Here is a 55,955-nt window from a genome sequence, read left to right as displayed (position 1 = left end):
AATCACGCGGCTCAGACTGTCGCGCCCCAGCAGGTCGGTGCCGAAGGGATGGGCCCAGCTTGGCGGCTGTCGGACCGCGGTGTAATCGATAAAGTTGGGATCATACGGGGCAAACGCATTTGGCATGATCGCAAGCAAAGTCGACATTCCAATGATGCAAAGGCCTATAATGAAACCCGGTTTTCGTAGCGCCGCTGGTATGCGCGTCTTTGGCGGTACGCCCGCTCCACCAGGAGAAGTGGCAGTGTCGGTCATGTCAAACGCATCCTAGGGTCCAACGAGCTTTGAAACAGGTCCGTAAGCAGGAATACGACCGAGACCAGAACAGCAAATGTCAGCGTCAATCCCTGGATGAGCGGGTAGTCGCGCGCGAAAATCGCCTCAAGCATCAAGCGTCCGACACCGGGTACGGCGAAAACTGTTTCGGTAACCAGCGTTCCACTCATGAGGTTGCCGATAGACAGACCCAAAAGTGTAACGGTCGAAATCAGTGCGTTACGTAACACGTGGCGCCCCAAGATCAGCCTGTCGGGCAAACCCTTGGCTCGGGCAAACTGAACGTATTCGGCATCAAGGACCTCGATGATGGCGGCGCGCAGGTTTCGCATGATGATCGCCGACGTGTACAACGCCACCGCTACGGCAGGCAGGAACAGATGATACAGCCTGTCCATAAAGGTGTCGCCATAGCCGCCAACCGGAAACCACCGCAGTTGGGCGGCAAGAAAAGTCAGCAAGATCAGACCGATGTAAAACACAGGCATCGACAACCCCACTTGGAAAACCGTGCGGATCACTGCGTCGGGCCACCGTCCGCGGTTCAGAGCTGCAACAAACGCCAGTGGTCCTGCAATCAACAAAGACATGAGGACTGCATAGATTGTCAGAAAAGCCGTGGTCGGCAGGCGGTTGATGATGACTTCAGTAACCGGTGCGCGCATCAGGATAGACCGGCCCAAATCGCCTTGCATCGTATTTGTCAGAAACAGCCAAAACTGCACCAACAGCGGCTCGTTCAGTCCCAACCTCTCGCGGATAGCAGCAAGATCGGCATCCGAAGCCCGGTCTCCTGCGATGGCGATGGCCGGATCCCCCGGTAGAAGACGAACCAGAACAAAGATGATGATCATCACGAGGATGAATGTGGGGATCATCAACAACAAGCGTTTGAATGTGTATTGAAGGGTTGCCATCAAGGCCTCCGTCAAATGTACCGCCGGCAGGTACTGCCGGCGGCATTTAAGCGATCAGCGGCTGACGGTCGCCTGATCGAAGACGTTATTTCCCAGTGGTGTCTGAATGTATCCGTCCACGCTGGTCGATACTGCCACCGCAAAGGGCGTCTCATACATGAAAAGCAAAGGGGCCGCATCTGCATATATTTCCTGCATTTCAGCATACTGGGCCGCTCTTTTTTCAGCGTCTATTTCTGTTGCCGAAGCCTTAAACAGAGCATTGAATTTCGCGTTTTCCCAACCAGTGCCGACCGCATTGGCTGTAGGTGTATAACCTAACCAGCCGACGACCTGGCTGGGGTCGTTTACGTCATTCACCCAGCCATAGGTGTGGATGTCAAATTCGCCCGAGCGGTTCTTGGCGCCACGTGTCGGCCCATCCACCTGTTCGACTGACAGATTGATCCCCAACGGAGCCCACATCTGCTGAAGGGCCGCAAATATGGTGCTGTCATCAGCAGAGCCAGCCAAAGTCGTAAAGGTGATTTCGGTTCCCGGCGCTACGCCTGCCTCGGCGATCAGAGCTTTGGCCTTGTCAAGGTCGTAGGCATATAACGGGCCAAGATCTGCGGAAAGCTGGGTCGCCGCTGCCATCAGTGGTGACGTCATTGGCTTGCCAGCGCCTTGCAGCACAAGCCCGATCAGTGCCTCTTTGTTGGTGGCATAGTTTAGTGCCTGCCGAACCCGAGCGTCTGACAACGGGTTAGGCGATCCGTCAGCACGGGTTTCACGCGTGTTGATCGGCGAATATATGATCCGTGTTGACGGATAGAGGTTCATGTTGATCGCTTGGTCTGCTTCAAGCTCCGGCACACGTGAAAACGGAATGAATTCAGCGGCATCCACTTCACCAGCCTGAAGCTTCAGAATCCGGGTTGCGTCATCAGGTATGATCTCAAAATGCACGCCGTCCAGGTAAGGCAGCGCTTTGCCGTCGGACCCTTTGCGCCAGTAGTTCTTATTGGCACAGAACTCCATGGAGGTTCCCTGCTCAAATCCACACAGATAGAAGGGGCCGGACCCGACACCGGGGCCTTTGGCTGCAAAGATTGCGGCGGACTTTTCCTGGTCAGTGGAACCTTCGGCCGCCTCAAAGACGGCTTTGGAGACAATACCGGTTGTGAAAGTGGCAAGCATTGAGAAGATTGTCGGGTCAGCCGCTTTCAGACTGATCGAGACGACATTTCCTTCCGCGCTTACATTGTCGATGGATCCCAGAAGTCCGGCCCAGGGGCTTAGATCGGGATTGCGGGCGCGATCCAGCGAAAAGACAACGTCTTCTCCGGTCAAAGGCGTTCCATCCGAAAAGGAGACGCCGCTGCGCAAGGTAAGCGATACAGACTGTCCATCATCGGAGATACTGTATTCTTCGGCCAGTCCTGGGACGACAGAGTTTCCATCTTCACTGGGGCGCAATAGCGTGTCGAAAAGGCTGCCAACCATCCAGATGTCAGGGTTTCGATCCGCATAAATCGGGTCAATCAGGTTTGATCCGTCATATCTGGCGAAATTCAGAATGCCACCACGCTCTTGTGCGAACAAAGGTAGGGCCATTGCGGTAGCCACGACGGCAGTCGCTGCCATCAAATTACGTTTCATTGATGAGTTCCTCCCAAAGCGATTCTCGATCGCATGAAGGCGGTATACATTAATTTCAATACTGCTAAAACAAATTTTAGTTTGACGTAAATTGCATGTTGCGATCACAGGAGCATTGATTGGAAACCCAGGATGCGCCACGGCATTCTGGGCAGCACTTTCAAGTGCGACCCCGCGATAGAACTCGGAGAACTGTCGATGAACGGTTCGGCCGACCTGATTAGTTGGAGGAATTATTGATCGGCGTTGTATTTACCCACAATTCAACTGCTTCAGTGTCTCCTAGGACAATCGAATAATGCGGCTTGGAGGTGTCGTGATGTATCGTGTCACCGCTCGACAAGATGTGGACTTCGTCACCCAGATGGTATTCCAACTGACCCGAAATCAGATAGCAAAAGCTCTCGCCTTCGTGGCACATCTTCTCGGACATGTGGCCCGCAGGACGATGAACGATGCACGGATACAAAAGCGCCCCCGAAAACCCCGGACCCAACTTTTCATAGAACCGCCCGTTGACTCCCAATGCATAGGTTTGACGTCGATCTTTGCGAACGTATTCGATGTATTCCTCGGGAACGCTGACAAGCTGTTCAATGCTGGTCTTTAAAGATGCAGCAATTGCCATAAGCGAAGACAGGGACGGGGCACTGATGCCGCGCTCGACCTGTGATATGAACCCTGTGGTCAAACCAGCTTCATCCGCAACCTCGACAAGTGTTTTGCCAAGCGCTTTCCGGCGGCGTCGAATTGCTTTCCCTAGTTGAGACGGGTGATTTTTCTGATCCATCATTTCTTCTCTAGTGGTCGAGCTCGACGGCTCTCAGGGGCCTTGTTTCAGCAAATCCTGTACCTGCGACCGACGGGAACAGCGATTCGCTTACCTAGGCGAACTTCATAACCGGTACGGTTATCATTGGCTAAGTTTCTACTAAAAGCTTTTTTAACCCGGAAAAGCAAATTAGGTTCCTTCCTTCGTGTCGCTGCAAACTTCTGAATGAGAGGCTTAGTCTCGGCGATCACGTGGGAGGAAGGTAGCCAAAATCAGCTCTCCGCTATGACTGGCTCGGATCTGACGAAGGACCTTGTTGCTGCCGACATACTTCACCGCGCGCACAGAAGAAAATCAGTGAATTTGACGCCTTCATCCCAGAATGGAAGAAGAAACAGCCGCGTGCCCGTTACGTTGAAGTATCTTAGGGCCAAGTGCCAGGAATTCTGCACTGAGCGTTCCTTCGAATGCGCCCTTGCAAAGACCAACGGTGAAAAACGCAACTCGATTGTTGAGGGTCGCCTGATCAACTCTCGGACTGCGTTCGGCCATGATCTCTGTTCGATTGCGACAGGAAACTGTGTGCCTCAAGTGGAATTGCGCAGTATATTGAGCCGTCGTTATTGGGACGTTGCGGCCCCTCAAAGAGCTCATTGTGAAACCTGTTCGAAACCCATTTGTCCGAACCAATCTTTCATTTCCACATGCCAGTCATTCACCAAAAGATTGCAACTTATCCATCTGCTTTATTCGGTCGCAACTGCCTGAACATGCGCTGCGAAAGAAGGATCAAACATTAGTGCCTTGCACCTGTCGAACCGACCCGTGGCATAGGCCCAGAAATCATCGGCCGGGTTATCATCGGCATGTTGGATCAAGCCCCAAAGTGTCCACAGAAGATCGCACATCGCCTTGTAGATCACCATTCGCCCGAATTGAGCCGCTGTTGGTGCCGCGCCGAAATAGGACGTCAGCATCTCGATTTCTTGCACCTCGGTCAGCCCGGCTTCTACCGACAAATCGCCGAGGTCCCAAAGGGCATCATTCATGCCGGAATATTCGAAATCCACGATCCACATACGGTCACCGTTGTCGAGAAAGTTCTCGCAAAGCGGATCGCAATGGCTGGGAACCAGCATGCCCGGCCTGTCTTGCAGCAGCTGTTTGATCGGCGCAGCTTCGGCGACGATTTTTGTATAGCCTTCGGGCAGGGAAATATCCTTTGTTGACAGGACTTTCAGATATTCATCGATCATCGAAAAAAGTTCGAACCGAAATTCGAAAGGGTGGGGTGACTCGTGTAGTTGCCGCAGGGCATGCCCGGCACGTGCGGCCGCTCCGGTGCGCGTTGCGAAAAGTTCGGGTGTCATGGTGACGATACCGTCAATGCAATCACTGATCATCACACCGGTATCTGCATCCGCCCAAAGCACAGCAGGACCGATACCAGCTTCGGCTGCGACCTTGGCATTGTGAATCTCAACGCCGCGATCGATGTAATCCGCAGTGCCATCTCCGGGGATACGAACGATCATGGTGTGCCCGCCGGTTTCCACTCTGTAGACCAGATTGGTCAACCCACCCAGCCGTTTGATTTTGCTGTCTTGTGCTGAGATTTCCTCAAAACCTTTCAGGTTGCGAAGTTCACTCAGGACACGATCAGTGTTTCCGTCAGTCATTTTCTGCCCTCCCTCTCAGGCTTTTAGCCGCTCATTGGTCGGATCGTACAGAGGCCCATCCACCCGGTGGATCTGTTTGCGGTCTCCGAACAATTCGAGTTCGAATTCCGTCTGGTCCATCAGCGCCACCGGAAGATAGCCGTAGATGATCGTTTTCCCGACATGGTGCCCATAGCCACCGCTGCTGGCGCGCGAAACGGTTACGCCATTGTGCAGGATGGTTTCCCCCCCGGTCATCGGCAGTTTTTCCTCGGTCACGAAGGTACAGAGTTTCTGTGCTGCGCCATTGGATTTCTGGCCCTCCAGAACATCGCGCCCAAAAAAACTTCCCTTGGATTTCAGGTGGACGCGAGAGCTCAGGCCCGCTTCTACAGGTGAATAGTCCGGGGTGATATCGGTGCTCCAGTAAAGATACCCCTTTTCCAGGCGCAGCGAGTCTATGGTCCGGTAGCCAATGTCGCGGATGCCATAGGCCTGTCCGTCCTTCCAAAGCTGATCATAGACATGAAGTGCAAATTCGGTTGGGATGTGCAATTCCCAGCCCAATTCGCCGGTATAGCCGATGCGCACCGCACGCACTTTTGCTGCTCCGACCGTAATGTCGCGCGCTGTTGCAAAGGGAAACGCAGCGTTTGAGATATCCTCTTCGGTTACCGCCTGCAGGACGTCACGCGCTTTTGGTCCGCAGATATTGATCACCGCCCGGGATGAGGTAACCTCGATCAGATGTGCCGATCCGTCTTGCGGCAGATGGCGTCGGATCCAGTCGGAATCGTGCACCCCGAATCCGGCGCCGGTCACGATATAGAAATGGTCGCGCCTCAGGCGGGTGATGGTGACATCCGCCTCGACGCCGCCTTTGTCGTTACAAAGCTGGGTATAGATTACGCTGCCATCCGGCTTGTCCATGTTTGAGACCGCTAGGTGTTGCAACACACCCAACGCGCCAGAGCCGATCAGTTCGAACTTGGAAAAGCTCGACTGGTCGATCAGAACGACACCTTCGCGCGCAGCGCGGTGTTCTTCGGCCGCGAAGACATGCCAACCGGGATTGAGAAAATCGAGTTGATCCACTGGGGCGACCCCAGCTGGGGCAAACCACAAGGGCCGCTCCCACCCGTTCTTTGACCCATAGACCGCCCCGTGTTCTTTCAATCGGTTGTATAGCGGAGACAGTCGCAAATTGCGTGCGGTCTCGGCCTCTTGGCCCGGATAGCGCATCTTGTAGTGATGCGCGTAATGTTCGACGGCTCGGGGATACATAAAGGCCTTGGTCGCATGATGTGGGCTGAACCGCCGCACGTCCAATGGCCAAAGATCCAGGCTTGGACGCCCGTTCAGAATCCATTCCGCGATCATTTCCCCCGCGCCCCCGCCAGCCGCAATACCGTAGAGGAACCCGGTCGAGAGCATCAGGTTTTTAACCTCAGGGGCCCAGCCCATGACAAAATCACCATCGGCGGAGTAGGGGATTGGTCCATTGATGATTTGCCGGATGCCGACCTGGTTCACGACAGGCGTGACGACACCGGCAAGTTCAGCCAGCGGCGCGAAACGGTCAAGATTGTCCGGTAGCAACTGGCGCACGAACTCTCCGGGAATGCCCCGTTCTCCAAATGGCAATGTGTCGTCTTCGTAACCTCCGATGACCAGACGCCCGCCAGCATCGGGCTTGTAATAGACCAGACGCTCAGGGTCGCGCAGCGTGGGCAGGCCCTTGACCAATTCCGGCTCTGGCAACGGTTCTGTTACGACGTATTGGTGCTCGACAGCGCAGGCTGGCACCACGACGCCCAGTCTTGCGGCCAGTTCACGGCTCCACATGCCCGAGGCCAGCACAACGGTTTCCGCCTCATAGTCGCCGTTGGTTGTCATCACTTTGGTTATGCGGCCATTGCGGATTTCGAAATCCTTGACCTTCACCCCCTGCCTGATCTGTGCGCCGTGGCTCCGCGCACCGGCTGCAATCGCCAGACACAGGCCAGCGGGGTCAACGTGGCCATCCGATGGAATAAAGGCAGCCCCCTCTAACCCGTCGGCATCAATATAGGGAAACAGGGCTTTCGCTTCGGCTGGTGAGATGATTTCCATCTCCAGGTCAAAACTGCGTGCCATTGTCGCCAGACGTTTTGCCTCCAGCAGCCGTTCCTTGGTTGCCGCCAGCCGCAAGCTGCCGACTTTCTTCCAGTCGAACTCCATACCGGTCTCGTCGGCCAGCCGGTCATAGAGCGCGACCGATCGTTTCAGCATCCGGGTCGTATTGCGGGAAGACCGCAGTTGCCCAACCAGCCCGGCAGCGTGCCATGTTGCCCCCTCTGTCAGAGATGCCTTTTCCAGAAGGACGACATCCGTCTCACCTGCCCGGGCCAGATGATAGGCGATTGAGCATCCGATGATGCCGCCGCCAATAATAAGGTGTTTTGCAGAATGGGTTGTCATGGCCTCGCCCCTGTCGACAAATTTGATGCCAGATCATCGTATCGACCAACAGAAATCAACAAAAATTAAAAAAGAGTGTTGAAATATGTTGATTTAAAGAGGTATCAACAATTCATCCTGTTAGAATCCAACATCCGAGTGGCTGAATGTCGAAATACGAAAAGGACATCCTAAGCGCGGTTAACATTCATGGCCGAATCTCGGTCATGGACCTGGCGCAGAGGCTTAACGTTTCCGATCAGACAATCCGTCGAATTGTGAAGCCGTTGGTGGATGCGGGGCACATCGACAAGGTTCACGGCGCGTTGGTCAGCACCCAAAAGGTTCTGGATCCCCCTTTCATCGCGCGTATGACAACCAACCGCGCGGCGAAAGTCGCCATTGCAAAGTCCATTTTGAACCTTGTGCCTGATAACGCGTCCATTGCTATTGATACAGGATCTACGTCGGGTTTTGTGGCTCAGGCTCTCAAGGCGCGCAGAGATCTTACCGTGGTGACGAATTCAGCGTTCATTGCAACAACTCTGGCGATGGGGAACGGCAACCGGGTATTTATGGCGGGCACACAGCTTAGAAATCATGACGGCGCAGCGTTCGACCGCGCGGCCTTTGACGTTATTGCAAATATGTCGGTGGAATACTCGATCCTGTCGGCGTCGCGTGTGCATCCGAAACAGGGTTTTTTGGTGTTCGAACAATGCGAAGTCGATATTGCGGTCGCAATGAAGGCGATCAGCGAACGATGTTTCATGGCAGTGGACTCGACCAAGTTCCAGGCATCCGAACCCAAACCGGCCTTGCATCTTCCAGCTCTTTCGGCAAGTGACTTCCTGATAACCGAGCGGAAGCCTACGTCAAAATTTGAAGGCGTTATAGGTCGGGCAAAGACAGTAATCGCCGCAGATTAGTTTCAAGCTTTTGACGAATGAGCGGCTAAGAAAGGACGCGGCCCACCTGCACGCCGCGTTCAGTCATGTTCTGGACAGAGTGTACCGGGGTTATAAGTTAACAGCGTGCAAGACTGTATCCTTGGGGAAGTGACAGGGCTTCAATGTGATCAAGTTGCGAACTGTTAACGAACTGTTTTATGGGAACAAACGTCAGATCACCTATGCTCCCCAACTGTATTTTAAAGTTGGCAACATAGTCTTCGTCCGCAAATGCGCGGCGTACGTCGCTCCGCCGCGCGTGTTTTCGGGCATCTAGGTCCGGATTAGAAGATAAATTGGCCAGCTGTAGACATCCGGATCTGCTTCAGTGGCTGAGAATCTTGGAAAGGAAATCCTGAGCACGCGGGCTTCGCGGGGAACCAAAAAACTCGGCCGAGGGCACGTCTTCGACGATTTCGCCATGGTCCATAAAGACCACGCGGTCGGCCACCTTCTTGGCAAACCCCATCTCATGCGTGACGACCATCATCGTCATGCCTTCCTTGGCCAGTTCCACCATGACGTCCAGAACCTCGTTGATCATCTCTGGGTCGAGCGCCGATGTTGGTTCGTCAAAGAGCATTGCCATCGGCTCCATCGCAAGGCCGCGGGCAATCGCCACCCGCTGCTGCTGGCCGCCGGACAACTGAGAGGGGTATTTCTGCGCATGTTCCGTCAGGCCCACGCGCTCAAGAAGTGCGAGCGCCTTTTCCTCCGCCTCTTTCGGATCGCGCCCCAGCACCTTGATCTGGCCGATCTTGATGTTCTCGGTCACGTTCATATGGGGAAACAGCTCAAAATTCTGAAAGACCATACCGATCTTGGAGCGCATCTTGTCGAGATTTGTCGATTTCGCGGTGATCGAGGTGCCCGCGACGGTGATCTCGCCATCATTGATCGGCTCAAGCCCGTTCACCGTTTTGATCAGCGTGGACTTGCCCGAACCAGAAGGGCCGCAGACCACGATCACCTCACCTTTGGCGACGCTGAGGGTACAGTTCTTCAGAACCTGAAAGGTCTTGCCGTACCATTTGTTGACATTCTTCATCTCGATCATGTGGCAAGCCTTTTTTGCAGATACCGGACGCCCATGGAGGCGAGGAAACAGAGGGTGAAGTAGACCGCAGCGACGAAGAGGAACATTTCCACCAGCTTCTGGTCACGGTTTGCAACGATCTCGGCACTGACAAGGAAATCGCTTAGGCCGACGACATAGACGAGCGATGTGTCCTGAAAGAGGATGATCGCCTGTCTCAGCAGGATCGGAGTCATCGCCCGGAAGGCCCGAGGCAGCACGATATAGCGCATCGACTGGCTGTAGGTGAGGCCGATGGCGCGCGCGGCGGCCAGTTGTCCAGGGCGGACAAAGTTGATGCCGGCCCGGATGATCTCGGAATAATAGGCGGCCTCAAACAGGATAAATGCCACGAGAACCGAGGAGAAGGCGCCGACAGGTCGCCCGACGATAAGCGGCATAAGGAAGAAGAGCCAGAAGATCACGAGGATCAGCGGCAGCGAGCGGAAGAAGTTGACATAGGCCGCAGCAAACTGCCCCAGAACCGGTACCTTTGCGATGCGCAGAAGGGCAAGGACCGTGCCAAGGACGATACCCCCTGCCACTGCGAGGCCCGTCAGTAGAAAGGTCATTTTCATGCCGTCCCACAACAGTTCGCCATTGACGGGAATGACGGAGAAATCGAGTGTCATTACGCAGCCCCTTTTGCGAAGGTGCCGGGCAGGGCGGTCATCCTGTCGACCCGCCGCATAACCGCCATCACCGTGAAGGTGACAAGGCTGTAGACCACAGTTGCTGCGGTGAAGGCTTCAAACCCCTGGAACGTATATTCCTCGATCTGTCGTGTCATCGCCGTCAGTTCGACGACACCGATGGTCAGCGCTAGCGAGGAATTCTTGAAGATCGTCAAAAACTCGCTTGTCAGCGGCGGGATGATGATGCGGTAGGCATTGGGCAGAAGAATATATCGATGAACCTGCACCTCGGTCATGCCGATGGCGCGGCCTGCCTGGCGCTGGCCACGGCCCACGGCCTCGATTCCCGAACGGACCTGTTCGTAGACACGCGAGGCGGTATAAAGGCCGATAGCGACAATGGCGGTGGTCAGTGCCGGGAAGGGCATGTCGCGCTTGACCTAACGCGACCAGTCATCCGGCAGGACTTCGGGGAAAACGAAGTACCACAGGAACAGCTGTACCAGCAGCGGAACATTGCGGAAGATCTCTACATAGGTGGTGCCAACGGCCCTGAGGACCGGGCTGGATGAGGTGCGGAAGACACCGAGCGCTGAGCCCACCGAAAAAGCGATTGTCCTAGCCAGAAGCGAGATAACTATGGTCCAGCCGAAATAGGGCTCGCGGAACAGAATGCCCCAGTCCCAATTATAGTTCATGTCATCCCCCTGCCGCAGCTGGGGAGGGGCGGATGTACCCGCCCCTTCTTTTGTTGTTTATTCTGGCAGTGCCTGAATTTCGAACGCGGTCGCCAGTGTATCGGAAAGCGGCATGTCGATGTTTGTCGGGCCCGGCTCGAACCAATTGGCGTAAATCTCCTTGATCTCACCAGAGCGCATCAGACCGGCCGTGACCGTACGTCCAAGACGTTCGAACGTGGAGTCGTTGCGCTGCACCATCAGGGCATAGGGATCGAAGGACAGGTACCGCCCGGTGACCTGATAGCCAGTCGGATCGGACGCCTTTGAGATCAGGCCATAGAGCGGAACATCGTCCGAGCCATAGGCGTCGATGCGGTCCGTTTCCAGCGCCAGCCAGCCCTGGCTGTGATCTTTGACCGGTACGATCTCGACGTTCAGGCCCTTTTCTTCGATGATGGCCTTGATCGCCTTTTCGTTGGTCGTGCCCGTAGACAGGCCAATGACCTTTCCTTCCTGATCCTCGATCTCGGTGATGCCCGACCCGGTTTTAGAGGCAATCTTGGTGCCGGTGAGGAAGGTCGTGGGCGGATATTCCACCTGCAACTGGCGGGTCAGGTTGTTGGTGGTGGAATCGCATTCCATGTCGATCGTGCCATTGGCATCAGTGAGATGCAGGTCTGGCCGGTGACCGGCACATAGTGGACCTCCAGATTGTCTACGCCAAGCTCCGCCTTGATCGCATCGACAATCTTCAGGCACAGGTCGATCGAATAACCGATCGGCTTATTAACAGGGCCGATACAGGAGAAAGGGATCTAGGTTTCCCTGTGGCCGATACTGACTACGCCGCGTTCCTGAATGCGCTGCAATACCGGGCTGTCGCCGGCATCGGCAAAGGCCGGACCCGCAAGTGCAAGTATCGCTGTGACGGTCACTTATGCAAGCATGTGCTTCATTTTCGTCTCCTCCCATAAGTCTGTCTCTATTTGGCTATAGCTTTCATATGGTGCAGTTTCCGCGACCATCTTTGATCCGCCGGGGCTGCACCCTAGCCCCATTCATCACGCCGAATACCGCGCACCACCCCGACGGACTTGCATTATAATTACTCAATACATGCGCTATCTGAAATTTATATCGCTAATTGGGCAAGTTTATATGCAGAAGCTGCATGCTAATGTGTCGCCAAGGACAAAGACTCAATACTCGATCTGCTCGCGCTGATCCGCGCCGAAAGCGTTTCGCTTGCCGCGCATAGCCGCAATTCTTCGCAATCCGCCTATTCCAGGCGACTTCAGGCCCTTGAGCATCTGTTTGACACTGAACTGGTGGACCGGTCGCGACGACCTTCTGGCCCGACCTATCAGCTCAGGTCCCTACAGGTGGAGCTTGAAGCAGCACTCGTCGGCCTCAACCGGCTTTCCGACGCTTTTGCGATCACGTCCGCTGAACCATTGCCGATCGCTGCATTGCATTCGATCTCGGCCAATATCCTGCCTCGGGCGCTTGCTGCGTTCGGTGACGCGCTGGCATCTCACGACTTGCGGCTGCGGTCGGCCAATCAGGAAACCTGCTTTCAGATGCTGATGACCGAAGAGGTCATGGTCGCCTTCTCCTACGAGGCTGAAACCCGCAGGCTAAACCCGCCAAAGGATCTCGTGCATCGCGCACTTGTCGGCAAGGACGGGTTCGTTCCCGTGGCAGCCGCGGGGAAGTTGCAGGAGTTTCAGGCGCGTAGCGAGCGGGACGAGGCGTTGCCGATCATCTGCTATCCATCCAACGTCTTTATGGGTGATCTCACCCGCTCGGTGCTGTTGCCGCAAATTCCGCAAAGGGTCTCGTTAAAGATCGTTTCGGGCCTGACCCAGACGATCGCCAAGTGCATTGAGCACGGGCTGGGTGTCGGATGGCTGCCACGAAGTTCCATCGAAGACCAGTTGGCGAATGGAACGCTGGTCGAGCTTTCCGATCTCGGCTTTCCGACCGCCTTGATCGACCTGAGCATGATGCGGCTCAAGACGCGCAGCTTTTCCCAGCACGAAAAAGTGGTTGAGGCGATCTCTGCCGAAATATCGGCAATCTTGTCGCGGCAGGCCTGACGCCTGTTCGTTGCCGTCGGCGGTTTCGGCGGCCTTGTCGAAATCCGTCCGTTTCAGCAGTTCGCCCAACTGTCAGTGTAGTCAAGACGCCAGCTCCACTGATGCTGACATATATAAGTTACTGCGGCAAAACCGGTGACGCCAAGTCGACGCACCGCCTGAGTAACGTCGGGCTCAGAGGCCAGTGCAGTCACTCCACGATGCCTATCCGTTCGATCTGTTGCACTAACGTACCACAGCTGATCAGGGCCTGCCCCGTTGCCAGGATCATATGGGGCAGGATCATCCATTCTAGCGTCCAGGCAACGCCAGAACGTTCCTGCTCGTGCACCAGCGCCTGATGCATGCCCGACAGTTGGGTTGCGTTGAAACGAGCCAGTGCGACCAGCAGTTCCGCACGGACCGGGTTGCGCTTGTGAGGCATCGCCGAAGATCCGCCGCCACCTGTCAGCGAAACCTCGTCCACCCCTTGCTGGGCCATGAGCGACACGTCCTGACCAATCTTCCCCAGCGATCCGGTTATCAATGAAAGCCATGAGGCAAGTTCTGCAAGATTGTCCCGGCGGGTATGCCAGTTTGCATTGCAGCTGGCCAGGCCAAGCCTGTCGGCCATATGATCTGCGATTGACTGTCCGGATCCGAGCATCCCAACGCGGTCGCCAACGGCGCCGCCAAGTTGCAGCACAAGCAATCTGGGCTGCAATTCGGTCAGGCGTTTCTGGTGATCGGCCAATGGCAACCGCCAGTTTCGCAGGCGCGTGGCAACCGAAATCTGCAATGCCGCCTGCATTCGGGTTCGCCCCATCATCACGTGTTCGCCATATGCCTGCTCCAGCGCCACAAGCGCATCTATCAGGTCTGAAAGACGGGCCGAAAACACCTCCAGAATGTCTTTGATTGACAGAACCAGAGCGTTGTCGACAACATCCTGCGACGTCATCCCCTTATGCAGCGCGACGTGGCAATGATCAGGCAATGCCGCTTTGAGTGACCGCACCAGCGAGGGCACCACCACGCCATCCAATGACGTCCCGTCGCGCAGCGCCTGCATGTCGGGACGGTGTTGTCGGATAAGTTTAGCCGCGGTATCCGCCACCTCTGGTGGTACCTTGCCGACCGCCGCCAAAGCCTCAGAATATGCGGCCTCGACGGACAGCATGTGTCTTAGCTGAGTCTCTGCGCCCAGCATCTCTGAGGTCTGCGGGTCCTCAAACAGTCCGCTGAGCCAGGGATGAGTGGAAAGATGTTCCATCCTATATGTGGCCTTTGAATTGAAGCGGGCGGATATCAATCGTCATGGCGCCATTCCTCCCTGTGCTCAAAGAGCCAAAATCTCGCGGGCCTGTTGCCAGGTGGCGACCGGACGTTCGTGCTTTGCGCATAACTCGGTCACGCGATTGACCAGCGCAGCATTCGAAGGCGCAAGCGTGTTGCGGTTCAGCCGGACATTGTCTTCCAAACCTGTCCGCGTGTGCCCGCCCGCAGCAACGGCCCATTCATTTACCACAATCTGGTTTGGACCGATCCCGGCGGCACACCATTCGGCATCCGGTGCGCGATCCTGCATGGATTTCACGTAAAAGTCGAACACGGCCCTGTCGACCGGCATCGCGTTTTTGACACCCATGACAAATTGAACATACAGCTTGCCATACAGCTTGCCTTCCTTGTGCAATCTGATCGCTTGCAGGATGTGGGACAGGTCAAACGCCTCGATCTCGGGTGTGACTTTGTATTTTTGCATTTCGGCTGACAGCCAGTCCACCAGGTCGGGTGGATTTTCGTACACCCGGGTGGGAAAGTTGTTCGACCCGACAGACAGCGACGCCATGTCAGGGGCCAGGGGCAGCATTCCGCCTCTGGCCTGACCGGCGCCTGACCGCCCACCAGTGGAAAACTGGATGATCATTCCGGGACAGTGTTTTTGCAAACCCTCTTTCAGGAGAGCGAATTTGTCGGGGTCGCTGCTGGGCGTCTGATCATCGTTGCGAACATGGGCGTGGACAATGCTGGCCCCGGCCTCGAACGCCTCTTGCGTGCTTTCGACCTGTTCCGCAACCGAGATCGGCACCGCTGGGTTGTTCTTCTTGGTGGGCAGGGAACCGGTGATAGCCACGCAGATGATGCAGGGTTTGGTCATGGTGACTTCCTGAAATGAGTGCGGCCTTGGCAAGGCAGCACCAAGTAGTCAGATATCAAAAAAGACGGTCTCATCTTCGCCTTGTATCTTGATATCGAAGCGATAGACAACTTGACCGTCCCGATTGGTGCGTCTGGCCAGCAGCGTTGCGCGGCGGCGTTCCCATTCGATGAGATTAAGGACCGGGTCCTTGCTGTTGGCCTCTTCCTCGTCCTCGAAATAGATACGCGTATTCAGACCGACATTGATGCCCCGGGCTACAACCCAAAGGTTTATGTGAGGCGCTTGCTGGCCCACGTTTCGTCCCGGTGTCGGGCCGGGTTTGACAGTGTCGAACGCCCATTCGCCGGTTTCAAAATTGGTGATGACGCGTCCCCAGCCGCGAAAGCCGTCTTCGACATCGCCGCCGCCCTCAGGATGGGCATAGACGCCCCTGGCATTTGCCTGCCAGGCCTCGAGCAAAACATCCTTGATGGGCGATCCTGCCCCGTCCACGACCAGTCCTTCGACCCGAATACGCTCACCTTCGGCATTTGGTCCGGCTATATCCCAGCCCAGTTCCTGCCTGTAGATCTCAAATCCGGCAGCCCCAGGCGCCAGACCGATATGGACGTAAGGCCCGGCTGTTTGCGAGGGGGTTTCCTTCAGATAATTCAGCTGTTGCATCTTCAGTTCCCCTCCAGACGGTTTTCAAACAGGGTCGAGCGCCGACCGCGCAAGACCACGTCAAATTTATAGGCGATGGTATCCAGTGGGATCGTCGAATTCATATCGAGCCGCGAAATCAGGCGGCTGATCGCATCGGCGTCAGGAATAGTTTTCACGATCGGGCACCTGTCAATCAGCGGGTCACCTTCGAAATAACATTGTGTGATCAGGCGTTGCGCAAAACCTGTTCCGAATATCGACATGTGGATATGGGCGGGACGCCAGCTGTTCACCCAATTGCGCCAGGGGTAGGCACCGGGTTTTACGGTGCGGAAGAAATAATACCCGTTTTCATCTGTCAGGGTGCGGCCACAACCACCGAAATTGGGATCGATCGGTGCCAGATAGGTATCCTTCTTGTGGCGATAGCGCCCACCCGCATTCGCCTGCCAGATTTCCACCAACGTGTTTGGCACCGGACGTCCGTTTTCATCCAGCACCCTGCCGTGCAGAATAATTCGCTCGCCAATCGGGCTTTCACCGGGCTGCGCATAGTTCGAGATCAGGTCCTTATCCAGAGGATCAACATCGTTGTGGCCAAAAACCGGGCCGGTGACCTCACTGATCGAGTTTTGCAGCGAGATCAGCGAATATTGCGGTGAACGGGTCACGCTGGTCTTGTAGTCGGGCGTCAGTGCAGGTGGGTGCCACTCGCGGTCACGCTGGTAGAATTCACCTTGTTTCAACATTGTCGGATCACACTTCCTTTTTCTCTGACTGGGGTTTCTGCGCGTTTCCCATTCAGTCCTGTTCCATTTCGTCATACGTTTGTTTTGCCAGCCTGAGGGCCTGATTGGCGCGCGGTACGCCCGCGTAAATTGCGACGTGCTGAAACGCTTCAAGTACATCCTGCTTGCTGGCGCCGGTACGGGCTGTGGCGCGGATATGCATCGGGATTTCTTCGAAATTGCCCAACGCAGCCAGCAAAGCCAGCGTCAGCATGGATCTCTCACGGTCGCTGATCCCGTCCGAAGCCCAGACAGTGCCCCACGCGCCTTCGGTGATAAGCGTCTGAAATGGACCGTCCAGATCAGATTTGGCGGCTTCGGCACGATCCACATGGGCATCGCCCAGAATTCTGCGCCGCACTCGCATACCGGACGCGTATTTGTCACTCATTGCGGTTCTCCATCAGGAAGGCGGACAAGTGTTCAGCATAGGTGGCGGGGGCTTCCACGCATGGCAGGTGCCCGGTGTTGGGTATTTCGGCATAGCGCGCCCCGGGGATCATAGCACAGGTCTGCCGGACCAGTTCGGGCGGGCAGGCGCGGTCATCTGATCCGGCGATGGCCAGAACTGGCAATCGCAGCGCCCAGGTCATGGATTCAAGATCAACATTTGAAATCGCGTTGCAGCATCCCAGGTACCCAGAAACAGGGGTACGCACCAGCATGTTGCGCCAAAGCAGCACGTTATCGGTTGCCCTGAAACCCGCTGCAAACCAACGGTCCAGAATTGCGTCAGCCACAGGCTCGATGCCGGACGATCGGATTGCGCCCATCCGGTCACGCCACATCTGGGGCGTCCCCATTTTCGTGGCGGTGTTGGAAAGAACAAGGGCGCGGATCAGGTCTGGTCGGCGCGAAGCCAGCGCCTGACCGATCATGCCGCCAATCGACAGGCCGACAAACACCGTGTCGCGAACCCCGATATGGTCAAGCAACGCCTCGGCGTCATCTGTCAGCTCAGCCAAGCTGTAAAGCGCCTGAGGGCATTCCGACAGGCCGTGACCACGCAGATCGAACCGGATCAGGCGCAGCCCCTTGGGCAGTAAGGGCAAAACTTTGTCCCAAAGGCGCAGGTCAGTTCCCAGCGAGTTGGCAAACACCACAGGCGTGCCATCTGGATCGCCATCCTCACGCCAATGCAGGTGAATGTTATCCAGCGCCGCAATCTGCATCAGTAGGGCAGCCCGACGTAGTTTTGTGCAAACACCGATTGGGCCTCTTTGTTTTCGCGCAGGAAATCAATGTCAGCCTTCTGCATTTTCAGGTCAAAGCCGTTCTGTTCCGGAAAACGGTGCAACAGGTTGGTCGTGGACCAACTGAACCGCTCGGCTTTCCAAATTCGGGCCAACGCTTTTTCGGAATAGCGGTCGATGCCTTCGCTGTCGTGGTCTTTATAGAATTGCAGCAGGGCGTTGTGCAGATAGTGGATGTCGCTTGCCGCCGTGTTAAGCCCCTTGGCCCCGGTGGGGGGCACGATATGCGCGGCATCACCACACAGGAACAAACGGCCCCAGCGCATTGGTTCAGTCACGAAAGACCGCAGCGCCGCAATTGATTTTTCGACAGATGGCCCGGTGATCAGTGTCTCAGCATATTGCGCGGGAATCCTGCGTTTCAGCTCCTGCCAGAAGGCTTGATCAGTCCAGTCATCGGCACTGTCAGACAGCGAGCATTGAATGTAGTAACGGCTGAGGTTCTCATTGCGCATGGAACAAAGCGCAAAACCGCGTTCCGACCCGGCATAGATCAGTTCGTCATGGACCGGGGGAGTTTCGGACAAAACGCCCAGCCAGCCAAACGGATAGACCTTTTCATATTCCCGGCGCACGGTCAGCGGGATGGTTTGACGCGACACCCCATGAAACCCGTCGCACCCGGCGACAAAATCGCAATCAATCCGGTGTCCGGTCCCATCCGCTTGATACGTCACATAAGGTGCATCGCTGTCAGCCCCATGAATCTGAAGATCATCGACGTTAAAAGCAATCTTGCCGCCCATCGCATCGCGTACATCATACAGGTCGCGGGTTACTTCCGTTTGTCCGTAAACAACCACATGTTTGCCCGTCAGCTCTTTAAAGTTGATGCCGAATTCGATATCGCCATACGAGATCACTGTGCCGTCATGGACAAAACACTCCTTGTCCATCCGATCTGCTACACCGGCTTCGCGCATCAGCTCCACAAAACCGGTTTCCAGAATGCCAGCGCGAATGCGACCCAGAACATATTCCCTGGTTTTGCGCTCTAACACGATGGTGTCTATGCCGTTGCGGTGCAACAACTGGCTGAGCAAAAGACCTGAAGGTCCACCGCCGATGATCGCGACCTGAACGCGCATGTTGGCTCTCCTGATTTCGCGTGTCTAATAATTGAACGTCATTTCTCGATATGTAAAATGAGTTCTACTTGGACTTAGTTGCTATAATTGGAAAGTAATGATAGATCGCCGCATCAAAGTTAGGCATATTCAATGTTTTATTGAGATATGTCGCGAGAAAAGCCTGAAAGTTGCGGCAGAGAAGCTGTTTCTCACGCAACCGGCGATATCCAAGACGCTTAAGGAGCTTGAGGATATTCTGGGCACTGTGCTGTTGTCCCGTAACCGGTCCGGTGTTTCTCTGACGCGGCAGGGCGAAGTGTTTCTGCATTTCGCCGAAATGTCGCTGGCCGCTTTGCAGCAGGGCTTTTCTGGTGTGGAGCAGATCGAAGCGCGCGGCAGGGCCAGTCTTCGGGTCGGGGTGCTGCCTTCGGTTGCGGCCCGTTTGATGCCAGCCGTTGCCACCGAGTTTTCCGAACTTGCGGGCAATGCCCGACTGAGCGTTTTCGACGGTCCACATGGCCATTTGATGGAGCGTCTTCGTCTGGGCGACCTGGAGCTTGTTATCGGGCGTTTGGGTCGCCCTGAAACCATGCAGGGCATTTCCTTTACCCAGCTTTACGAGGAGAAGGTCGTCTTCGTCGTGCACGCGGATCACCCGCTGCTGAAAGCCCCCGATCTCAGGCGGATTACCGAGTGGCAAGTGCTTTATCCACCTGAAGGATCGGCAATCCGGCCCTTGGTGGATCGCCTCATGATCGCGCATGGGATTGGTGAAATCGAAGATCGTCTGGAAACTGTCTCGGGTGCTTTCGGACGGGTGTATACCCGACAGACCGATGCGATCTGGATTATCTCGGCAGGGGTGGTCGCCAATGAAATCAGCGATGGCCACCTTGTAGCGCTGCCGTTTGATACGTCGATCACACGCGGGCCCGTTGGGCTGATGCGTCGGCCTGACCAGGTTCTGTCACCTCAGGCGCAGGTTTTCGGGTTGGCTTTGGACAATGCAATTGCGAGGTTGGGCTTGTCGCCTGATGGTGCGACCTCTGATAACTAAGGCTGGTCCATTCTGCCGGGGTGGCGCGAGGACAGGAGCACAAGATGGATGACAAGGAACGCAGAATCCGTGAGGCGATTATCGAGAAATGCCTTTTTCTGAATTCCAGTGGTCTTAGCCAGGGAACATCCGGCAATATCTCGGCCCGATACGAGAACCGGATGCTGATCACACCTTCGGCGACGCCATATGACAAGCTGACCCCCGAGATGATCGTCTCAATGCCATTTGATGGAGACTATGGGAGTTGGGATGGCCCGCTCAAACCTTCGACCGAATGGCGGTTCCACTTCGACATCCTCAAGACCCGCCCCGATATGGGCGCTGTTGTCCATGCACATCCGACCTATTGCACGGCGCTGGCGATTGCACACAAAGAGATCCCGGCAGCGCATTACATGGTCGCGGCCTTCGGTGGTACTAATGTTCGCTGCGCACCCTATGCGCGCTTTGGAACGCCCGAGCTGTCGGAGCTGGCGATCGAAGCGCTGCAAGACCGAACCGCCTGTTTGCTTGGCAATCATGGGTCCATTGCCATGGGTGAGGACCTGGACAAGGCCATGTGGCGCGCGGTTGAGCTGGAAACCATTGCCCGGCAATATTACCTTTCCTTGGCCCTCGGTCCGGTAATCCTGACCGATGAACAGATTTCTGAAACGCTATCCGGTTTCGCTTCTTACGGCATTCATGACGACTACAAGGACGTCGCAGAAGGTTCTGCCGGGAAGCAAAATGAGCCTGAACAGACCTGACGACCAAGGTGGTTGCGCTGGGGGTCGATATATTGGGCTCAAGTCCAAAACGCCGCGACTTGATCAGGAGGTTTTCGGCTGTTCGGCGTTGGCGTCACGCGTCTTACCATTCGCGCGGATACGGCAGCCTATTGATTTATTGCCGCGCGTAAAGAAAATGTAAGGACAAAGCAAAAGAATTCCGTAAGCGGGTAGGTATGGCAAAAATAAGAAATATGGAGGAGTTTGCGGCCCTCAGCGGGATTTCTCGGCCAACGGTTTCCAAATATTTTCACGACCCGGAAAGCGTTCGTTCCTCTACGCGGGCGCGTATCGAAGAAGCTTTGGAAAAGTTCGATTACCGTCCGAATATCTATGCGGTGAACCAGAATCGAAAGCTGACCAAGAATATCGGCATCGTTGTTCCCTATCTAGCCGATCCGTTTTTTGCCGAGATGGCCAGATACCTTGAGCAGAGCTGTATTGCCGCCGGGTATCGTCCATCTCTATTCAGCTCGCACGGTGAGCAGGAACTCGAGAACGAAATACTCGACAGCCTGCGGTCGCTCAAGCCGGCCGGAGTACTTTTTGCCCCTTTGGGTCGCGGGTCGGATCGCGCTCACATCGAGAAATTTTGCGCCGAGGTGCCAACGGTTCTGTTTGACAGCAACCTCGAAGGTTTGGGTGCAGCCTTTATAGGGTCGGACAATTTCAGTTTTGTGTCCCAAACCGTGGAATACATGACCCGGACGGGTGAACCTCCGTCTTTCTTTGAAATGCGCACACCAGCAAATCCTAACGCCAACAAGCGACGCAAGGCATATATAGAGGTTATGGAACGTCTGGGGTTCGAGCCCCATGTCATTAAAATTGATGGCGAAGGCTGGGCGTTTGAAGAGATTGGGCATCAAGGTGCTTTGAGAGTGTTGGAGAAAGGCGCTCTCAGGACGAACTCGGTTTTGTGCAGCAATGACCGCCTTGCGATCGGATTTCTGGCAGCCTGTTATGAGCAGGGGATTCGGGTTGGGCGAAAGGAAGATTGCTCACTCCGCGTCGCATCAAATGACGACCACCCCTTTGCAAGATTTACTTGTCCATCGCTGACAACAGCTGCGCATGATTATGACAACGTGGCTGGGCGCAGTGTGGATACCTTGTTTGAACTCATTGAAAGCGGGGGAAAATTTGACGATCGGACGGAAACTCTGTTTCCGGCACGGCTTGTCTTGAGGGAATCTGCATGAACTAAAAGTTAACGCGCGTAAAGTTTATATTGACGCCGCGACAATTTATAAACTAGGGTCTCTGTACAGCATCCAAGCTCAGGGAGGACAGGGATGTATTTGAAGAACGCACTTCGTGCGGCGACTGCGTTGACTTTCGTCGTTACGGCAGCAGCCCAAGCGGAAACCATCACGATCGCGACCGTCAACAATGGTGACATGATCCGGATGCAGGGCTACACAGACAACTTCACCAATGCGACAGGCATTGATGTCGAATGGGTGACGTTGGAAGAAAACGTTTTGCGTCAGCGCGTCACGACCGACATCACCACCAAAGGCGGTCAGTTCGACATCATGACCATCGGCATGTACGAAACCCCGATCTGGGGTGCGAACGGCTGGCTGGTACCGCTGGACGGTTTGTCCGATGAATATGATGTTGGTGATCTGCTGCCTGCGATGGCAGGCGGGTTGAGCCATGATGGCACGCTTTATGCTGCGCCTTTTTATGGCGAAAGCTCGATGATCATGTACCGCACCGACCTGATGGAAAAGGCCGGTCTGGAAATGCCAGAAGCACCAACATGGCAATTCATCCGTGAAGCTGCGGCTGCCATGACTGATCGCGACAACGACATCAACGGCATCTGCCTGCGCGGTAAGGCGGGCTGGGGTGAAGGTGGTGCCTTTATCACTGTAACCGGCAATTCCTTCGGTGCGCGCTGGTTTGATGAAAACTGGAAGCCCCAGTTCGATCAGCCTGAGTGGAAAGAGGCGCTGACGTTCTTCGTCGACATGATGAGTGAATCCGGCCCGGCTGGCTATGCCACTAACGGTTTCAACGAGAACCTGTCTTTGTTCCAGCAAGGAAAGTGCGGCATGTGGATTGACGCCACCGTTGCCGCGTCTTTTGTGACAAATCCGGAAGACTCAACCGTAGCTGACAAAGTTGGCTTCGCACTTGCACCAAATTCGGAAGGCGTCGACAAGCACGCCAATTGGCTTTGGGCTTGGGCGCTGGCGATCCCGGCGGGAACTCAGCGGGAAGATGCGGCCAAGCAGTTCATAGAATGGGCAACCTCGAAAGACTACATCGAGCTGGTGGCTGAAAACGAAGGGTGGGCCAATGTGCCTCCGGGCGCGCGGACCTCGCTTTATGAGAATGACAACTACAAGGCGGTCCCATTCGCAAAAATGACTCTGGAATCGATCCTGAAGGCTGACCCGCAGAATTGCTGTGTGCAGCCGACGCCCTATACCGGTGTCCAGTTCGTGGCCATTCCGGAATTTGCAGGGATTGCCACACAGGTTAGTCAGGAATTCTCGGCCGTTTATGCCGGGCAGCAAACAGTGGATGAGGCGCTTGCCAAAGCGCAGGCCTTCACAGCAGAAGAGATGGAAGCCGCAGGGTACTGAGGCAACCTTCCCAGCAGGGGGCAAATCTTCTGTCCCCTGCTCCCACTTCCACAATTCGTGTTTTTCTCGCAGGCTGTCTTACGCCTGAACAGAGAGGTCTTGCGCAATGGCAACTCAACATTCCAGATCAGTTGCACGCCTGATGATGACACCCGCAGTGGTGCTGCTGCTTGGCTGGATGCTCGTGCCACTGACGATGACCCTGTATTTTTCCTTCAAGAAGTATCTTCCCCTGCGGGGCGGTGATCTCGGATGGGTGGGTTTCGACAACTATATCCGATTTGTTTCGTCCAGTTCGTTCTGGCCCGCCGTTCAGGCAACGCTTGTCATTGTTCTCGGCGTGTTGGCGATTACGGTCATTCTGGGCATCCTGCTGGCGATGCTTTTAGATCAACCGATGTGGGGCCAGGGGGTGGTGCGCATCCTTGTCATTGCGCCATTCTTCGTTATGCCGACCGTTTCGGCTCTGGTCTGGAAAAACATGTTCATGGACCCGGTCAACGGGTTGCTGGCCCATCTGTGGCGCTTTTTTGGGGCTGAACCGGTCTCGTGGTTGTCCGAAGCTTCAATGACCTCAATTGTCATGATCGTGTCGTGGCAATGGCTGCCATTTGCGACACTGATCCTTTTGACCGCAATCCAGTCGCTGGACAGTGAGCAACTGGAAGCTGCTGAAATGGACGGCGCTCCGCCGCTCAAGCGGTTCCACCACATCATTCTGCCGCACCTTAGCCGTGCAATCACAATCGTAATCCTGATCCAGACAATCTTTCTGCTTTCGATCTTTGCCGAGATTTTCGTCACCACAGGTGGCGCGTTCGGCACCCGTACACTCACCTACCTGATCTTCCAGCGCGTTTTGGAAAGCCAGAATATCGGTCTCGGATCAGCCGGAGGTGTCTATGCAATCATTCTCGCCAATATCGTTGCGGTCTTCCTGATGCGCATTGTCGGCAAGAACCTGGACGCGTGAGGAGATAAAACCATGGCCCGCACCGTCACAATCCAACGCAAGTCGGTGAACACAGCCCTGGCTTGGGCCGTCGGTCTGCTGATCTTTTTCCCGATCCTCTGGACGATCCTGACCAGCTTCAAAACCGAAGCGCAGGCCATTGCGAGCCCGCCACTGTTCCTGAACTTTGACTGGACGCTTGAGAACTATGCTGTCGTACAGGAACGCTCGAATTACATGCGTTTCCTTTGGAACTCGGTCATCATTGCAGGTGGGTCAACCCTGTTGGGTGTGATCATTGCCGTACCGGCAGCATGGGCAATGGCGTTTGTTCCTTCGAAACGTACAAAGGACATTCTGCTTTGGATGCTCTCTACCAAGATGTTGCCGGCAGTCGGTGTCCTTTACCCGATCTACCTGCTGTTCATCCGTCTGGGGCTGCTTGATACACGAGGTGGATTGGTCGTCGTGTTGATGCTGATCAACTTGCCGATCATCGTCTGGATGCTCTACACCTACTTCCGTGAAATTCCCGGTGAAATCCTTGAAGCCGCACGGATGGACGGGGCGACACTGAAAGAGGAAATCCTGCACATCCTGACACCCATGGCTGTTCCGGGCATCGCTTCGACTGTTTTGCTGAACTTCATTCTTGCCTGGAACGAGGCGTTCTGGACCCTCAACCTGACAGCCGTTGACGCGGCCCCGCTGACCGCATTTATCGCCAGCTATTCCAGCCCCGAGGGCCTGTTCTTTGCCAAGCTCAGCGCGGCTTCGACAATGGCGATTGCACCGATCCTGATCCTTGGCTGGTTTAGCCAGAAACAACTTGTCCGCGGCCTGACTTTTGGCGCTGTGAAATAAGGAAAACTTATCATGGGACGTATTCAACTCAGGTCCGTGACCAAAAGCTTTGGCGACGTACAGGTTATCCCGCCACTGGATCTGACCATCGAAGACGGAGAGTTCACGGTGTTCGTCGGGCCATCGGGTTGCGGCAAGTCCACTTTGCTGCGTCTGATTGCGGGGTTGGAGGACATCACGTCAGGTTCCATCGACATTGACGGGGCCGACGCGACAAACGTACCACCCGCAAAACGCGGTCTGGCGATGGTGTTCCAGTCCTATGCCTTGTATCCGCACATGTCCGTTCGCAAGAACATCGCCTTTCCCTTGCGCATGGCAAAACTGGATCAGGCCGAAATCGACAAACGTGTGGAAGGGGCCGCGCAGGTTCTGAACCTGACCGACTATCTGGATCGCCGCCCCGGCCAGCTGTCCGGTGGCCAGCGTCAGCGCGTTGCTATCGGGCGTGCCATTGTCCGTGAACCCGCAGCGTTCTTGTTCGATGAGCCGCTGTCCAACCTGGACGCTGCACTGCGCGTTGGCATGCGGTTGGAGATCAGCGAGTTGCACGAACGGCTGGCGACCACCATGATCTATGTGACCCATGATCAGGTTGAAGCAATGACGATGGCCGACAAGATCGTCGTGCTTCAGGCTGGTGTGATCGAGCAGGTCGGAAGCCCGCTGGACCTGTATCGTACGCCACGAAACCTTTTTGTCGCCGGGTTCATCGGTTCGCCCAGGATGAACTTTATCGAAGGCGAAGAAGCTGCAAAACACGGCGCACATACAATCGGCATCCGCCCCGAACATATTGCTGTGTCCGAGAGCGACGGAACCTGGAGCGGTGTTGTAGGCGTGTCCGAGCATCTTGGATCAGATACGTTTTTCCACATACATGAAACCGGTCTGGCGGAAACAATCACGGTGCGAGCAGACGGAGAGGTTGGATTTAGGCATGGCGACCGCATCTACCTGACACCACGTGCCGACGTGCTTCATCGTTTTGACGCGCAAGGGCTGCGGATCGAATGAAGCGACTGGACGGAAAAACCGCGCTTATCACTGGTGCTGCGCGTGGAATCGGGCTGGCCTTCGCAAAAGCTTACGTCGCCGAAGGTGCGCGTGTGGCCATTGCCGACATAGATTTCGCGCGGGCGCAATCCGCAGCCTCGGAAATCGGTGACGCTGCAATGGCGGTCGAAATGAATGTTGTTGATCAGGACAGCATCGACATTGCTGTTGCGCGCGCAGTGGATCAGTTCGGCCAGATTGACATTCTGATCAACAATGCTGCCGTTTTCTCAGCAGCGCCAATCATCGAAATCGACCGCTCCGATTACCAGCGCGTTTTTGATATCAATGTTTCGGGCACCTTGTTTACAATGCAGACCGTTGCGCGGCACATGATCGACGCCAATGTCAAAGGCCGGATCATAAATCTGGCCTCACAGGCTGGTCGGCGTGGCGAACCTTTGGTCGCCGTTTACTGCGCCAGCAAGGCTGCCGTAATATCTTTGACGCAGTCAGCGGGGCTCAATCTGATCGCTCACGGGATAAATGTGAATGCGATCTCACCCGGTGTTGTTGATGGAGAGCATTGGGACGGCGTCGACGCCTTCTTTGCGAAGTACGAAAATAAAAAACCGGGGCAGAAGAAGCGCGAAGTTGCATCAGCGGTACCGTTCGGCCGTATGGGACGGGCCGAGGATTTAACCGGGATGGCGGTGTTTTTGGCGTCTGATGAAGCGGAATACATCGTGGCCCAGACTTACAATGTCGATGGCGGAAACTGGATGAGCTGATGACCCCTTTGGCGGACATAACACCGGTAGAGCTGTGCCTCGAACGCCTCGGATCGCTTCCTGCGGATGTCAAAATACCCGGATACCGGCGTGAAGACCTGACCCCTGGAATTGTTCATATTGGGCTTGGGAATTTTCACCGTGCGCATCAGGCGTGGTACATCCACAGGCTGATGCAAAAAGGGCAGGCCCTGGACTGGGCGATCATCGGGGCCGGCGTTCGGGCTTATGACGCGGACATGCGCGAAAAGCTGATTGGGCAGGACTGTCTGACAACTTTGATCGAGCTTGACCCGTCCGGTGTTTCGGCCGAAGTCATCGGTCCGTTGATGGACTATCTGCCCATTGAACCCGAAAATGCGCCTCTGATCCGGAAAATGTCCGATCCCGCCATTCGGATCGTGTCCCTTACCGTAACGGAAGGTGGCTATTTTCTGGATGCCAAGTCGGGTGTTTTCGGCGTGGATCACGATGATATTCGACACGACGTGCAAAACCCGCAACAGCCTCGCACGGTCTTTGGTGCCATTGTGGCGGCACTTGGCAATCGCCGTGCCGCCGGGCATCTGCCCTTTACGGCATTAAGTTGTGACAACCTTCAGGGCAACGGTACTATCTTGCGCAACTGTGTTGTTGAACTGGCGCGCCGGACGGACCCTGATCTTGCGGATTGGATCGATCAGAACGGGGCGTTTCCGAATTCAATGGTGGATTGCATTGTTCCCGCCACCTCTGATCAAGTTCGGTCGCAGGCTCGAGCCCTAGGAATTGAAGACTGCGTTCCGGTGTCACACGAGAATTTCCGCCAATGGGTGATTGAGGATGATTTCTGCGCCGGGCGGCCAATGTTGGAGAATGTCGGCGTTACGATCACCAAGGACGTACACGCATATGAAACACTGAAACTGCGCATTCTGAACGGCGGGCACCAGATTCTGGCGAATGTGGGCGAGGTTCTGAACATCCCCACAATCTCGGACTGCATGAACGACCGGGAAATTTCGGCATTCTTCCTGAAAGTCCAGACCGAAGAAATTCTTCCTCATGCCAGTGCGGTTCCTGGGATGACACCGGAACAGTATCTGGATCTGGTTAAACGCAGATTTTCGAATACGGCTATTCACGATACCACGCGACGCGTGGCCTTTGATGGGTCTGCGCGCCACCCCGGTTTCCTGCTTCCGTCCATTCGCGATGCTCTGGCCTCGGGTACATCTGTCACTGGGCTGGCACTGGTTGAAGCTTTCTGGTGCCGGATGTGCGCCGGTCTGCGTGAGGATGGATCAGAGATTGCGCCCAATGATCCCATCTGGAGCGATTTGCAGAGTGCGGCCCTTGCCGCCAGGGGACGGCCCGAAAAGTGGCTTGAGGTAGCAAACCTGTACGGAAGTACTGGCCGTGAAGCCCAGTTTGCAGAATCCTTCACACGCTGGTTGCCACGGATCTGGCAGCACGGATGCCGGTCGACGATCAAAAGCTATGTGAATGCGCTTTCCTGACGGTTGTGATCTCGGTTCAGGTGGTTTCTATCGTTTCGCTGGTCATGGTGATGGGAAATATCACGACAAAAAAGAATGAGTATTGCACTGTGCTAGCCGGTACCGGGTCATTTCGAGTGATCACGCGGCAGGGCAGGGCGGAACACCGCCAGCAGCGGCAGAAGACACAGAACAGCCAGACCATAACGGATCGCAAGCATGGTCATCGGTTCCACATAGGGCAGCCCCATCTTGGCAAAACTGTAGCCACCCGCCCAGAACAGCACGAACAGACCGGTGCACCCAACCAGAATATCGATACCGCGCGGACCAAGGTCATCATCTACTCCAGCTTCGAAGATAACCGCCGAAGCATATCAAGGCACTGGGCCATCTGTTCGACCGAGACGTATTCATCCGGTTTATGCGCCTGATCGATTGATCCGGGACCGCAAACAACGACGTTCATCCCCAACTGCTGGAATATCCCGGCCTCGGTACCGAAGGGTACAACGTCGGCTCCGTTTGCCCCTGTCAGTTCCATCACAAGGTCACGCGCCTCGTTGTCGTCCATTGGTTCTAGCCCGTCGACCTCACCGATAATTTCGGTCTTGATACCAGCATCGGGGTGAATAGCCTGCATTGCCGGGATCAGGGTTTGCGCGCAAAACCGGTGCAGTTCGTCTTTGACGTAATCCGCATCCGCCTTTTGCACTGGTCGCATCTCCCAATCGACCCGCGCCTTACCGGGGATCACATTATGGGCCACCCCGCCCACCAACGTACCGGTATTTATTGTCGTCCATGGTGGGTCGAACGGGCTGTTTGCCGGTGCTCTCCCTTGCAAATCAGCCTTCAGCGTCAACAGTTTCGAGACGTATTGCACCGCGTATTCGACGGCGTTTACACCGCGCTCGGGGGCCGAGCCATGGCCTTCGAACCCGGTAAAATGCGCTGTATATTCATAGCAGCCCTTATGGCCCTCGATGATGCGCATCGAGGTGGGCTCGCCAATGATGACCACAGCGGGTTTGATCGCTTTCTTCCGCAGGGTCTTGGCCAAAGCCTGCGCGCCAAAACAGCCGATTTCTTCATCATATGTAAAGGCGAAATGCAATGGGCGCTGAAGATCCAGCTTTGCGTAATACGGGGCCATGACGACTGCCGCCGCGATAAACCCTTTCATATCGCAGGTGCCGCGACCAAACCACTTGCCGTCCCGCTCCTCCATCACGAATGGGTCCGAGGACCAGTCCTGATCCGTAACAGGCACCACATCGGAATGGCCTGATAGGACGATACCACCGTCGCGCTTGGGGCCCAATGAGGCAAAAAGATTGGCTTTGGTGCCGGTTTCGTCATGCCATATTTCCACCTCTGCACCGCAATCGCTCAACCGGTCCGCGAGGTGCTTGATCATGTCCAGGTTACTGTCTGACGAAACCGTGGGGAAGCTGATCAGTTCGCCCAGCAGGGTCTTGGCGTCTTCGAGGGTGCTCAAGGCTTAGTCTTTCACAAAGAGCTTTCGCTCGATATTGCATAGGGCTTCGGCGGGGCCGTTTTCAGTGATAAGAATGGTTTCCGTGGTCTCAAGGCCCCAGCTGTCCATCCACAACGCAGGCATGAAATGGAAAACCATGCCCGGTTGCAGAATGGTCTCGTCTTCGGCGCGGATCGACGCTGTCCGTTCGCCCCAATCTGGCGGATAGCTCAAACCGATAGGGTATCCCATGCGCCCCTCCCGTTCGATTCCGTGACGGGCAAGAACCTTAAGAAAAGCGTTTGCAATGTCGCTGGTCCGATTGCCAGCCCGGGCAGCCTCTAGACCCGCAGCTATCCCTTCGATCTGTGCGTGTTCCGCGTCCCGCATTTCCGGCGGCGGAGTGCCAAGATAAACCGTGCGGCAAAGCGGAGCGTGGTAGCGCCGATAGCAGCCTGACAGTTCGAAAAATGTTGCTTCACCCTTCTTCATCGGTGCGCCATTCCATGTCAGGTGCGCGGCTGTGGCATCCAGCCCTGAGGGTGTCAAAGGGACAATGGCTGGGTAATCCCCCCAATCATCCTCAACCCCGGTAATCCCGGCATGAAAGATATCTGCGACAAGGTCGTTCTTGCGCACTCCCACTGCAGCGCGATCAATGGCCGTTTGGATTACTTTTTCCGAAATCCGGGCCGCCTTGCGAATAAAGACAATTTCTTCTTCCGACTTGATTAGACGCTGCCAGTTTACCAGTGCCGTCGCATCCACCAGCGTCGCTTCGGGCAATTCCGTGCCCAAAACCTCGTGTGCCTTTGCGGAATAGTAATAGTTCTCCATCTCAACGCCGATGCGGGTTGTACCCAGCCCGAGCGCGCGAATGTGGCCCGCCAGATCCTGCATGGGATGGCGTATGGTTGATTGGACGTAGTGGTCTGCATAGCCGCGAATGTTGTCCTTGGACATCCAGCAAGTGCGCAACCCACCCAATGCATCCATCTGGCGTCCCCACCAAATCGGCTCACCTTCCATGCCGAGCAATACGCCCTGATGCACATAAAAGGACCAACCATCATAGCCAGTCAGCCAAGCCTGGTTCGAAGGGTCGGTGACAAACAGTAGCTCTAGCCCCGCTTTTTCCATAGCGCTTCGGGTCTTGGCGATCCTGCGGTCATATTCCGCTTGGCTGAAAGGGGCGTGTTCAATTGGCATGGCATCCTCGGAGGCTGAATCTGACATGTACTTGAGCGCAATCTTACCAATTTGTACACAAATGAACTTGTGAGCGATACCTGAACCGCGACTCCTTTTAGAAACCAATGGATTATCTGATGGGGCGATCCCGGTATGGGAACAAAGTAGCCGCACTCAGCATCGAAGGACGCCGTAGAATGGAGCGCTGGATGCACGCGAAGGTCCCAGTTCAGCGGATAGCGCGCATCCGGAACCGCGCCAAAAGCCATGAGTCACCGAGGGTCACGAATAGCTCTTCAGACCTCATCTGATCGCGGTATTCACGGGTCTCTCGGCTATGTGTGCGGTTTTATGCTGCGCCAGAGCGAGGATCGGCATTTCTCCGCTGGATATGATTGCAAGATGGCAACGGTGGCGCCTGATTTCGTGGGTGGCATGGTGCGGGAGGTAGTTGTCCTGAGGCACAGTGAAGGCTCGCTGCCAAACCCCAGATGTCCAAGGACTCAACCAATGTTACACACTGCGCCCGCCTGTCGAGAGGCGGCCCCTTGTTTCGATGCATGTCGATCCAGCGCGCTCGACACCAACGGCACTCTCAATTCAACGCGTGCCGCGCCCCCCGTGGTGAACGAGGCAGAGTGTCAGAGCCTGCGCAACTCGACCGGTCAGGGGAATGCGCGCAATCTTTGGGGAATGGGTGCGTGGGGTGTGTTGGTGATAGTCCAAATCGCCGCATACGCCGCCATGTTCTATGGCGTGTTGGTTATGCATATCTCGCTGCTTCCTTACGTATTTCTGGTCACACTGACAGTCTTATTCTGGCTGGGTTACGATTGCATTCGCGATATGCGCAAGGATACTTCCTCAGCTACCGGTCAGAGATAGCTATCCATTCTTACCAAAATGACTTTGGGTCAACGAGAGTCGATATCTGTGGCCAAACTGCCGGAACCTGTGAAATGTTAGTGTCGCCCTTCGCGATTTCCTAGGGGCAGGGCGCTTTCAGGTTCATGACACACCCTGTCAACGGGGCATCATTCACGAAAGTCAGTGACAGAGCCGGTTGACAACAGGTTTTGTATTTTGGATACATTTGTCAGGGATATCGCAACGACCTGTATTGTCACTGAACGCTCTGACGACAAAGAGCCATGCGATTGTCTTGCCAAGTCCATTTCTGGGAGAAAATCATGAAACTCAATCTTCTGGCCGCAACCACGGCAATAGCCCTGTCGGGTGCCGTGGCACAGGCAAATACCCTGGTGTATTGTTCCGAAGGTTCACCCGAGGGGTTTGACCCTGCACTGTTTACCGCAGGAACAACCTTTGATGCCTCGTCGCATCCTATTTATAACCGGTTGCTGGAATTCGAAACCGGTACAACCAACGTGATCCCCGGCCTGGCTGAAAGTGTCGAGGCCAGTGATGATGGCCTGGAATACACCTTCAAGCTGCGCCAGGGTGTCAAATTCCATTCGAATGATGAATTCACCCCGACCCGCGATTTCAACGCCGATGACGTAATCTTCTCGTTCATGCGCCAAAAGGACGAGAACCACCCCTATAACCAAGTGTCTGGCGGCACGTGGGAATACTTCCAGGGTATGGGGATGCCGGATCTGGTCTCTTCTATCGAAAAGATTGATGACTACACGGTGAAGTTCACCCTGTCCAAGCCAGAGGCACCTTTTGTTGCGAATATGGCGATGGATTTTGCATCGATCATGTCAGCCGAATATGGCGATGCCATGATGGCTGCCGGCACGCCTGAGAAACTGAATACCGCACCCATCGGGACCGGGCCTTTCTCGTTCGTGGCCTACCAGAAAGACGCGGTGATCCGCTATGCCGCCAATGGCGATTATTGGAAGGAACCGGCGCAGGTCGAAAACCTGATCTTTGCCATTACGCCGGACGCGTCTGTTCGCTACCAGAAGCTGAAAGCTGGCGAGTGCCATGTGATGCCTTACCCGAACCCGGCTGACATTCAGGCGATGAAGGATGATGCAGACATCAACATGATGGAGCAGGAAGGGCTGAACGTCGGGTATCTTGCCTACAACACCACGATGGCGCCGTTCGACAACCCCAAGGTTCGCAAGGCGTTGAACATGGCGATCGACAAGCAGGCGATCATCGACGTGGTTTTCCAGGGCTCGGGCCAGGCTGCCAAGAACCCGATCCCGCCAACCATGTGGGGCTATAACGACGCCATCGCGGACGATCCATATGATCCCGAAGCGGCCAAGGCCATGCTTGAGGCCGAAGGCGTCTCGGACCTGTCGATGAAGGTCTGGGCGATGCCGGTTCAGCGCCCCTATAACCCTAATGCCCGCCGCATGGCCGAGCTGATTCAGGCCGATTTTGCCAAGGTTGGTGTGGGCGTCGAAATCGTCTCGTACGAATGGGGCGAATACCTGTCACGCTCGAAAGAACTGAACCGCGACGGTGCTGTTCTGCTGGGCTGGACCGGGGATAACGGCGATCCGGACAACTTCCTGGCCGTTCTGCTGGGCTGTGACGGTGTCGAAGCATCGAACCGCGCGCAATGGTGCCACCAGCCGTTCGAGGATCTGATCCTGAAAGCCAAGCAAAGCACCGATCAGGCCGAGCGGACCAAACTGTATGAAGAAGCTCAGGTCGTGTTTAAAGAGCAGGCCCCATGGGCAACCATTGCTCACTCGGTTGTATTCATGCCGATGAGCAACAAGGTGCAAGGTTACAAAGTGCACCCGCTGGGCGGCCACATCTTCTATGGTGTGAGCGTCGAGTAAGCCACCACTCACTCACCGGAGCCGCCTGTTTGGCGGCTCCGGCTTTCTTATTGAGGAGGTCGGCCTGAATGCCGGATCTGTCCGAATATCGTCAACTGGCACGGGACATGTCAGTCGACGCTGTTGCTCTTGTACCTGGCCCGAATTTCACCCGCGCTTTGGGAAAAGCTTTCATGAGCCACGAACGGCCCTTCGTGGTTGTTGTCCCGCCTGAGGGACAGGCCGCAGCGATTGTGCCCAATCTGGAACTGGCCTCATGGGATCTTGTCGGATTCGAGGGCGCTGTTTTCGATTGGCGCGATCAGACCGGTTATGACGATGCGTTTACCGCATTGGCCGCACAAATGCCGATCCGCTCGCTTGCGGTGGAAGGTCAGGTGATGCGGGTTTTCGTCTCTGCGGCGTTCACCCGTGCTTTGCCGGGCTTACGGATCGTCGACGGTGAACGCGAAATCTCGGGCCTGCGCATAATCAAGACCGATGAAGACATTGCTGCGATGCAGGCGGCCATCGATATCTCGGAACGTGCTCTGGGTCGTGTGATTGCAGATGTGCGTGTCGGCCAGACCGAAAAACAGATCGAGCAAGCCCTGATACAGGCGCTGTTTGCAGAAGGGGCCGAGTCACTGGCGTTTTCACCCATCGTAGCGGCTGGCGACAATTCGGCACGGCCGCATGGGAAAGCGCGCAACGACTACCAGATCAGGGCAGGCGACGCGTTACTGTTCGATTTCGGTGCCCGCAAAGATGGTTTCGCCGCCGACATTACGCGAACCTTCTTTGTTCAGGACGTGTCGGACGAGGGCAGGGAAGTCTACGACACCGTTCTGCGCGCCAACAAAGCCGGGTTCGAAGCCTGCCGCCCTGGTGTAGCGGCCCATGACATAGACGATGCGGTCATAAGCGTGCTCGAGGCCTCGCCATTTGCGGATCGTATTCGCACCAAAACGGGTCACGGGTTGGGTCGGGATGTGCATGAGGCACCTTATATCATGCGTGGGAATCATCAGAAAATCCTGCCGGGTATGGTCTGGACGAATGAACCAGGTCTGTATGCGCTCGAAAGTTTTGGCGTTCGCATCGAAGATGATGTGCTTGTCACTGAGGATGGCTGCCGGTCGCTGACCCATTTCCCCAAAGAGCTTACAATCATAGGTCGCTGATGTTTGGTTACTTACTCACCCGCATTGGCCTGTTCGTCCCGACCTTTCTGGGCGTGACGTTGATTTCATTCATGTTTATCCGGGTGCTACCGGGTGATCCGATCATCGTTATGGCCGGCGAGCGCGGCATGACTGAAGAACGCTACCAGGAAATGGTAGAAAAGCTGGGTTTCGACAAACCGGTGTTGCAGCAATACTGGGAATACCTTGCCGGAGTTTTGCAGGGCGATCTCGGCGAAAGCTTTGTCACCAAAAAACCGGTCTGGGAGGAGTTCTTTTCGCTGTTCCCCGCGACAATGGAACTTTCGCTCTGCGCCATGATCTTCGCCATCGCATTGGGTCTGCCTGCCGGCGTGATTGCGGCGGTGAACCGGGGGAAGTTTTTTGACAGGGCACTGATGTCTTCGGCATTAGTCGGATATTCGATGCCCATCTTCTGGTGGGCGCTGCTGCTGATCATCGTGTTTTCGGGCAATCTTGGCTGGACACCGGTGTCCGGCCGGATCGACCTGCTTTATTACTTCCCAAGTGTCACTGGCTTTATGCTGATCGACAGTCTTTTGTCCGGACAGGAAGGCGCATTCGGGTCGGCCGTTCGTCATCTGATCCTTCCGACGATTGTGCTGGGTACTATTCCGCTGGCCGTGATCGCGCGTCAGACCCGGTCGGCGATGCTGGAGGTTCTGGGCGAAGATTACATCCGCACCGCGCGTGCCAAAGGGTTGTCGCCGACCCGGGTAAACGGGCTGCATGCGCTACGTAACGCGCTGATACCGGTTGTCACGGTGATCGGGTTGTCGGTTGGTACGTTGCTGGCGGGGGCAATTCTTACTGAAACCATCTTCAGCTGGCCGGGCATCGGCAAGTGGATGGTCGACAGTATTTTCCGCAGGGATTACCCGGTGGTGCAAGGGGGTTTGCTGATGATCGCGGTGATCGTGATGCTGGTGAACCTGCTGGTCGATGTTTTGTACGGCATCATCAACCCCAAAATCCGGAGACGATGATGACCGAGCTTTCGTCGAACCAGCCAATGGCCGAAAATCGTCCCAGCGCACTGCGAGAGTTCTGGTACTATTTCAGCGAAAACCGCGGTGCCGTGATCGGGTTGTGGGTTTTTGCCGCCTTTGTGTTCTGTGCGGCCTTTGCCCCTTTGTTGGCCCCCTATGATCCGACCGAACAGTTCCGGGACCATATCCTGCAACCCCCTGCCTGGCAGGAAGGCGGAAGCTGGGCCTTCCCGTTGGGCACCGATCCTTTGGGCAGGGATATGCTGTCGCGGCTGATCATGGGTTCACGCTATTCCTTCTTTGTGGGGATCGTTGTGGTCTGTGTTGCCGTAACGGGCGGCGTAATGGTCGGCCTTCTGTCGGGTTTTGCGCCCAAATGGGTTGATACGTTGATTATGCGGGTGATGGACATCGTCCTGGCTTTCCCGTCTCTGCTGCTTGCCCTTGTTCTGGTCGCCATTCTGGGCCCATCACTGACCAATGCGATGATCGCCATCGCCATCGTGTTTCAACCGCATTACGTGCGCCTGACCCGCGCGTCGGTTCTGGCGGAACGGCAGAAAGACTATGTGACCTCGGCCCGTGTGGCCGGTGCTGGCAAGTCGCGGCTGATGTTCATCACGGTATTGCCCAACTGTCTGGCGCCAATCATCGTGCAGGCGGCCCTGTCTTTTTCGACTGCCATTCTGGACGCGGCGGCCCTTGGGTTTCTGGGCATGGGCGCGCAGCCCCCCACGCCGGAATGGGGCACCATGCTGGCTGAAGCGCGCGAGTTCATCCTGCGCGCATGGTGGGTTGTAACCTTCCCCGGTCTCGCGATTCTGGTCACCGTGCTTGCCATCAATCTGATGGGTGACGGGTTGCGGGATGCGCTGGACCCGAAACTGAAACGGAGCTGATCGCATGAGCCTTTTGCAGATCCGTAATCTGACTGTTGAGTTCGCCACATCTTCGGGTAGTTTCCGCGCCGTGGACGGTGTCGATCTGTCGGTCGACAAAGGCGAATTGCTGGCCATCGTCGGCGAAAGCGGTTCGGGCAAGTCCGTGTCGATGCTGGCACTGATGGGCTTGCTGCCCTGGACCGCCACGATCACCGCCGATGAGATGAGCTTTGAGGGCCGTGACCTGTCCGGTATCTCGGCCCGCGAACGGCGCAAGATCATTGGTAAGGACATGGCGATGATCTTTCAGGAACCGATGTCCTCGCTGAACCCCTGTTTTACTGTCGGGTTTCAGATCAAAGAGGCATTGCGCATCCACCTTGGCCTGAACCGAAAAGAGCGTCACGAGCGTGCGGTCGAATTGTTCGATCAGGTTGGCATTCCCGCGCCTGAAAGCCGCCTGAATTCCTTTCCGCATCAGATGTCAGGGGGCATGAACCAACGGGTTGTGATCGCGATGGCCATTGCCTGCAACCCCAAGCTGCTGATCGCGGATGAACCGACCACGGCGCTGGACGTGACCATTCAGGCGCAGATTCTGGATCTGTTGATCCGGTTGCGTAATGAGCATGGCATGGGTCTGGTTCTGATCACCCATGACATGGGTGTCGTGGCGGAAACCGCCGAGCGGGTTCAGGTACAATATGCCGGGCAAAAGGTTGAAGAACAGCCTGTCAGGGATTTGTTTCGAACGCCGCGTCATCCCTATACCACGGCCCTGCTAAGTGCTTTGCCGGAGCGGGCAACGTCCAAGATTCTGCCGACGATTCCAGGTGTTGTCCCGGGGCAATTCGACCGGCCAAAAGGATGCCTTTTCAGCCCACGGTGCCGCTTTGCCGATGCGACCTGCGCTCAGACCCCGCCGACCCCTCATGCCGAGGCATTTGGCAAAGCGCGCTGTCACTATGTTGAAAAGATTGCCGCCGGAGAGCTGGTATGACCACACCTATCGTTCAGGCCAACGCCCTGGCCCGGTTTTACACGGTCAAAGGCGGGTTGCTGTCCAAACCCGCAACCGTAAAGGCGCTGTCGGGGGTGGATTTCGACCTGCAACCGGGAAAAACATTGGCCATTGTCGGAGAGTCAGGCTGTGGCAAGTCTACGCTGGCCAGACTGATCACAATGATCGAAGAACCAACCTCGGGCAGCCTGACGATAAACGGGGTCGAAATTACCCCTTCGCAATGGAGCAAGATGCGAGAGACGGTGCAGATCGTCTTTCAGGATCCCTATAGCTCGTTGAATCCGCGTCAGCGCATCGGCCAGATCCTGCAGGAACCGCTGATCATCAACCGGCCTCAGATGACGGCCGCCGACCGTGAAATGCAGGCACGCAAGATGATCGAGATGGTGGGCCTGCGCCCGGAACATTATGACCGCTATCCGCATATGTTCTCGGGTGGGCAGCGCCAGCGGATCGCCATTGCGCGGGCGCTTATGCTGGACCCCAAGGTGCTGGTTCTGGATGAACCTGTCTCGGCACTGGATGTGTCGATTCAATCGCAGATCTTGAACCTGCTGGTCGATCTTCAGGAACGGCTGAACTTGGCCTACCTGTTCATTTCACATGACTTGTCGGTTGTCCGGCATTTCGCCGACGACGTGATTGTCATGTATCTGGGGCGCGCGGTCGAAAAAGGTCCGAAAGAGCAGCTGTTCGCTGCTCCCCGACATCCGTACTCCAAGGCGTTGCTGTCCACGACGCCCCGTGCCGACCCGGATGCCCGGAAAGAGCGGATCAAGCTGGAAGGCGAGTTGCCGTCACCCATGAACATCCCGAAAGGGTGCGCTTTTGCGCAACGATGCTGGCTCGCGACTGACCAGTGCAGGCAAACATTGCCTGAACTGGATGATGAAATCCATCAGGTTGCGTGTCTGCATCCTCTTTTCTGAAAAACCAGATGACCAACGAAAACACCCGGGCCATAGGACCGGGCGTTAGAGTATCCGCACGTCCTTGAAGGCGTCAGAGCCCCCATTTATCGCGGTTTGCTTCAAAGAAGCCTTCCGCTTTTTTCACTTCGATCCAGTTGTTAACATAATTTATCCAGATCTGGTCGCCTTGTGGCAGGATCATTGCAATCGGCGAAGGTGATCGGGGGCCAGCGTTTTTCACGCGCTCTACTGGAAATTTCTCCTCTAGTGTCGATCCTTCGATGTTCGACGTGATGAACACATCAGCACGACCGGCGATAACTTCCTGAAAACCGCGGGCTGGGGCCTCGACCACCTTGATCTCGGCGTCAGGGAACCACTCGCGGACCCGTTTTTCAAACGTGGTGCCCAAAGTCGTCGCGACCTTAACTCCGGGTTGATTGATCGAGTCATATCCGTCGAATTTGTCGGCCTTTTCCTTGGTGGTGTAGGGGAAGAGTTCCACCGAGATATAGCTGTCGGAAAAACCCGCAACTTTCATGCGCGGTGGTGAAATCGATGCCGACCCGGTCAGGTGGTACTTGCCCGCGACCACACCATTCACCAGTGTTTTCCAGTCGGTGGGGACAAATTCGACCTCAACGCCAAGATCGGCGGCCAGTGCATTCATAATGTCGATGTCGTACCCTTTGTAGCTGTTGGTTGCCGGGTCGCGCAGTGTCATAGGGTTCCAGTCACCTGTGGTGCCAACCTTGAGCACGCCGGAATCCAGAATCTCGTTCAGCGCAGATTGCGCCTGTGCGGAACCTGACAATACAAGCCCCAACACGGCAGCCGCCGCGGCTTTCCAAAAAACGCTCATAGGTATCTCCCGTTGGTGGCGTTACGATCTTGTGATCGTATTCTTCATTGATTTAAGTCTAAAGGGAAAGATAACCTCAAGAAAATTTTATACTGAGGCTAAAATAGGGGCAATTCAGCTTATGCCAGACGCCGCAATCGAACTTGTGGATGTGAACAAGTGGTTTGATACCTTTCACGTTCTCAAGGACATCAATCTGACAGTCAACAGCGGCGAAAAGGTGGTAATATGCGGACCTTCCGGGTCAGGAAAATCGACCGTTGTGAGATGTATCAACCAGTTGGAAAAGCACCAGAAAGGTACCATTCGTGTAGACGGGATTGAGCTGACGGATGATGCAAAATCTGCGGCAACCATTCGGTCAGAAGTCGGGATGGTTTTCCAGCAATTCAATCTGTTTCCACATTTGACCGTTTTGGAAAACCTAACTCTGGGCCCGATCAAAGCGCGCGGCCTGAGCCGGAAGGACGCGGAAGAAAAAGCGCGCCATTATCTGGATCGGGTACATATTCCCGATCAGGCGGACAAAAAGCCCATGCAGTTGTCCGGTGGTCAGCAACAGCGCGTGGCCATCGCGCGGTCCCTGTGCATGGAGCCACGCGTGCTGTTGTTTGATGAACCCACGTCGGCGCTGGACCCCGAGATGATCTCGGAAGTGTTGGAAGTTATGGTGGAACTGGCGAATGAGGGCATGACCATGGTGGTCGTGACCCACGAGATGGGGTTTGCCCGCAAAGTGGCTGACAAGATGATCTTCATGGATGCTGGTGAGATCGTCGAAGAAGGCAAGCCGGAACATTTCTTCTCCAACCCTCAGTCTGATCGGTGTCGCAAATTCCTGTCTCAGATACTGCAGCACTAAGAGGGGCAGATGAAAAAACTCTTTATGATAATGCCCCTGCTGATGCTCACAGGCTGTTCGTCGTCCCAGACCTGGGGTTGGTATGTGATCAACCCGACCACAGCATCGGGTTGGATCAATGTAAAATTCCTGATCTCAGGGATGGGGGCAACGATCCAGATTTCACTGATCGCGGCCGTGTTGTCGATCGTACTGGGGCTGATGGTGGCCCTGCCGGGATTGTCCGAGAAACGCGGCTGGCGACTGGTCAACCGTGTTTACGTTGAATTCATTCGCGCCATTCCCCTGCTGCCGATGCTGTTCTGGGTCTTTTACGGATTGCCCATCGTGTTCAAGTCGATGGGCATGAATGTCCCCATCGATCCCTTTTGGGGTGCGATCATCACATTGGCGATTTCTGACAGCGCCTTCACTGCCGAGATTTACCGCGCAGGCATTCAATCCATTGCGCGTGGTCAGAGCGAAGCGGCGCAGACCATCGGGTTGAACTATGTGCAGACCATGCGCTATGTGATCCTGCCGCAGGCAGTCCGGCGCATTCTGCCGCCCTTGGCAAACCAGTTCATCTACATCGTCAAGATGAGCGCATTCGCCAGCGTCATCGGGATGCAGGAACTGACCCGGCGCGCGAATGAGCTGGTGGTCACGGAATACCGCCCGTTGGAAATCTATACCCTGTTGATCTTTGAATACCTGATCCTGGTTCTGATCATCAGTGCCGGTGTGCGCTGGCTGGAGCGTCGCATGGGCGCGGACGAGCGCGGATAAGGAGAATGGATATGGACTGGAAAGCTTTCATGGCCGAGACCGAGGCCAATATCGGAACTTTTTCGAAGGAAGTGCCCGAAACCGTGCGCGGCTTTGGCATCATGGGCAAGGCCGCCAAGACCGATGGCGCGCTGAGTGAGAAAACCAAGGAATTCATGGCCCTTGGCATCGCCATCGCGACCCGCTGCGACAGCTGCATCGGATTTCACGTGCGTTCCCTTGTCCGGCTGGGTGCCACCCGAGACGAGATGTGCGAGGCATTGGCAATGGCGACCTATATGGGTGGCGGGCCGTCTTATGCCTACAGCGCCAAAGCGTTGAAGGCATATGATGTGTTTTCCGGGTAATTGCCGCGCATAGCACTAAAGCGGTTAGTGATCAGCCGTTTGGTTCCGGTTTCATTTGCCCCATGCCTCCAGCGTTTTCTTCGGCGGTTTTGCGAATAATTGCGCCAATTTTCAGGAGGTTTTCGCCCAGCGGGTTGGTCTTTCGCCAGATCAGGCCGATGGTCCGGGTTGGTGGAGTATCCTGAAAGCGGGCGATGGACACGTCGGCAGACCGGGTTTCCAGCCCCACGGCCATTTCCGGTATCAGCGTCACACCGATGCCCGCCCCGACCATCTGCACCAGTGTGGACAGAGAGCTGCCCTCCATAATGTGTTGCGGTTCGATATTGCGGATCGAACAGAACGAAAGCGCCTGATCCCTGAAACAATGCCCTTCTTCCAGCAACAGCAGCCGCATGGTTCTGAGCTGTGACGAACTTGGCATTGGCAACCCGGCGTCCCGCGCCGGGCGAACCAGCAGAAAGTCTTCGTTAAACAACGAAAATTCCCGAAGGCTAGGTTCCGAGACCGGCAAAGCGACAACGGCAAAATCCAGTCTGGAGTCCAGAATTTCGCCGATCAGGGTTTGGGTGATGGTCTCTTTGGGTTCGATCGTCAGCTGCGGGAATCGTTGCGACAGTGCCTTAATGATTGATGGCAGCAAATAAGGCGCGACCGTGGGGATGACCCCGATTCTGATGCGACCCGACAAGGGACCAGCGGAAGATTGCACAAGATTCCCCAAATCTTCGACCCGCGTCAGGATTTCGCGGCCATGTTTTAGGACATCTTCGCCAAGCGCGGTTAGGCGGGTTTCGCGTGCTGCGCGTTCGACCAAGGGGCCACCCATTATGGCCTCCAGCTCCTTGATTTGTATGGAAAGCGCGGGTTGCGATATCGCGCTGGCTGCCGCCGCCTTGCCAAAGTGGCCGTGGGTGGCAAGCGCTTCGAAGTAGCGCAGGTGTTTAAGTGTGAGTGACTTCATAGGAAAAATTAATCGCAATGATAGTAATTACAAATTTCCAATTATCGAAACCGTAAGGTACGAGTCAAGACATCTGAACCCCTCGGTAAATACTCAGGAGATTTACAATGGACGGTAATCCCCACAATCACCAATCCGGCGGCTGCCCAGTCTTGCATGGCGGGAACACGGGCACGGGCAACTCTGTCACCAAATGGTGGCCGGATGCGCTGAACCTGGACATTCTGAGCCAGCACGACACCCGCACCAACCCGATGGACGCGGATTACAACCACCGCGAGGCAGTCAAAGGGCTGGATTTCAACGCTGTTCGTGCTGACGTCGAAGCGTTGCTGACCGACAGTCAGGACTGGTGGCCGGCCGATTGGGGCCACTATGGCGGCCTGATGATCCGACTGGCGTGGCACTCTGCCGGGTCGTACCGTCTGGGGGATGGTCGTGGTGGCGCAGGCTCGGGCAACATCCGTTTTGCACCGCTGAACTCATGGCCGGATAATGCCAGCCTTGATAAAGCGCGCCGTCTGCTCTGGCCGGTGAAAAAGAAATACGGCAATGCGCTGTCCTGGGCAGACCTGATTGTTCTGTCGGGAACGGTTGCCTACGAAGCCATGGGTCTGAAGACCTTTGGCTTTGGCTTTGGCCGCGAAGATATCTGGGGCCCGGAAAAAGACGTCTACTGGGGTTCGGAAAACCAGTGGCTGGCTCCGTCCGAGAACCGCTATGGCGATCTGGAAACCCCCGGCACGCTGGAAAACCCGCTGGGCGCGGTGCACATGGGCCTGATCTATGTGAACCCCGAAGGTGTGAACGGTAATCCGGACCCGGCGAAAACAGCGCTGCACATCCGCGAAACCTTTGCCCGCATGGCGATGAATGACGAAGAGACGGCGGCGCTGACCTGCGGTGGTCACACAGTCGGCAAAGCCCATGGTGCGATGGCAGGCGATCATATCGGTGCCGAGCCCGAAGCCTGCCCGGTCTCCGGCCAAGGCTTGGGTTGGAACAACCCCGATCAGAACGGCAAGGCAACCAACGCATTCACCTCTGGTATCGAGGGTGCGTGGACGAAAAACCCGACCAAATTCGACATGGGCTTTTTCGATTACCTGTTCGGATATGAGTGGAAATTGGGTAAATCGCCCGCGGGTGCACAACAGTGGCAGCCTATCGACATGCCGGAAGATGAAAAGCCGGTCGACCCGACCGACCCTTCGGTTCGGCGAATGCCGGTCATGACCGATGCGGACATGGCAATGAAGATCGATCCGATTTACAATGCGATCTGTCAGAAGTTCATGGCCGACCCGGATTACTTTGCCGACACCTTTGCCCGCGCTTGGTTCAAGCTGACCCACCGCGATATGGGGCCACGCGTCAACTACTATGGCCCAAACGTCCCGTCAGAAGAGCTGATCTGGCAGGACCCGGTCCCTGCGGGTTCGACCGCGTATGACGTCGGTGCCGTCAAGGCAAAGATCGCCGACAGCGGTTTGACCGCGGTCGAGATGATCACCACAGCATGGGACAGCGCCCGTACCTTCCGTGGTTCGGACAAACGCGGCGGCGCAAATGGTGCGCGTATCCGTCTGGCACCACAGAAAGACTGGGCAGGGAATGAGCCCGAGCGTCTGGCAAAAGTGCTGGGCGTGCTGGAGCCGATTGCAGCGGAAACCGGGGCCTCGATTGCAGACGTGATCGTTCTGGCGGGCAACGTCGGTCTGGAACAGTCGATCAAAGCCGCAGGTTTTGACATGACGGTTCCGTTCTCGGCTGGTCGCGGCGACGCAACGGACGAGCAGACCGATGCCGTCAGCTTCTCGGTGCTGGAGCCGCTGGCGGACGGGTTTAGAAACTGGCAGCTGAAGGAATACGCGGTATCCCCCGAGGCGATGATGCTGGACCGCGCGCAACTGCTGGGTCTGACCGCAGCCGAGATGACGGTTCTGGTTGGTGGCCTGCGTGTGCTGGGTGCCAATCACGGTGGATCAGAGCATGGGGTCTTCACGGATCGCGTGGGTCAGTTGACCACCGACTTCTTCGTCAACCTGACGGATATGTCGCTCAGCTGGCACCCGGTTGACGGCGGCACCTATGAGCTGCGTGATCGTGCTTCGGGTGAGGTCAGGTTCACCGCAACCAGCGCGGATCTGGTCTTCGGCTCGAACTCGATCCTGCGTGGCTACGCCGAGGTCTATGCCCAGGACGATAATGCCGAGAAGTTCGTGCGCGACTTCGTAGCGGCCTGGACCAAGATCATGAACAACGACCGGTTCGATCTGGTAGCCTAAGTCAAAAAATATCAGGCGAGGGAAACCTCGCCTGATATCGTGTTCGGGCTGACATCTGGTAGTGACCGATTATCCCGCGATCACATTCTGTTTTTGAACACCCAAGCCTTCGATGCCCAGTTCCATCGTGTCGCCGGGTTTCAGATAGACTTGCGGGTTTTGCCCCATGCCCACACCCGGCGGAGTTCCGGTCGAGATCACATCGCCCGGCTGTAAAGACATGAATTGCGACAGGTGTGAGATCACAGTTGCCACCCCGAAATGCATCGTCCGGGTCGAGCCGTCCTGATAACGGTGGCCGTTGACCTCAAGATACATCGGCAGGTTCTGTGGGTCTGCAACCTCGTCCCGCGTCACCAGCCACGGACCGATGGGGCCGAATGTATCTGCCGACTTGCCCTTGACCCACTGCCCCGAGCGGTGAAGCTGAAAATCACGTTCCGACAGGTCATTGACCACGCAATAGCCAGCGACGTGATCCATCGCTTCGGCCTCGGAGATGTATTTTGTTTCCTTGCCGATCACCACGCCCAACTCGACCTCCCAGTCGGTCTTGACGGACCCGCGCGGGATTTCCACCGTGTCGTTCGGCCCGATAATGGCCGATGTCGCCTTGAAAAAGATCACAGGTTCCTGCGGCAATTTCATACCGCTTTCTGCCGCGTGGTCGGCATAGTTCAGGCCGATGCAAATGAACTTGCCCACATGGCCGACACACGCCCCTAAACGGGTGTTGCCTTCAACCATCGGTAAATCTTGTGCATTCAGCGCGCGCAGTCGCGCCAACCCTTCGTCGCTGAGAACGTCGCCCGAAATATCGTCGATGACGCCTGACAGGTCGCGAATTGTGCCATCGTCGTGCAGCAGCCCGGGCTTTTCAGCACCCAAGGCGCCAAACCGCAGTAGTTTCATATTGTGATCCCTTTCAGCTTAAATCGCCCATCCGCCATCAATGGCAAAGGGCTGACCAGTGGTAAATGCACTGCTGTCGCTCGCAAGGTAGAGCGCCAGATCGGCAATCTCGTCCGCGGTTCCAATGCGCCCCATTGGCTGGCGGGCGATGAAATCCGTCATCGCCTTTTCGTAGTCGCCCGTCGCCCGCAAACGCTCGTGCAGGCTGGGGCTGTCGACAGTGCCGGGGCAGATTGCATTGCACCGGATGCCCTGCGTGACAAAATCGGCGGCGATCGACTTGGTCAGGCCAATTACGGCAGCCTTTGATGCGCAATATACAAACCGGTTTGGAACGCCCTTCATCGACGAGGCGACCGAGGACATATTAATGATCGACCCCCCGCCGTTGTTCAACATCGCGGGCAGGGTCAGGCGGATCAGGCGATACATGGCCTTCACATTAAGATCGAAACTGAAATCCCAGTCGTCCTCTTCGCACTCAAGAATGGTCCCGTTTGCCACGTAACCCGCGCAGTTGAACAGGATATCCAACGGTGGCAACTCAGCCACGGCACGTTTCACAGCATGCGCGTCAGTCACGTCGAGATGGATCGGAGAGATCCCGTCGATTTCCGAAAGCTCGGCCAATGTGGTTTCGTTGATGTCGCTGGCAAAGACATGCGCGCCTTCGGCTGCGAACAGTTCGGCCGTGGCACGTCCGATGCCCTGTCCAGCGGCGCTGATGAATGCGGTTTTGCCTTTTAGTCGGTCAGAAGGCTGATGCAATGTCATTCTGGTCCTCATGGTTTTCCCGAAACCGGGTGGTGTGTTGGGGGTAACTGCCCCTCTGTTCGCGCCTCAGGGAAAACACTGGGCAGGATCAGCGGGTGCAAAGCAGGGCGTCGCGTGTTTGGGGTCCGGTGCAGCACCGTCAAATCCTGATGTGATAAGCCTTTGCCGCATTCCCTCCGAGGATGGTTTCGCAGTCATTGGAGGAAAGTGCGCTTAGCAGTTCAGCGGTTGCATCGATCCAGCGTTCATAGCTGCTGGCCAGTGTGCAGACCGGCCAGTCGCTGCCCCAGATCAACCGCGATGGTCCGAACGTGTTCAGTAAGTGATCCACATAGGGGTACAAGTCCCGAACCGTCCAATCGGGCGCAGCTTCGGTGACAAGACCGGACAGTTTGCAGAACGCGTTGGTGTCCCGCGCGATGGCGGCCATGTCTTCGGCCCACCCGTCAAGTACACCCTCCCGGATCAGAGGTTTCGAGCCATGGTCGATCACAACCCGCATGTTTGGGTGCCGCGCCACAAGTTGACGTAACGGGCCTAGGTGTCGGGGTAGGGTGAGGGCATCAAAAGTCAGATCGTTTGACTGGATGGCCTCAAAGGCAGGCGTCAGTGCCGAGTCGAGCATCCAGTTCGGATCAGCGATGTCTTGTATCATCGGCCGCAATCCAACCAAAGCGGGATGAGCGGCAAGTCTGGTGATTTGTGCACGCGCATCAGGGGCGTCAAAATCGACCCAGCCAACCACACCCTTGATAAAGGGTGTCTTGTCGGCCAGTGACAACAGGTACTCCGTCTCGGCGACAGTCGGCGCGGCCTGAACCAGAATTGTCCCGTCGATGCCCTGTGCTTGCAACAATGGCGCAAGGTCATCTGGCCCGAAGTCCCGGTAAATCTGGCCCAGGTTGGGTGTCAGCCACCCATAGTCACCACGCGACAGCGCCCAAAAATGCTGATGGGCGTCGATCTTCATGCGATCACGCCCTTCTTCAGAATGATGTTGCCGTAGAGCCTGCGCTCGCCGGTCTGAATGATGGCAAATGCGGATGCCGCGCGTTGGTAGAAGGCGAACCGGTCCAGACCCTGAGTTTGCGCGGGGTTATCAGCCTGCGCGTCGATGATCTTTTGGAAATCTGCGACGGCCTCGGGCACGGTTTCGGGATCACCGACAACCTGCATGGTCAGCGCGGGGTCGGGCACGAATGTATCCAGCGGCATGACAGACAACACAGCGCCAAGCAGGTCGCTCGCCGTTGAACCATCTGCACGGATGCAGTCGGGCCCGAGGCTTGAGCCCGGGAAATTGGCATCTGCAATAACGATGTCATCGCCATGGCCCATGGCGCGCAGGGCGTACAGCAATTCAGGAGACAGCAGCGGGTCGAGATTACGCAGCATTGACAGGTTCCTTGGGCAAGGGGGCATCTGACCGGATCAGGCCTTCGGTATGCAGGTCTGACCAAAGCTGGGCGGGGATGGAGTGTTCCAGCAGGGCGACATTGGCTTGAACCTCGGCCGCGTTAACAGCGCCCGGAACAACCGTTTTCACGGCGGGGTGTCCCAGAACAAATTGCAGCGCGGCTGCGATCAGTGGTGTGTCATGGGCCGCACAGACGGTCTCGATCCTGCGCACCCGTTCAAGAATATCCTCAGGCGCATCGGAATAGTTATACTTGGCCCCTGGCACCGCTCCGGTGGCGAGGATGCCCGAATTATACGGCCCGCCCAGAATGATGCCCACATCGCGTTTCTCGCAAAGCGGCAGAAAACTGTTCAAGGCTTCCTGCTCCAAAAGCGTATACCGACCCGCCAGAAGAAACCCGTCGAAATCGCCAAGACCCAGCAGTTTCTCGCAAACCTGCCATTCGTTCACGCCCGCGCCAATCGCGGCGATTTCACCGGCATCGCGCAGTTCAACCAGCGCCTTGTAACCGCCGTCATCGAATAACTCGCGCACTTTGGCGTCTGACATTTCCTGACTGCCCTGACTGAAAGCGCAGACGTCATGCACCAAAAGAATGTCTGCATTGGCAACACCGATCCGGTCCCGGCTTGCCTCATATGACCGCATGACGCCGTCATAGGTATAGTCGAATACAATGCGTTTCTGCGGAACGTCCACAAACGCTTCGGGCGTCACCTCATGTGGTTCGCAATCCAGCAGCAGACGACCAATTTTGGTCGATAGCTGGATTTTCTCACGTCCAAACCGCCTGATCGCTTCGCCAAAGCGATACTCGGACCGGCCCAACCCGTATTGCGGCGCGGTGTCGAAAAACCGGATGCCTGCGTCAAATGCGGATTGGAGCGCAGCTTGCGCATCAGCATCCGAGACCTTGCGATAAAGATTGCCCAAAGGTGCGCCGCCAAACCCCATGCGGGTCAGCGGCACGGGCCGGGACGTTTTGTTGTTCAGAAGAGCGGTTTGCGAAACGGTCATCCTGCCTCTCGGGTGGTTTGGGGCGTTAAGTTAAACAGCTGCGGTCTTTCCTGTTGCAGCCGTTCGATCCGAGGCATCAGTTGCCCAAGGTGATGGCGCATGGCGTCTTGTGCCGCACGTTCGTCATGGGCACTGATGGCATCGAATATCGCCCGGTGTTCGGACAGTGTTTCCGCAATGCGGCCGGGTGTCGGCAACAGCAACATCCGTGCGCGGCTGACCTGTAGCGACACGGTCTGTGCCACATCCGGCAGGCGAAGCATCCCGGTGAACGCCATCAACAGGGCGTGGAATTCCTCATCTGCGTGGTAAAACCCGGCAATGTCTTCATCTTCGATCAACAGCTCTTGCAGGCGCACATTGCGGCTCAGCTTTTTGCGCTGATCTTCGGTCAGGTCACGCGCAACCTTGGCCACTGTTGCCAGCTCCAGGGCCTCTCGCAGAAAGGCGCCTTCGCGAATTTCCTCCATCGAGAAATAGGACACACGTGTACCCGATTGCGGCACCACATCCACCAGCCCTTCGGCGGAAAGCCTGGTGATGGCGTCCGCGACAGGTGCGCGGGACACACCCAATTGCGCGCAGATCGGCGCCTTCCGAAGGTTAGCGCCGGGGGGGAAATCCAATGCCAGGATCGCCTGTTTGATGGATTGGTAAACGCGCTGCGCGAGCGACCCCTCAAATGTTGAAATGTCGGGCAGGCGGGTGGCGTCAATGTCGTATGGGTGGTTCATAAATCTGAACTATCATACTAACATGTTAGTTGACAAGAGAGGATTATCCCCGTAGCTCTGTGGCGAACAAGCGGGGAATCCATGCACCCAGTTTCAGAGATCAAAGCCCAGGGCGGCCCCGCCCGTGACACAATCCGGCTGAACCCGGATGACAATGTGATCATCGCGTTGCGCGACCTGAAAGCCGGCGCGCAACCGGATGGGTTATCGGTGCAGCTTCCCACGGAAATCGCACGCGGGCACAAGATCGCCACCGCCCCGATTGCGGCAGGTGAGAATGTGATCCGCTACGGACAGATCATAGGTCAGGCCAAAGCGGATATCGCCGCGGGCGAGCATGTTCATGTCCATAATCTGGGTATGGGGGCGCATCAGCAGGACTACGCATATGCAAGCGCGAACACGCCACTGCCCGTGATTTCAGGCGACCGTATCTTCCAGGGCTTCCATCGTGCCGATGGCAAGGTCGGCACGCGCAACTACATCGGCATTTTGACAACGGTGAATTGCTCTGGCTCCGTGGCGCAGTTCATAGCCGAAGCCGCCGAGAAACGGAGCTTGTTGGGCGCGTACCCGAACGTGGACGGTATCGTCCCCATCGTTCATGGCACCGGATGCGGGATGTCCGGAAAAGATGAAGGTTATGCCACACTGTTCCGGACATTGGCTGGATATGCCCAGCACCCGAATTTCGCCGGTATCCTTCTGATCGGTTTGGGGTGCGAGGTGATGCAGGTAGCCGATCTGGTTGGGGGTCGTCCGATCCGTCCTGATGGCGTGCTGCGTTACATGACCATTCAGAGTGAGGGCGGCACGCGCCGTACCATTGAACGTGGATTGAACGAACTGCGCGGGATTGCCGAACTCGCGAACAAGGCCGAACGCAAACCTGCGCCGATCAGTGCGATAACGGTTGGAATGCAATGCGGCGGGTCGGATGGCTATTCCGGGATCACCGCCAATCCCGCTTTGGGTTATGCCTCGGATTTGCTGGTGCGGCATGGCGGTACGACGATCTTGTCCGAAACCTCGGAAATCTACGGTGCAGAACACCTTTTGACCCGGCGGGCCGAGACCGTTGAAGTCGGGGAAAAGCTGATAGAACGCATTCGCTGGTGGGAGGGGTATACTCACCGCAACGGTGGTGAGATGAACAACAACCCTAGCCCCGGCAACAAGCGCGGTGGGTTGACGACCATTCTTGAGAAATCGCTGGGCGCTGTCGCCAAAGGCGGAACCGCGCCCTTGCGCGGTGTTTACAAGTTTGGCGAGAAAATCGACAGGACCGGGTTTGTTTTCATGGACAGCCCCGGTTTCGACCCATGCTCGGTCACGGGGCAGGTGGCATCAGGCGCGAACCTGATCGTGTTCACCACCGGGCGGGGCTCGGTTTCGGGTTATCAACCAACGCCCTGCATCAAGCTGGCAACCAATTCCGAAATGTTTGCCCGGATGTCGGAAGACATGGATCTGAACTGTGGGGACATCGTCACAGACGGCGTGAGCATCGAGGCAAAAGGCGAAGAGCTGTTCGAAATGCTGATCCGCGTTGCATCGGGTGAACAAACAAAAAGCGAAGAACTTGGCTTTGGTGGGGTCGAATTTGTCCCCTGGCAAATCGGCGCGGTGATGTAGGCCGCACCACCCCTTAGGGAGAGGGGTGTTTGGGAGGGTAAATGACAAAACTGGTCGACATGTCGGGGATCGAGAAACACTTTCCCGGAGTCCATGCGCTGAAATCAGTGCAGTTCGATCTGGTGCCCGGTGAAGTCCATGCGCTGATGGGCGAGAACGGTGCAGGCAAAAGCACGCTGATGAAAATCCTCTCGGGGATCTATCAGCGCGACGGCGGCACACTGCAAATCGAAGGGCGTAATGCAAACCCAACCACGCCACGCGAGGCGCAGGCCTTGGGTATCGGCATCATCCATCAGGAACTGAGCCTGATGAATGATCTGACGGTGGCACAGAATATTTTTATCGGCCGCGAACCTCGTAAACGGTTTGGCCGACTGAACGATGCCGCGTTGAATGCACAGACGGCCGAGATTTTTGCGTCCATGAACCTAAACCTCGACCCCAGGGCGCAGGTCTGCAGTCTGACCATCGCCAAACAACAGATGGTCGAGATCGCCAAGGCCCTGTCTTTCCGGTCCAGGGTTCTGATCATGGATGAACCGACCGCGGCCCTAAACGATGCTGAAATTGCCGAGCTGTTCGTCATCATCCGCCGTCTGAAGGCCGAAGGCGTGGGCATTGTCTATATCAGCCACAAAATGGATGAGCTGAAGCAGATCGCTGACCGGGTCACGGTGATGCGCGACGGAGAATACGTTGGCACAGTTGACGCGGCAGCAACGCCGATCAGCCAGATTATCGCGATGATGGTAGGTCGCGAAGTCAAGGAAGAGCCGCTGGTTCCCCCCGATCTGAGCGATGCCGAAGTTTCGCTGGAAGTGACCGGGCTGTGTCGGGGTCACGAAATCCACGATGTCAGCTTCTCGGTTCTGAAGGGTGAAATCCTGGGCTTTGCCGGGCTGATGGGGGCCGGACGTACCGAAGTTGCGCGGGCAATCTTCGGGGCAGATCCCAAGGATAGCGGGGAAATCCGGGTGCATGGGCAGGTGGTCTCGATCCGCACGCCATCCGATGCCGTCAAGGCTGGCATTGGCTATCTTTCCGAGGATCGCAAGCATTTCGGCCTCGCCACCGGGATGAGCGTTCGTGACAATGTTGCCTTGGCGTCGATGGATATGTTCACCGGACGTGTCGGTGTTCTGAACGACAGTGAAATCAGCACGACAGCCAAGAGTTACATAATGCAGATGGGTATTCGCACGCCTTCGGACACGCAGGAGGTGCGTCTTCTGTCCGGGGGCAATCAGCAGAAAGTTGTCATTGCCAAATGGCTGCTGCGGGATTGCGATATCCTGATTTTCGATGAACCCACGCGTGGCATCGACGTGGGCGCAAAATCTGAAATCTACAAGCTGCTGGAAGAACTTGCCGGGCAGGGCAAGACGATCATCGTGATTTCGTCGGAACTGCCCGAGATCATGCGCCTAAGCCATCGCATCGCTGTGATGTGTGAAGGCCGGCTGACCGGCATTCTGCCGGGCGGCAAAAACACCACTCAGGAAGATATCATGCATCTGGCGACCCAGCGGGTGGCAGCGATGCAGGTAACAGGAACAGCGTAATGACCTCAGCAACGGATATCGAAAAGAAAAGCCCGCTGGCGGGTCTCTCCGAAAGCGGCGCCTATCAAAAGCTGCTGGCCTTCGCCAGCTTGATTGCCTTGCTGATCGGGTTTTCAATCGCGTCGCCGAATTTCATGCAAACCTCAAACATGATCGCCATTTTGCAGGCGACATCGGTCAATGGGGTGCTGGCGGTTGCTGCAACACTGGTCATCATAACTGGCGGGATCGATCTGTCCGTGGGAACTCTGATGACGTTCTGCGCCGTCATTGCCGGTGTCGTGCTGACCTATCTCGGAATGCCGCTGTTGCTGGGGGTTGTGGCAGCGATTGCGGCGGGTGCGTTCTGCGGGCTGTGTTCGGGCACCTTTGTCGCCAAGATGAAAATCCCTCCCTTCATTGCCACGCTAGGTATGATGCTGATCCTAAAAGGGTTGTCGCTAGTGATCTCGGGCACGCGGCCTATCTACTTCAACGACACGCCGGGTTTTGACCAGATTTCGCGCGGGTCGCTGATCGGAGAGGTTTTCCCTGCTTTGCCGATCCCAAATGGCGTGCTGATCCTTTTCCTTGTTGCCATTGCAGCTTCGTACATTCTCGGACGCACGGTTCTGGGCAGATACACCTTTGCGCTCGGATCGAACGAAGAAGCGGTGCGCCTTTCGGGGGTGAATACCGATCTTTGGAAGATGCGTATTTACGCTCTGGCAGGCGCGATCTGCGGTATCGGTGGAATCCTGATCGCGTCGCGTCTGAATTCGGCGCAGCCCGCGCTGGGGCTTGGCTACGAGCTGGAAGCTATTGCTGCCGTCGTGATCGGGGGCACGTCCCTGTCCGGTGGGCGCGGTACGATCCTTGGCACCCTGATCGGTGCCCTGATCATGGCAGTTCTGACCAATGGTTTGCGGGTGCTGTCCGTCGCGCAGGAATGGCAGACCGTTGTCACCGGCGCGATCATCATTCTGGCCGTTTACGCCGATATGGCGCGGCGCAGGAAGACAGGTTGAACATTCACAAAAATTAGAAACGAAGACCAACTGGAGGAGAAGACATGCTAACACGTCGTTTCATTTTGGGGGCCCTGAGTGCGGCCAGCCTTTCGATACCTGCATCAATGTCATCAGCGGAAGACATATATATTCCGCTGGTGTCCAAAGGGTTTCAGCACCAGTTCTGGCAGGCGGTAAAGTCCGGTGCGGAACAAGCCGCCGAGGAATACGGTGTCACGATCACCTTTGAAGGCCCGGACAACGAAACCATGGTGGATCGTCAGATCGACATGCTGGCGGCGGCCCTGGCCAATAACCCCAAGGCCATCGGTTTTGCCGCTCTGGACAGCCAGGCCGCCATTCCACTGTTGAATCAAGCTGATGAAAAAGGCATTCCGATCATTGCCTTTGACAGTGGCGTTGACAGCGACATTCCGGTTTCTACAGCAACCACAGACAATCAGGCCGCGGCTGCGCTGGCTGCGGACAAGATGGCCGAGATGATTGGCGGCAAAGGCAAAGTGGCCGTTGTAGCGCATGACCAGACCAGCCGCACAGGCATCGACCGGCGCGACGGCTTCGTCAATCGTATTGCCGAAAAATACCCGGACATCGAAGTTGTCACGGTTCAATACGGTCAGGGTGACCACCTGAAATCGACCGAGGTGACCAAAGCAATCCTTACGGCGAACCCCGATCTGAATGGCATCTTCGGCACCAACGAGGGCTCGGCCATCGGTGTGGTGAACGGGGTGCAAGAACTGGGGACCGAGGGGCTGGTCATCATCGGGTATGACAGCGGTAAGGCCCAGAAAGATGCGATCAAAAGCGGGTTGATGGCGGGTGCAATCACTCAGAATCCCGTGGGCATCGGGTATGAAACCGTCAAGGCTGCTGTAGCTGCGATGAAGGGCGAAGAAGTTCCTGCCCTGATTGATACCGGGTTCTACTACTACGACGCATCCAACATCGACGATCCGAAGATCGCGGCAGTGCTGTACGACTGATTTTCATTGTCATACTTATTTCTGGCTCTTGGTTCTCCAAGGGCCAGAAGCTTGTCAGAATCCCTGCATCAGCATGTCGATGCCGGCGGTGATCTGCGCAAAGTGATCATCAAGGTTGTCGACTGGCGATTTTAGAATGCCCACCGGAACGGCAGCCATGAATTGGGTCGCCATTACAAACGGTTTGCCCTGGATATCAAAGACGGGATTGAGCCGGGTGGCTGGGATCGGCGCCGTCGCTTCGGGAAGCAGGGGCACGACGACGCGTGTGTTCAACCCGCTCAGCAGATCGCTCTGGATGTCCAGAAGATACCCGTCACCTGACGGGTTGGGGAACACGTCGTATTTTGGCATCAGAACTGTCGGTAGGTATCCAGCGGTAAGCCATTATGCTCGACATACGCGTTGGAACTCTCAAGTGCGGCCTTGTTTTCGGCTTTCCAGCGTTCAGCTTTTGCGCTGGCGACTGCGGCCCGAATGCCGTCTTCGGCTGCCCGGGACAGGTTGATCTTCAGATCCCGCGCCTCGGACAGTATATCGCCATCCAGTGATAGATTTGTCGGTCTACGAGATGGAGCATTCATTTGGTTACCCTCAAGACTGCGCCATTTTACCACTACGCCATATGCGCGTCAAACATGCGCATATTGCTCGACGCGCGGAAAATCTCTGTTCAACGGCACGTGGCAATCAGGAAGTTATTGGCCTGAAAAGAGCATTGCGCTCTGTTCTTGAGCTCCCCCTATTACTGTGCGACTTTTTGTTTGTGTTTGTTGAACTGTTGGTCGAAGAGGTTTTTGAAGGGGCCGTTTTTCTGCATGAGTT

General features: G+C 56.1%; 58 protein-coding genes and 1 pseudogene (1 of these 59 running past the window's edge). 28 read left to right on the top strand and 31 right to left on the bottom strand.

What is annotated here, in order from left to right; translation table 11 throughout:
• From ACR0NZ_RS18235 to ACR0NZ_RS18210, 6 genes are all read right to left on the bottom strand, one after another.
• Nucleotides 1-255: the 5' end (the start) of an ABC transporter permease gene (locus ACR0NZ_RS18235; RefSeq protein WP_480495838.1), read on the bottom strand. It extends 612 nt beyond the left edge of the window; the window shows 255 of its 867 coding nt (coding positions 1-255); its start codon is at nt 253-255; its stop codon lies off the left edge, out of view.
• Nucleotides 252-1,193 (bottom strand): ABC transporter permease, encoded by a 942-nt coding sequence (locus ACR0NZ_RS18230; RefSeq protein ID WP_480520891.1) that lies wholly within the window; start codon nt 1,191-1,193, stop codon nt 252-254. Before ACR0NZ_RS18230 ends, ACR0NZ_RS18235 begins: the two co-directional genes overlap by 4 nt.
• A gap of 54 nt (nt 1,194-1,247) precedes the next feature.
• Nucleotides 1,248-2,834: an ABC transporter substrate-binding protein gene (locus ACR0NZ_RS18225; RefSeq protein WP_480520889.1), complete on the bottom strand. Its 1,587-nt coding sequence runs from the start codon at nt 2,832-2,834 to the stop codon at nt 1,248-1,250.
• 220 nt (nt 2,835-3,054) lie between these two features.
• On the bottom strand, nt 3,055-3,624 hold the full coding sequence (locus tag ACR0NZ_RS18220; protein ID WP_480520887.1) for a helix-turn-helix domain-containing protein: 570 nt from the start codon (nt 3,622-3,624) through the stop codon (nt 3,055-3,057).
• A gap of 728 nt (nt 3,625-4,352) precedes the next feature.
• The gene (locus ACR0NZ_RS18215) at nt 4,353-5,285 is read right to left on the bottom strand and encodes a phosphotransferase (protein ID WP_480520885.1); all 933 of its coding nucleotides are present in this window, start codon (nt 5,283-5,285) and stop codon (nt 4,353-4,355) included.
• Nucleotides 5,286-5,300: 15 nt separating this feature from the next.
• Nucleotides 5,301-7,724, bottom strand: a complete 2,424-nt coding sequence (locus tag ACR0NZ_RS18210; RefSeq protein WP_480520883.1) for a GcvT family protein — start codon at nt 7,722-7,724, stop codon at nt 5,301-5,303.
• A 146-nt stretch (nt 7,725-7,870) separates the two neighbouring features.
• Here ACR0NZ_RS18210 and ACR0NZ_RS18205 point away from each other — a divergent pair, with 146 nt between their 5' ends.
• Nucleotides 7,871-8,632 (top strand): DeoR/GlpR family DNA-binding transcription regulator, encoded by a 762-nt coding sequence (locus ACR0NZ_RS18205; RefSeq protein WP_480495848.1) that lies wholly within the window; start codon nt 7,871-7,873, stop codon nt 8,630-8,632.
• Between the two features lie 346 nt (nt 8,633-8,978).
• Here ACR0NZ_RS18205 and ACR0NZ_RS18200 read toward each other — a convergent pair whose 3' ends face one another.
• The 5 genes from ACR0NZ_RS18200 to ACR0NZ_RS18180 are packed head-to-tail and all read right to left on the bottom strand — an operon-like array spanning nt 8,979 to nt 11,685.
• Nucleotides 8,979-9,710, bottom strand: coding sequence for an amino acid ABC transporter ATP-binding protein (locus ACR0NZ_RS18200; RefSeq protein ID WP_480520881.1), 732 nt, complete (start codon nt 9,708-9,710; stop codon nt 8,979-8,981).
• Nucleotides 9,707-10,360 carry an amino acid ABC transporter permease gene (locus ACR0NZ_RS18195; RefSeq protein WP_480520879.1) on the bottom strand — a complete coding sequence of 218 codons (654 nt, stop codon included), beginning with the start codon at nt 10,358-10,360 and terminating at the stop codon, nt 9,707-9,709. Before ACR0NZ_RS18195 ends, ACR0NZ_RS18200 begins: the two co-directional genes overlap by 4 nt.
• Complete coding sequence (locus tag ACR0NZ_RS18190; RefSeq protein WP_480520877.1) at nt 10,360-10,791, bottom strand: amino acid ABC transporter permease; 432 nt, start codon at nt 10,789-10,791, stop codon at nt 10,360-10,362. Before ACR0NZ_RS18190 ends, ACR0NZ_RS18195 begins: the two co-directional genes overlap by 1 nt.
• A gap of 12 nt (nt 10,792-10,803) precedes the next feature.
• A complete protein-coding gene (locus ACR0NZ_RS18185; RefSeq protein ID WP_480520875.1) occupies nt 10,804-11,061 on the bottom strand; it encodes an ABC transporter permease subunit in 258 nt (85 codons plus the stop codon).
• A 57-nt stretch (nt 11,062-11,118) separates the two neighbouring features.
• Nucleotides 11,119-11,685: an ABC transporter substrate-binding protein gene (locus tag ACR0NZ_RS18180; RefSeq protein WP_480520872.1), complete on the bottom strand. Its 567-nt coding sequence runs from the start codon at nt 11,683-11,685 to the stop codon at nt 11,119-11,121.
• A 560-nt stretch (nt 11,686-12,245) separates the two neighbouring features.
• Here ACR0NZ_RS18180 and ACR0NZ_RS18175 point away from each other — a divergent pair.
• Together ACR0NZ_RS18175 and ACR0NZ_RS18170 are read left to right on the top strand one after the other, a co-directional pair.
• Nucleotides 12,246-12,392, top strand: a pseudogene (locus ACR0NZ_RS18175) (LysR family transcriptional regulator); the annotation flags it as partial.
• Nucleotides 12,393-12,425: 33 nt separating this feature from the next.
• Entirely contained in the window at nt 12,426-13,142 is a 717-nt protein-coding gene (locus ACR0NZ_RS18170; protein WP_480520870.1) for a substrate-binding domain-containing protein, read from the top strand.
• A gap of 190 nt (nt 13,143-13,332) precedes the next feature.
• On the opposite strand, the gene ACR0NZ_RS18165 is transcribed toward ACR0NZ_RS18170, so the two are convergent.
• The 7 genes from ACR0NZ_RS18165 to pobA all read right to left on the bottom strand — a co-directional run bounded on the left by ACR0NZ_RS18165 (nt 13,333) and on the right by pobA (nt 19,059).
• The gene (locus ACR0NZ_RS18165) at nt 13,333-14,394 is read right to left on the bottom strand and encodes a 3-carboxy-cis,cis-muconate cycloisomerase (protein WP_480520868.1); all 1,062 of its coding nucleotides are present in this window, start codon (nt 14,392-14,394) and stop codon (nt 13,333-13,335) included.
• Between the two features lie 66 nt (nt 14,395-14,460).
• Nucleotides 14,461-15,282: a 3-oxoadipate:acetyl-CoA acetyltransferase gene (locus ACR0NZ_RS18160; RefSeq protein ID WP_480520866.1), complete on the bottom strand. Its 822-nt coding sequence runs from the start codon at nt 15,280-15,282 to the stop codon at nt 14,461-14,463.
• A gap of 48 nt (nt 15,283-15,330) precedes the next feature.
• Nucleotides 15,331-15,948 (bottom strand): protocatechuate 3,4-dioxygenase subunit alpha, encoded by a 618-nt coding sequence (gene pcaG, locus ACR0NZ_RS18155; RefSeq protein WP_480484629.1) that lies wholly within the window; start codon nt 15,946-15,948, stop codon nt 15,331-15,333.
• Nucleotides 15,949-15,950: 2 nt separating this feature from the next.
• Complete coding sequence (pcaH, locus tag ACR0NZ_RS18150) at nt 15,951-16,679, bottom strand: protocatechuate 3,4-dioxygenase subunit beta (protein WP_480484630.1); 729 nt, start codon at nt 16,677-16,679, stop codon at nt 15,951-15,953.
• Between the two features lie 52 nt (nt 16,680-16,731).
• The gene (gene pcaC, locus ACR0NZ_RS18145; RefSeq protein ID WP_480477645.1) at nt 16,732-17,109 is read right to left on the bottom strand and encodes a 4-carboxymuconolactone decarboxylase; all 378 of its coding nucleotides are present in this window, start codon (nt 17,107-17,109) and stop codon (nt 16,732-16,734) included.
• Entirely contained in the window at nt 17,102-17,890 is a 789-nt protein-coding gene (pcaD, locus tag ACR0NZ_RS18140; RefSeq protein WP_480484631.1) for a 3-oxoadipate enol-lactonase, read from the bottom strand. The genes pcaC and pcaD overlap by 8 nt, the downstream gene beginning before the upstream one ends.
• Nucleotides 17,890-19,059 (bottom strand): 4-hydroxybenzoate 3-monooxygenase, encoded by a 1,170-nt coding sequence (gene pobA / locus ACR0NZ_RS18135; RefSeq protein WP_480520864.1) that lies wholly within the window; start codon nt 19,057-19,059, stop codon nt 17,890-17,892. The genes pcaD and pobA overlap by 1 nt, the downstream gene beginning before the upstream one ends.
• Before the next feature lie 97 nt (nt 19,060-19,156).
• Between pobA and pcaQ the strand changes: the two genes are divergently transcribed.
• The 9 genes from pcaQ to ACR0NZ_RS18090 all read left to right on the top strand — a co-directional run bounded on the left by pcaQ (nt 19,157) and on the right by ACR0NZ_RS18090 (nt 28,573).
• Nucleotides 19,157-20,098: a pca operon transcription factor PcaQ gene (pcaQ, locus tag ACR0NZ_RS18130; RefSeq protein ID WP_480520862.1), complete on the top strand. Its 942-nt coding sequence runs from the start codon at nt 19,157-19,159 to the stop codon at nt 20,096-20,098.
• 44 nt (nt 20,099-20,142) lie between these two features.
• Nucleotides 20,143-20,850 carry a class II aldolase/adducin family protein gene (locus ACR0NZ_RS18125; RefSeq protein WP_480520860.1) on the top strand — a complete coding sequence of 236 codons (708 nt, stop codon included), beginning with the start codon at nt 20,143-20,145 and terminating at the stop codon, nt 20,848-20,850.
• A 197-nt stretch (nt 20,851-21,047) separates the two neighbouring features.
• Nucleotides 21,048-22,073, top strand: a complete 1,026-nt coding sequence (locus ACR0NZ_RS18120; RefSeq protein WP_480520858.1) for a LacI family DNA-binding transcriptional regulator — start codon at nt 21,048-21,050, stop codon at nt 22,071-22,073.
• A 93-nt stretch (nt 22,074-22,166) separates the two neighbouring features.
• On the top strand, nt 22,167-23,471 hold the full coding sequence (locus tag ACR0NZ_RS18115; protein WP_480477635.1) for an ABC transporter substrate-binding protein: 1,305 nt from the start codon (nt 22,167-22,169) through the stop codon (nt 23,469-23,471).
• Between the two features lie 106 nt (nt 23,472-23,577).
• Nucleotides 23,578-24,444, top strand: a complete 867-nt coding sequence (locus ACR0NZ_RS18110; protein WP_480520856.1) for a carbohydrate ABC transporter permease — start codon at nt 23,578-23,580, stop codon at nt 24,442-24,444.
• A 12-nt stretch (nt 24,445-24,456) separates the two neighbouring features.
• Nucleotides 24,457-25,287, top strand: coding sequence for a carbohydrate ABC transporter permease (locus ACR0NZ_RS18105; RefSeq protein WP_480520854.1), 831 nt, complete (start codon nt 24,457-24,459; stop codon nt 25,285-25,287).
• Nucleotides 25,288-25,299: 12 nt separating this feature from the next.
• Entirely contained in the window at nt 25,300-26,304 is a 1,005-nt protein-coding gene (locus tag ACR0NZ_RS18100; RefSeq protein ID WP_480520852.1) for an ABC transporter ATP-binding protein, read from the top strand.
• Nucleotides 26,301-27,074: an L-iditol 2-dehydrogenase gene (locus ACR0NZ_RS18095; RefSeq protein WP_480520850.1), complete on the top strand. Its 774-nt coding sequence runs from the start codon at nt 26,301-26,303 to the stop codon at nt 27,072-27,074. Before ACR0NZ_RS18100 ends, ACR0NZ_RS18095 begins: the two co-directional genes overlap by 4 nt.
• Entirely contained in the window at nt 27,074-28,573 is a 1,500-nt protein-coding gene (locus ACR0NZ_RS18090) for a mannitol dehydrogenase family protein (RefSeq protein WP_480520848.1), read from the top strand. The genes ACR0NZ_RS18095 and ACR0NZ_RS18090 overlap by 1 nt, the downstream gene beginning before the upstream one ends.
• A gap of 107 nt (nt 28,574-28,680) precedes the next feature.
• On the opposite strand, the gene ACR0NZ_RS18085 is transcribed toward ACR0NZ_RS18090, so the two are convergent.
• Genes ACR0NZ_RS18085 through ACR0NZ_RS18075 form a run of 3 tightly spaced genes read right to left on the bottom strand, consistent with a single transcriptional unit; the run spans nt 28,681 to nt 31,268 of the window.
• Entirely contained in the window at nt 28,681-28,839 is a 159-nt protein-coding gene (locus tag ACR0NZ_RS18085) for an EamA family transporter (RefSeq protein ID WP_480477623.1), read from the bottom strand.
• A 56-nt stretch (nt 28,840-28,895) separates the two neighbouring features.
• On the bottom strand, nt 28,896-30,053 hold the full coding sequence (argE, locus tag ACR0NZ_RS18080; protein WP_480520846.1) for an acetylornithine deacetylase: 1,158 nt from the start codon (nt 30,051-30,053) through the stop codon (nt 28,896-28,898).
• Between the two features lie 3 nt (nt 30,054-30,056).
• A complete protein-coding gene (locus ACR0NZ_RS18075; protein WP_480520844.1) occupies nt 30,057-31,268 on the bottom strand; it encodes a M24 family metallopeptidase in 1,212 nt (403 codons plus the stop codon).
• Nucleotides 31,269-31,733: 465 nt separating this feature from the next.
• Between ACR0NZ_RS18075 and ACR0NZ_RS18070 the strand changes: the two genes are divergently transcribed.
• From ACR0NZ_RS18070 to ACR0NZ_RS18040, 7 genes are all read left to right on the top strand, one after another.
• Nucleotides 31,734-32,108, top strand: coding sequence for a hypothetical protein (locus tag ACR0NZ_RS18070; protein ID WP_480520842.1), 375 nt, complete (start codon nt 31,734-31,736; stop codon nt 32,106-32,108).
• 305 nt (nt 32,109-32,413) lie between these two features.
• Nucleotides 32,414-33,997, top strand: a complete 1,584-nt coding sequence (locus tag ACR0NZ_RS18065) for an ABC transporter substrate-binding protein (protein WP_480495867.1) — start codon at nt 32,414-32,416, stop codon at nt 33,995-33,997.
• A gap of 68 nt (nt 33,998-34,065) precedes the next feature.
• Entirely contained in the window at nt 34,066-35,160 is a 1,095-nt protein-coding gene (locus ACR0NZ_RS18060; RefSeq protein WP_480520840.1) for a M24 family metallopeptidase, read from the top strand.
• On the top strand, nt 35,160-36,167 hold the full coding sequence (locus tag ACR0NZ_RS18055) for an ABC transporter permease subunit (RefSeq protein ID WP_480477613.1): 1,008 nt from the start codon (nt 35,160-35,162) through the stop codon (nt 36,165-36,167). The genes ACR0NZ_RS18060 and ACR0NZ_RS18055 overlap by 1 nt, the downstream gene beginning before the upstream one ends.
• On the top strand, nt 36,167-37,069 hold the full coding sequence (locus ACR0NZ_RS18050; RefSeq protein ID WP_480488831.1) for an ABC transporter permease subunit: 903 nt from the start codon (nt 36,167-36,169) through the stop codon (nt 37,067-37,069). Before ACR0NZ_RS18055 ends, ACR0NZ_RS18050 begins: the two co-directional genes overlap by 1 nt.
• 4 nt (nt 37,070-37,073) lie before the next feature.
• Nucleotides 37,074-38,051: an ABC transporter ATP-binding protein gene (locus ACR0NZ_RS18045; RefSeq protein WP_480488833.1), complete on the top strand. Its 978-nt coding sequence runs from the start codon at nt 37,074-37,076 to the stop codon at nt 38,049-38,051.
• Entirely contained in the window at nt 38,048-39,004 is a 957-nt protein-coding gene (locus ACR0NZ_RS18040; protein ID WP_480520838.1) for a dipeptide ABC transporter ATP-binding protein, read from the top strand. Before ACR0NZ_RS18045 ends, ACR0NZ_RS18040 begins: the two co-directional genes overlap by 4 nt.
• A gap of 73 nt (nt 39,005-39,077) precedes the next feature.
• Here ACR0NZ_RS18040 and ACR0NZ_RS18035 read toward each other — a convergent pair whose 3' ends face one another.
• Complete coding sequence (locus ACR0NZ_RS18035; protein WP_480520836.1) at nt 39,078-39,848, bottom strand: transporter substrate-binding domain-containing protein; 771 nt, start codon at nt 39,846-39,848, stop codon at nt 39,078-39,080.
• Between the two features lie 121 nt (nt 39,849-39,969).
• Between ACR0NZ_RS18035 and ACR0NZ_RS18030 the strand changes: the two genes are divergently transcribed.
• The 3 genes from ACR0NZ_RS18030 to ACR0NZ_RS18020 are packed head-to-tail and all read left to right on the top strand — an operon-like array spanning nt 39,970 to nt 41,825.
• Nucleotides 39,970-40,710 (top strand): amino acid ABC transporter ATP-binding protein, encoded by a 741-nt coding sequence (locus ACR0NZ_RS18030; protein ID WP_480520834.1) that lies wholly within the window; start codon nt 39,970-39,972, stop codon nt 40,708-40,710.
• 9 nt (nt 40,711-40,719) lie between these two features.
• Nucleotides 40,720-41,478, top strand: coding sequence for an amino acid ABC transporter permease (locus ACR0NZ_RS18025; protein WP_480520832.1), 759 nt, complete (start codon nt 40,720-40,722; stop codon nt 41,476-41,478).
• Nucleotides 41,479-41,489: 11 nt separating this feature from the next.
• Nucleotides 41,490-41,825, top strand: coding sequence for a carboxymuconolactone decarboxylase family protein (locus ACR0NZ_RS18020; protein ID WP_480477599.1), 336 nt, complete (start codon nt 41,490-41,492; stop codon nt 41,823-41,825).
• A gap of 31 nt (nt 41,826-41,856) precedes the next feature.
• Here the strand turns inward: ACR0NZ_RS18020 and ACR0NZ_RS18015 are convergent, their stop codons facing one another.
• Entirely contained in the window at nt 41,857-42,789 is a 933-nt protein-coding gene (locus ACR0NZ_RS18015) for a hydrogen peroxide-inducible genes activator (RefSeq protein WP_480520830.1), read from the bottom strand.
• Between the two features lie 107 nt (nt 42,790-42,896).
• On the opposite strand from ACR0NZ_RS18015, the gene katG reads away from it, so the two are divergent.
• Nucleotides 42,897-45,077, top strand: a complete 2,181-nt coding sequence (katG, locus tag ACR0NZ_RS18010) for a catalase/peroxidase HPI (RefSeq protein WP_480520828.1) — start codon at nt 42,897-42,899, stop codon at nt 45,075-45,077.
• Nucleotides 45,078-45,146: 69 nt separating this feature from the next.
• On the opposite strand, the gene ACR0NZ_RS18005 is transcribed toward katG, so the two are convergent.
• From ACR0NZ_RS18005 to ACR0NZ_RS17980, 6 genes are all read right to left on the bottom strand, one after another.
• Nucleotides 45,147-45,989, bottom strand: a complete 843-nt coding sequence (locus tag ACR0NZ_RS18005; protein ID WP_480520825.1) for a fumarylacetoacetate hydrolase family protein — start codon at nt 45,987-45,989, stop codon at nt 45,147-45,149.
• An 18-nt stretch (nt 45,990-46,007) separates the two neighbouring features.
• Complete coding sequence (locus tag ACR0NZ_RS18000; RefSeq protein WP_480520823.1) at nt 46,008-46,763, bottom strand: SDR family oxidoreductase; 756 nt, start codon at nt 46,761-46,763, stop codon at nt 46,008-46,010.
• Nucleotides 46,764-46,902: 139 nt separating this feature from the next.
• On the bottom strand, nt 46,903-47,733 hold the full coding sequence (locus ACR0NZ_RS17995; RefSeq protein ID WP_480520821.1) for an amidohydrolase family protein: 831 nt from the start codon (nt 47,731-47,733) through the stop codon (nt 46,903-46,905).
• Nucleotides 47,730-48,158 carry an RbsD/FucU family protein gene (locus ACR0NZ_RS17990; protein WP_480520819.1) on the bottom strand — a complete coding sequence of 143 codons (429 nt, stop codon included), beginning with the start codon at nt 48,156-48,158 and terminating at the stop codon, nt 47,730-47,732. The genes ACR0NZ_RS17995 and ACR0NZ_RS17990 overlap by 4 nt, the downstream gene beginning before the upstream one ends.
• Entirely contained in the window at nt 48,148-49,200 is a 1,053-nt protein-coding gene (locus ACR0NZ_RS17985) for an aldo/keto reductase (RefSeq protein WP_480520817.1), read from the bottom strand. Before ACR0NZ_RS17985 ends, ACR0NZ_RS17990 begins: the two co-directional genes overlap by 11 nt.
• Entirely contained in the window at nt 49,197-49,934 is a 738-nt protein-coding gene (locus ACR0NZ_RS17980) for a GntR family transcriptional regulator (RefSeq protein ID WP_480520815.1), read from the bottom strand. Before ACR0NZ_RS17980 ends, ACR0NZ_RS17985 begins: the two co-directional genes overlap by 4 nt.
• Nucleotides 49,935-50,015: 81 nt before the next feature.
• Between ACR0NZ_RS17980 and ACR0NZ_RS17975 the strand changes: the two genes are divergently transcribed.
• From ACR0NZ_RS17975 to ACR0NZ_RS17960, 4 genes are read left to right on the top strand one after another with little or no spacing between them, the layout of a single operon-like run.
• Nucleotides 50,016-51,569, top strand: a complete 1,554-nt coding sequence (locus tag ACR0NZ_RS17975) for a UxaA family hydrolase (protein ID WP_480520813.1) — start codon at nt 50,016-50,018, stop codon at nt 51,567-51,569.
• A 41-nt stretch (nt 51,570-51,610) separates the two neighbouring features.
• Nucleotides 51,611-53,134, top strand: coding sequence for a sugar ABC transporter ATP-binding protein (locus ACR0NZ_RS17970; RefSeq protein ID WP_480520811.1), 1,524 nt, complete (start codon nt 51,611-51,613; stop codon nt 53,132-53,134).
• Nucleotides 53,134-54,141, top strand: coding sequence for an ABC transporter permease (locus ACR0NZ_RS17965; protein ID WP_480477577.1), 1,008 nt, complete (start codon nt 53,134-53,136; stop codon nt 54,139-54,141). The genes ACR0NZ_RS17970 and ACR0NZ_RS17965 overlap by 1 nt, the downstream gene beginning before the upstream one ends.
• A gap of 44 nt (nt 54,142-54,185) precedes the next feature.
• Nucleotides 54,186-55,130, top strand: a complete 945-nt coding sequence (locus ACR0NZ_RS17960; protein WP_480520809.1) for a substrate-binding domain-containing protein — start codon at nt 54,186-54,188, stop codon at nt 55,128-55,130.
• Between the two features lie 54 nt (nt 55,131-55,184).
• Here the strand turns inward: ACR0NZ_RS17960 and ACR0NZ_RS17955 are convergent, their stop codons facing one another.
• Together ACR0NZ_RS17955 and ACR0NZ_RS17950 are read right to left on the bottom strand one after the other, a co-directional pair.
• Nucleotides 55,185-55,484: a CcdB family protein gene (locus tag ACR0NZ_RS17955; protein WP_209599024.1), complete on the bottom strand. Its 300-nt coding sequence runs from the start codon at nt 55,482-55,484 to the stop codon at nt 55,185-55,187.
• Complete coding sequence (locus ACR0NZ_RS17950) at nt 55,484-55,714, bottom strand: type II toxin-antitoxin system CcdA family antitoxin (RefSeq protein WP_480520806.1); 231 nt, start codon at nt 55,712-55,714, stop codon at nt 55,484-55,486. The genes ACR0NZ_RS17955 and ACR0NZ_RS17950 overlap by 1 nt, the downstream gene beginning before the upstream one ends.
• Between ACR0NZ_RS17950 and ACR0NZ_RS17945 the strand changes: the two genes are divergently transcribed.
• On the top strand, nt 55,702-55,955 hold a 254-nt coding region (locus tag ACR0NZ_RS17945), incomplete at its 3' end, for a hypothetical protein (protein ID WP_480520804.1). The genes ACR0NZ_RS17950 and ACR0NZ_RS17945 overlap by 13 nt on opposite strands.

It is taken from the genome of Ruegeria sp. AE3, assembly GCF_056542225.1.
The sequence above is the reverse complement of the archived record's forward strand: the minus strand, read 5'-3'. Positions and strand labels throughout refer to the sequence as shown.

Coding starts and splice junctions, on each gene's coding strand:
- ACR0NZ_RS18230 (WP_480520891.1), bottom strand. CDS start 1,193: ATGGCAACCCTTCAATACACATTCAAACGCTTGTTGTTGATGATCCCC.
- ACR0NZ_RS18225 (WP_480520889.1), bottom strand. CDS start 2,834: ATGAAACGTAATTTGATGGCAGCGACTGCCGTCGTGGCTACCGCAATG.
- ACR0NZ_RS18220 (WP_480520887.1), bottom strand. CDS start 3,624: ATGGATCAGAAAAATCACCCGTCTCAACTAGGGAAAGCAATTCGACGC.
- ACR0NZ_RS18215 (WP_480520885.1), bottom strand. CDS start 5,285: ATGACTGACGGAAACACTGATCGTGTCCTGAGTGAACTTCGCAACCTG.
- ACR0NZ_RS18210 (WP_480520883.1), bottom strand. CDS start 7,724: ATGACAACCCATTCTGCAAAACACCTTATTATTGGCGGCGGCATCATC.
- ACR0NZ_RS18205 (WP_480495848.1), top strand. CDS start 7,871: ATGTCGAAATACGAAAAGGACATCCTAAGCGCGGTTAACATTCATGGC.
- ACR0NZ_RS18200 (WP_480520881.1), bottom strand. CDS start 9,710: ATGATCGAGATGAAGAATGTCAACAAATGGTACGGCAAGACCTTTCAG.
- ACR0NZ_RS18195 (WP_480520879.1), bottom strand. CDS start 10,360: ATGACACTCGATTTCTCCGTCATTCCCGTCAATGGCGAACTGTTGTGG.
- ACR0NZ_RS18190 (WP_480520877.1), bottom strand. CDS start 10,791: ATGCCCTTCCCGGCACTGACCACCGCCATTGTCGCTATCGGCCTTTAT.
- ACR0NZ_RS18185 (WP_480520875.1), bottom strand. CDS start 11,061: ATGAACTATAATTGGGACTGGGGCATTCTGTTCCGCGAGCCCTATTTC.
- ACR0NZ_RS18180 (WP_480520872.1), bottom strand. CDS start 11,685: ATGGAATGCGATTCCACCACCAACAACCTGACCCGCCAGTTGCAGGTG.
- ACR0NZ_RS18165 (WP_480520868.1), bottom strand. CDS start 14,394: ATGGAACATCTTTCCACTCATCCCTGGCTCAGCGGACTGTTTGAGGAC.
- ACR0NZ_RS18160 (WP_480520866.1), bottom strand. CDS start 15,282: ATGACCAAACCCTGCATCATCTGCGTGGCTATCACCGGTTCCCTGCCC.
- pcaG (WP_480484629.1), bottom strand. CDS start 15,948: ATGCAACAGCTGAATTATCTGAAGGAAACCCCCTCGCAAACAGCCGGG.
- pcaH (WP_480484630.1), bottom strand. CDS start 16,679: ATGTTGAAACAAGGTGAATTCTACCAGCGTGACCGCGAGTGGCACCCA.
- pcaC (WP_480477645.1), bottom strand. CDS start 17,109: ATGAGTGACAAATACGCGTCCGGTATGCGAGTGCGGCGCAGAATTCTG.
- pcaD (WP_480484631.1), bottom strand. CDS start 17,890: ATGCAGATTGCGGCGCTGGATAACATTCACCTGCATTGGCGTGAGGAT.
- pobA (WP_480520864.1), bottom strand. CDS start 19,059: ATGCGCGTTCAGGTCGCGATCATCGGCGGTGGACCTTCAGGTCTTTTG.
- pcaQ (WP_480520862.1), top strand. CDS start 19,157: ATGATAGATCGCCGCATCAAAGTTAGGCATATTCAATGTTTTATTGAG.
- ACR0NZ_RS18125 (WP_480520860.1), top strand. CDS start 20,143: ATGGATGACAAGGAACGCAGAATCCGTGAGGCGATTATCGAGAAATGC.
- ACR0NZ_RS18120 (WP_480520858.1), top strand. CDS start 21,048: ATGGCAAAAATAAGAAATATGGAGGAGTTTGCGGCCCTCAGCGGGATT.
- ACR0NZ_RS18115 (WP_480477635.1), top strand. CDS start 22,167: ATGTATTTGAAGAACGCACTTCGTGCGGCGACTGCGTTGACTTTCGTC.
- ACR0NZ_RS18110 (WP_480520856.1), top strand. CDS start 23,578: ATGGCAACTCAACATTCCAGATCAGTTGCACGCCTGATGATGACACCC.
- ACR0NZ_RS18105 (WP_480520854.1), top strand. CDS start 24,457: ATGGCCCGCACCGTCACAATCCAACGCAAGTCGGTGAACACAGCCCTG.
- ACR0NZ_RS18100 (WP_480520852.1), top strand. CDS start 25,300: ATGGGACGTATTCAACTCAGGTCCGTGACCAAAAGCTTTGGCGACGTA.
- ACR0NZ_RS18095 (WP_480520850.1), top strand. CDS start 26,301: ATGAAGCGACTGGACGGAAAAACCGCGCTTATCACTGGTGCTGCGCGT.
- ACR0NZ_RS18090 (WP_480520848.1), top strand. CDS start 27,074: ATGACCCCTTTGGCGGACATAACACCGGTAGAGCTGTGCCTCGAACGC.
- ACR0NZ_RS18075 (WP_480520844.1), bottom strand. CDS start 31,268: ATGTCAGATTCAGCCTCCGAGGATGCCATGCCAATTGAACACGCCCCT.
- ACR0NZ_RS18070 (WP_480520842.1), top strand. CDS start 31,734: ATGTTACACACTGCGCCCGCCTGTCGAGAGGCGGCCCCTTGTTTCGAT.
- ACR0NZ_RS18065 (WP_480495867.1), top strand. CDS start 32,414: ATGAAACTCAATCTTCTGGCCGCAACCACGGCAATAGCCCTGTCGGGT.
- ACR0NZ_RS18060 (WP_480520840.1), top strand. CDS start 34,066: ATGCCGGATCTGTCCGAATATCGTCAACTGGCACGGGACATGTCAGTC.
- ACR0NZ_RS18055 (WP_480477613.1), top strand. CDS start 35,160: ATGTTTGGTTACTTACTCACCCGCATTGGCCTGTTCGTCCCGACCTTT.
- ACR0NZ_RS18050 (WP_480488831.1), top strand. CDS start 36,167: ATGACCGAGCTTTCGTCGAACCAGCCAATGGCCGAAAATCGTCCCAGC.
- ACR0NZ_RS18045 (WP_480488833.1), top strand. CDS start 37,074: ATGAGCCTTTTGCAGATCCGTAATCTGACTGTTGAGTTCGCCACATCT.
- ACR0NZ_RS18040 (WP_480520838.1), top strand. CDS start 38,048: ATGACCACACCTATCGTTCAGGCCAACGCCCTGGCCCGGTTTTACACG.
- ACR0NZ_RS18035 (WP_480520836.1), bottom strand. CDS start 39,848: ATGAGCGTTTTTTGGAAAGCCGCGGCGGCTGCCGTGTTGGGGCTTGTA.
- ACR0NZ_RS18030 (WP_480520834.1), top strand. CDS start 39,970: ATGCCAGACGCCGCAATCGAACTTGTGGATGTGAACAAGTGGTTTGAT.
- ACR0NZ_RS18025 (WP_480520832.1), top strand. CDS start 40,720: ATGAAAAAACTCTTTATGATAATGCCCCTGCTGATGCTCACAGGCTGT.
- ACR0NZ_RS18020 (WP_480477599.1), top strand. CDS start 41,490: ATGGACTGGAAAGCTTTCATGGCCGAGACCGAGGCCAATATCGGAACT.
- ACR0NZ_RS18015 (WP_480520830.1), bottom strand. CDS start 42,789: ATGAAGTCACTCACACTTAAACACCTGCGCTACTTCGAAGCGCTTGCC.
- katG (WP_480520828.1), top strand. CDS start 42,897: ATGGACGGTAATCCCCACAATCACCAATCCGGCGGCTGCCCAGTCTTG.
- ACR0NZ_RS18005 (WP_480520825.1), bottom strand. CDS start 45,989: ATGAAACTACTGCGGTTTGGCGCCTTGGGTGCTGAAAAGCCCGGGCTG.
- ACR0NZ_RS18000 (WP_480520823.1), bottom strand. CDS start 46,763: ATGACATTGCATCAGCCTTCTGACCGACTAAAAGGCAAAACCGCATTC.
- ACR0NZ_RS17995 (WP_480520821.1), bottom strand. CDS start 47,733: ATGAAGATCGACGCCCATCAGCATTTTTGGGCGCTGTCGCGTGGTGAC.
- ACR0NZ_RS17990 (WP_480520819.1), bottom strand. CDS start 48,158: ATGCTGCGTAATCTCGACCCGCTGCTGTCTCCTGAATTGCTGTACGCC.
- ACR0NZ_RS17985 (WP_480520817.1), bottom strand. CDS start 49,200: ATGACCGTTTCGCAAACCGCTCTTCTGAACAACAAAACGTCCCGGCCC.
- ACR0NZ_RS17980 (WP_480520815.1), bottom strand. CDS start 49,934: ATGAACCACCCATACGACATTGACGCCACCCGCCTGCCCGACATTTCA.
- ACR0NZ_RS17975 (WP_480520813.1), top strand. CDS start 50,016: ATGCACCCAGTTTCAGAGATCAAAGCCCAGGGCGGCCCCGCCCGTGAC.
- ACR0NZ_RS17970 (WP_480520811.1), top strand. CDS start 51,611: ATGACAAAACTGGTCGACATGTCGGGGATCGAGAAACACTTTCCCGGA.
- ACR0NZ_RS17965 (WP_480477577.1), top strand. CDS start 53,134: ATGACCTCAGCAACGGATATCGAAAAGAAAAGCCCGCTGGCGGGTCTC.
- ACR0NZ_RS17960 (WP_480520809.1), top strand. CDS start 54,186: ATGCTAACACGTCGTTTCATTTTGGGGGCCCTGAGTGCGGCCAGCCTT.
- ACR0NZ_RS17955 (WP_209599024.1), bottom strand. CDS start 55,484: ATGCCAAAATACGACGTGTTCCCCAACCCGTCAGGTGACGGGTATCTT.
- ACR0NZ_RS17950 (WP_480520806.1), bottom strand. CDS start 55,714: ATGAATGCTCCATCTCGTAGACCGACAAATCTATCACTGGATGGCGAT.